The sequence below is a fragment of the Mesorhizobium sp. B2-1-3 genome (assembly GCF_006442495.1).
Taxonomy (GTDB): domain Bacteria; phylum Pseudomonadota; class Alphaproteobacteria; order Rhizobiales; family Rhizobiaceae; genus Mesorhizobium.
This window is the reverse complement of sequence record NZ_VFWL01000017.1, coordinates 1-57,671: the sequence shown is the minus strand read 5'-3', so window position 1 is coordinate 57,671 and position 57,671 is coordinate 1. Positions and strand designations below refer to the sequence as shown.

At 59.2% G+C, this 57,671-nt stretch carries 45 protein-coding genes and 1 pseudogene (1 of these 46 running past the window's edge); 19 read left to right on the top strand and 27 right to left on the bottom strand.

Annotated features, from left to right (window positions below):
- The 8 genes from FJ973_RS23925 to FJ973_RS23890 form a co-directional block, all read left to right on the top strand.
- Positions 1-277, top strand: partial view of a GntR family transcriptional regulator gene (locus FJ973_RS23925; protein WP_140558072.1) — the final stretch only. It extends 398 nt beyond the left edge of the window; the window shows 277 of its 675 coding nt (coding positions 399-675); its start codon lies off the left edge, out of view; its stop codon occupies positions 275-277.
- 35 nt (positions 278-312) lie between these two features.
- The gene (gene uxuA / locus FJ973_RS23920; RefSeq protein WP_140558018.1) at positions 313-1,491 is read left to right on the top strand and encodes a mannonate dehydratase; all 1,179 of its coding nucleotides are present in this window, start codon (positions 313-315) and stop codon (positions 1,489-1,491) included.
- Between the two features lie 212 nt (positions 1,492-1,703).
- Positions 1,704-2,756 carry a LacI family DNA-binding transcriptional regulator gene (locus FJ973_RS23915; protein WP_140558017.1) on the top strand — a complete coding sequence of 351 codons (1,053 nt, stop codon included), beginning with the start codon at positions 1,704-1,706 and terminating at the stop codon, positions 2,754-2,756.
- Between the two features lie 2 nt (positions 2,757-2,758).
- A complete protein-coding gene (locus tag FJ973_RS23910; protein WP_140558015.1) occupies positions 2,759-3,520 on the top strand; it encodes a glucosamine-6-phosphate deaminase in 762 nt (253 codons plus the stop codon).
- Between the two features lie 34 nt (positions 3,521-3,554).
- Positions 3,555-4,742: an extracellular solute-binding protein gene (locus FJ973_RS23905; RefSeq protein WP_140558013.1), complete on the top strand. Its 1,188-nt coding sequence runs from the start codon at positions 3,555-3,557 to the stop codon at positions 4,740-4,742.
- Between the two features lie 455 nt (positions 4,743-5,197).
- Positions 5,198-6,283 (top strand): type III polyketide synthase, encoded by a 1,086-nt coding sequence (locus FJ973_RS23900; RefSeq protein ID WP_140558011.1) that lies wholly within the window; start codon positions 5,198-5,200, stop codon positions 6,281-6,283.
- Positions 6,284-7,006, top strand: a complete 723-nt coding sequence (locus FJ973_RS23895; protein ID WP_140558010.1) for a methyltransferase domain-containing protein — start codon at positions 6,284-6,286, stop codon at positions 7,004-7,006. It abuts the gene before it with no gap.
- A complete protein-coding gene (locus tag FJ973_RS23890) occupies positions 7,003-8,187 on the top strand; it encodes an FAD-dependent monooxygenase (RefSeq protein ID WP_140498459.1) in 1,185 nt (394 codons plus the stop codon). The genes FJ973_RS23895 and FJ973_RS23890 overlap by 4 nt, the downstream gene beginning before the upstream one ends.
- A 134-nt stretch (positions 8,188-8,321) precedes the next feature.
- On the opposite strand, the gene FJ973_RS23885 is transcribed toward FJ973_RS23890, so the two are convergent.
- The 4 genes from FJ973_RS23885 to FJ973_RS23870 form a co-directional block, all read right to left on the bottom strand.
- Positions 8,322-8,627, bottom strand: coding sequence for a hypothetical protein (locus FJ973_RS23885; protein ID WP_140498458.1), 306 nt, complete (start codon positions 8,625-8,627; stop codon positions 8,322-8,324).
- A gap of 177 nt (positions 8,628-8,804) precedes the next feature.
- On the bottom strand, positions 8,805-9,305 hold the full coding sequence (locus FJ973_RS23880) for a metallophosphoesterase family protein (RefSeq protein ID WP_140498549.1): 501 nt from the start codon (positions 9,303-9,305) through the stop codon (positions 8,805-8,807).
- A 79-nt stretch (positions 9,306-9,384) separates the two neighbouring features.
- Positions 9,385-9,714: a DUF768 domain-containing protein gene (locus FJ973_RS23875; RefSeq protein WP_140498457.1), complete on the bottom strand. Its 330-nt coding sequence runs from the start codon at positions 9,712-9,714 to the stop codon at positions 9,385-9,387.
- Between the two features lie 757 nt (positions 9,715-10,471).
- Positions 10,472-12,478: a DUF4838 domain-containing protein gene (locus FJ973_RS23870; protein WP_140558008.1), complete on the bottom strand. Its 2,007-nt coding sequence runs from the start codon at positions 12,476-12,478 to the stop codon at positions 10,472-10,474.
- A gap of 688 nt (positions 12,479-13,166) precedes the next feature.
- Here FJ973_RS23870 and FJ973_RS23865 point away from each other — a divergent pair.
- The 5 genes from FJ973_RS23865 to FJ973_RS23845 all read left to right on the top strand — a co-directional run bounded on the left by FJ973_RS23865 (position 13,167) and on the right by FJ973_RS23845 (position 18,231).
- The gene (locus FJ973_RS23865; RefSeq protein ID WP_140498455.1) at positions 13,167-13,361 is read left to right on the top strand and encodes a hypothetical protein; all 195 of its coding nucleotides are present in this window, start codon (positions 13,167-13,169) and stop codon (positions 13,359-13,361) included.
- Between the two features lie 480 nt (positions 13,362-13,841).
- Positions 13,842-14,321: a MucR family transcriptional regulator gene (locus FJ973_RS23860; protein WP_318012505.1), complete on the top strand. Its 480-nt coding sequence runs from the start codon at positions 13,842-13,844 to the stop codon at positions 14,319-14,321.
- Between the two features lie 144 nt (positions 14,322-14,465).
- Positions 14,466-16,118, top strand: coding sequence for a GMC family oxidoreductase (locus FJ973_RS23855; RefSeq protein ID WP_140558006.1), 1,653 nt, complete (start codon positions 14,466-14,468; stop codon positions 16,116-16,118).
- Between the two features lie 440 nt (positions 16,119-16,558).
- Positions 16,559-17,338, top strand: a complete 780-nt coding sequence (locus FJ973_RS23850; protein ID WP_140498453.1) for a response regulator transcription factor — start codon at positions 16,559-16,561, stop codon at positions 17,336-17,338.
- A gap of 131 nt (positions 17,339-17,469) precedes the next feature.
- Positions 17,470-18,231 (top strand): Crp/Fnr family transcriptional regulator, encoded by a 762-nt coding sequence (locus FJ973_RS23845; RefSeq protein ID WP_140498452.1) that lies wholly within the window; start codon positions 17,470-17,472, stop codon positions 18,229-18,231.
- A gap of 161 nt (positions 18,232-18,392) precedes the next feature.
- Here the strand turns inward: FJ973_RS23845 and FJ973_RS23840 are convergent, their stop codons facing one another.
- From FJ973_RS23840 to FJ973_RS23800, 9 genes are all read right to left on the bottom strand, one after another.
- Positions 18,393-19,124, bottom strand: a complete 732-nt coding sequence (locus FJ973_RS23840) for a cysteine hydrolase (protein ID WP_140558005.1) — start codon at positions 19,122-19,124, stop codon at positions 18,393-18,395.
- Between the two features lie 97 nt (positions 19,125-19,221).
- A complete protein-coding gene (locus FJ973_RS23835; RefSeq protein ID WP_140498450.1) occupies positions 19,222-20,406 on the bottom strand; it encodes an acyltransferase in 1,185 nt (394 codons plus the stop codon).
- Positions 20,407-20,732: 326 nt separating this feature from the next.
- Positions 20,733-21,827 carry a NeuD/PglB/VioB family sugar acetyltransferase gene (locus FJ973_RS23830; RefSeq protein ID WP_140558003.1) on the bottom strand — a complete coding sequence of 365 codons (1,095 nt, stop codon included), beginning with the start codon at positions 21,825-21,827 and terminating at the stop codon, positions 20,733-20,735.
- A 6-nt stretch (positions 21,828-21,833) separates the two neighbouring features.
- Entirely contained in the window at positions 21,834-22,766 is a 933-nt protein-coding gene (locus tag FJ973_RS23825; protein WP_140498448.1) for a transketolase C-terminal domain-containing protein, read from the bottom strand.
- A 3-nt stretch (positions 22,767-22,769) separates the two neighbouring features.
- Positions 22,770-23,780: a thiamine pyrophosphate-dependent dehydrogenase E1 component subunit alpha gene (locus FJ973_RS23820; protein ID WP_140498447.1), complete on the bottom strand. Its 1,011-nt coding sequence runs from the start codon at positions 23,778-23,780 to the stop codon at positions 22,770-22,772.
- The gene (locus FJ973_RS23815) at positions 23,777-24,952 is read right to left on the bottom strand and encodes a DegT/DnrJ/EryC1/StrS aminotransferase family protein (protein ID WP_140498446.1); all 1,176 of its coding nucleotides are present in this window, start codon (positions 24,950-24,952) and stop codon (positions 23,777-23,779) included. The genes FJ973_RS23820 and FJ973_RS23815 overlap by 4 nt, the downstream gene beginning before the upstream one ends.
- Positions 24,953-24,974: 22 nt before the next feature.
- Positions 24,975-25,652, bottom strand: coding sequence for a PIG-L deacetylase family protein (locus FJ973_RS23810; protein WP_140498445.1), 678 nt, complete (start codon positions 25,650-25,652; stop codon positions 24,975-24,977).
- Positions 25,649-26,311, bottom strand: a complete 663-nt coding sequence (locus FJ973_RS23805) for a sugar transferase (RefSeq protein ID WP_140558001.1) — start codon at positions 26,309-26,311, stop codon at positions 25,649-25,651. The genes FJ973_RS23810 and FJ973_RS23805 overlap by 4 nt, the downstream gene beginning before the upstream one ends.
- Complete coding sequence (locus tag FJ973_RS23800) at positions 26,308-27,669, bottom strand: polysaccharide biosynthesis/export family protein (RefSeq protein ID WP_140558000.1); 1,362 nt, start codon at positions 27,667-27,669, stop codon at positions 26,308-26,310. Before FJ973_RS23800 ends, FJ973_RS23805 begins: the two co-directional genes overlap by 4 nt.
- A 143-nt stretch (positions 27,670-27,812) precedes the next feature.
- On the opposite strand from FJ973_RS23800, the gene FJ973_RS23795 reads away from it, so the two are divergent.
- Together FJ973_RS23795 and FJ973_RS23790 are read left to right on the top strand one after the other, a co-directional pair.
- A complete protein-coding gene (locus FJ973_RS23795; RefSeq protein ID WP_140557998.1) occupies positions 27,813-29,033 on the top strand; it encodes a glycosyltransferase in 1,221 nt (406 codons plus the stop codon).
- Between the two features lie 66 nt (positions 29,034-29,099).
- Complete coding sequence (locus FJ973_RS23790) at positions 29,100-30,230, top strand: glycosyltransferase family 4 protein (RefSeq protein ID WP_140557997.1); 1,131 nt, start codon at positions 29,100-29,102, stop codon at positions 30,228-30,230.
- Positions 30,231-30,266: 36 nt separating this feature from the next.
- Here FJ973_RS23790 and FJ973_RS23785 read toward each other — a convergent pair whose 3' ends face one another.
- Positions 30,267-32,564: a polysaccharide biosynthesis tyrosine autokinase gene (locus FJ973_RS23785; RefSeq protein WP_140581298.1), complete on the bottom strand. Its 2,298-nt coding sequence runs from the start codon at positions 32,562-32,564 to the stop codon at positions 30,267-30,269.
- 279 nt (positions 32,565-32,843) lie between these two features.
- Between FJ973_RS23785 and FJ973_RS23780 the strand changes: the two genes are divergently transcribed.
- Positions 32,844-34,184, top strand: a complete 1,341-nt coding sequence (locus FJ973_RS23780) for an O-antigen ligase family protein (RefSeq protein WP_181170946.1) — start codon at positions 32,844-32,846, stop codon at positions 34,182-34,184.
- Between the two features lie 105 nt (positions 34,185-34,289).
- Here the strand turns inward: FJ973_RS23780 and FJ973_RS23775 are convergent, their stop codons facing one another.
- Entirely contained in the window at positions 34,290-35,744 is a 1,455-nt protein-coding gene (locus tag FJ973_RS23775; RefSeq protein ID WP_140557994.1) for a hypothetical protein, read from the bottom strand.
- A 20-nt stretch (positions 35,745-35,764) separates the two neighbouring features.
- A complete protein-coding gene (locus FJ973_RS23770) occupies positions 35,765-37,921 on the bottom strand; it encodes a nucleoside-diphosphate sugar epimerase/dehydratase (protein ID WP_140557992.1) in 2,157 nt (718 codons plus the stop codon).
- 437 nt (positions 37,922-38,358) lie between these two features.
- Between FJ973_RS23770 and FJ973_RS23765 the strand changes: the two genes are divergently transcribed.
- Entirely contained in the window at positions 38,359-39,237 is an 879-nt protein-coding gene (locus tag FJ973_RS23765; RefSeq protein ID WP_140513519.1) for a sulfotransferase domain-containing protein, read from the top strand.
- 98 nt (positions 39,238-39,335) lie between these two features.
- Here the strand turns inward: FJ973_RS23765 and FJ973_RS23760 are convergent, their stop codons facing one another.
- From FJ973_RS23760 to FJ973_RS23725, 8 genes are all read right to left on the bottom strand, one after another.
- Complete coding sequence (locus tag FJ973_RS23760; RefSeq protein ID WP_181171809.1) at positions 39,336-41,399, bottom strand: acyltransferase family protein; 2,064 nt, start codon at positions 41,397-41,399, stop codon at positions 39,336-39,338.
- A 289-nt stretch (positions 41,400-41,688) separates the two neighbouring features.
- A complete protein-coding gene (locus FJ973_RS23755) occupies positions 41,689-42,906 on the bottom strand; it encodes a glycosyltransferase family 4 protein (RefSeq protein ID WP_140498434.1) in 1,218 nt (405 codons plus the stop codon).
- A gap of 6 nt (positions 42,907-42,912) precedes the next feature.
- The gene (gene cysN / locus FJ973_RS23750; RefSeq protein WP_140513523.1) at positions 42,913-44,844 is read right to left on the bottom strand and encodes a sulfate adenylyltransferase subunit CysN; all 1,932 of its coding nucleotides are present in this window, start codon (positions 44,842-44,844) and stop codon (positions 42,913-42,915) included.
- Complete coding sequence (cysD, locus tag FJ973_RS23745) at positions 44,844-45,839, bottom strand: sulfate adenylyltransferase subunit CysD (protein ID WP_224619688.1); 996 nt, start codon at positions 45,837-45,839, stop codon at positions 44,844-44,846. Before cysD ends, cysN begins: the two co-directional genes overlap by 1 nt.
- A complete protein-coding gene (locus FJ973_RS23740; protein ID WP_246675938.1) occupies positions 45,840-47,243 on the bottom strand; it encodes a lipopolysaccharide biosynthesis protein in 1,404 nt (467 codons plus the stop codon).
- 288 nt (positions 47,244-47,531) lie between these two features.
- On the bottom strand, positions 47,532-49,352 hold the full coding sequence (locus FJ973_RS31775; protein ID WP_140513525.1) for a sugar transferase: 1,821 nt from the start codon (positions 49,350-49,352) through the stop codon (positions 47,532-47,534).
- 371 nt (positions 49,353-49,723) lie between these two features.
- Positions 49,724-50,827: a glycosyltransferase family 4 protein gene (locus FJ973_RS23730; protein WP_140557989.1), complete on the bottom strand. Its 1,104-nt coding sequence runs from the start codon at positions 50,825-50,827 to the stop codon at positions 49,724-49,726.
- A 17-nt stretch (positions 50,828-50,844) separates the two neighbouring features.
- Positions 50,845-51,828 carry a sulfotransferase domain-containing protein gene (locus FJ973_RS23725; RefSeq protein ID WP_140557987.1) on the bottom strand — a complete coding sequence of 328 codons (984 nt, stop codon included), beginning with the start codon at positions 51,826-51,828 and terminating at the stop codon, positions 50,845-50,847.
- A 433-nt stretch (positions 51,829-52,261) separates the two neighbouring features.
- On the opposite strand from FJ973_RS23725, the gene FJ973_RS23720 reads away from it, so the two are divergent.
- A complete protein-coding gene (locus FJ973_RS23720; RefSeq protein WP_140557985.1) occupies positions 52,262-53,161 on the top strand; it encodes a formyltransferase family protein in 900 nt (299 codons plus the stop codon).
- Positions 53,162-53,218: 57 nt separating this feature from the next.
- Here the strand turns inward: FJ973_RS23720 and FJ973_RS23715 are convergent, their stop codons facing one another.
- The 3 genes from FJ973_RS23715 to FJ973_RS23705 all read right to left on the bottom strand — a co-directional run bounded on the left by FJ973_RS23715 (position 53,219) and on the right by FJ973_RS23705 (position 56,806).
- Positions 53,219-54,247 (bottom strand): NAD-dependent epimerase/dehydratase family protein, encoded by a 1,029-nt coding sequence (locus FJ973_RS23715; RefSeq protein ID WP_140557984.1) that lies wholly within the window; start codon positions 54,245-54,247, stop codon positions 53,219-53,221.
- Positions 54,244-55,593: a UDP-glucose/GDP-mannose dehydrogenase family protein gene (locus FJ973_RS23710; protein ID WP_140525324.1), complete on the bottom strand. Its 1,350-nt coding sequence runs from the start codon at positions 55,591-55,593 to the stop codon at positions 54,244-54,246. The genes FJ973_RS23715 and FJ973_RS23710 overlap by 4 nt, the downstream gene beginning before the upstream one ends.
- A gap of 538 nt (positions 55,594-56,131) precedes the next feature.
- Positions 56,132-56,806: a hypothetical protein gene (locus FJ973_RS23705; protein WP_140498426.1), complete on the bottom strand. Its 675-nt coding sequence runs from the start codon at positions 56,804-56,806 to the stop codon at positions 56,132-56,134.
- A 606-nt stretch (positions 56,807-57,412) separates the two neighbouring features.
- Here FJ973_RS23705 and FJ973_RS23700 point away from each other — a divergent pair.
- Positions 57,413-57,671 (top strand): annotated as a pseudogene (locus FJ973_RS23700) (molybdate ABC transporter permease subunit); the annotation flags it as partial.

The following is a 57,671-nucleotide window of genomic DNA, read 5'->3' as shown; positions in this document are numbered from 1 at the left end:
CGACGAGGCCTTTCACGAGGCGATTGCCCGAATAGCCAGCTATTCCGGCATCTGGAACTATCTGAAGCCGGTCAAGGTGCAGATCGACCGGGCGCGGCGCATGACGCTGCCCGCGCTTGGCCGCATGGACCATGTGATCGGCGAGCATACGGTCATCCGCAACGCCATAGCGGTGCATGACGTGAAGGCTGCCTGTGAAGCCATGCGAATCCATTTGGGCGCTGTCATTCCCGATGTCGAGCAACTGCGCGACGCCTACCCCGACTGGTTTATTTGAGCCGACCAGCCCTGAAATAGTTGGAGAAATGACGAATGCGCGAGGCATGGAGATGGTTTGGGCCGGATGCGGGGGTTCCGCTCGATGCGGTGCGTCAGGCCGGCGCCACCGATATCGTATCGGCGTTGCACGAAGTCCCGATCGGGCGTGCCTGGACGAAGGCGGAGGTGGCGACGCGCAAGGCGATGATCGAGGATACGCCGTCCGACCGCTCGCCGCTTGTCTGGTCGGTCGTTGAAAGCATACCGGTCCCCGACGCTGTCAAGCGTCACGGCGGCGAGGCGAAAGCCGAGATCGAGGCCTGGATCGCCAGCATGGAAGCGGTTGCGGCCAACGGCATCCATATCATCTGTTTCAATTTCATGCCCCTGGTGGACTGGACCCGCACCGATCTCGATTACGAACTGCCAAGCGGCGCGACCGCGATGCGTTTCGACCAGGACCGGTTTGCAGCCTTCGACCTCCACATCCTGCAGCGCAGGGGAGCCGAAGCCGATTATTCGAACGAGGACCGCGAGCGGGCGAAAGCTGTTTTCGAGGCGATGAGCGAAGAGGAGGCCGCGACCCTCGTCGCCAACATCGCCAGTGCGCTGCCGGGCTCGACCACGGAGCCGTTGACGGTCCCGCAGTTTCGCGACCGGCTGGAGCGTTATGCTGGCATCGATGCCGCCCGGCTGCGCCACCATCTCACCGAATTCCTGGCGGCGATCGCGCCCGCCGCAGAGAGCAGCGGCGTCCGGCTTGCGCTGCATCCGGACGATCCGCCCCGCTCGCTCTTTGGTCTGCCGCGGGTGGCCTCGACCGCCGCCGACTACAACGCGCTCTTCGAGGCAGTTCCGTCGCCGGCCGTCGGCATGTGCTTTTGCACCGGAAGCCTTGGCGTGCGCGCCGACAACGATCTTCCGGCGATGGCGAAGCACTTCGCGTCGCGCATCCCCTTCGCACATTTGCGGGCGACCAAGCGCGAAGGCGATGGCCGCACCTTCCATGAAGCGGCGCATCTGGACGGCGACGTGGACATGGTTGCGGTACTGCGCGAATTGTTGGCCGAAGACGGCAAACGGGAACCGCACGACACCATCGTCTTCCGCTCCGACCACGGCCACCGCATGCTGGATGATCTCACAAAAACGGTGAATCCCGGCTATCCGGCGATAGGTCGCCTGCGCGGTCTGGCGCGCGGCGTGATCCACGCGCTCCAGTCGAAGGGTTGACAGCGCGGCAATGCCTACCGTGATCGGCGCGGCTTCGGTCCGCCTGCGCCGATCCTGCCCTATCCCTGACGTCGGTCGGCATTAGGTCGGTTTCCGCCTGTGGAGGAGTGCCTCGGGGGGACAGCCCGACTATCCGACCTGTTCTAGGCCAATCAATCCTTGACACGACTTCGTGCAAGCGCTTTCATGCAAGCGCTTGCATAGGGGCGCGCATGCCTGACCGAAAGCGGAACAATTCATCTTCAACACCGACGCTGAGCGAGGTGGCGGACGCTGCCAACGTCTCTTCGGCTACCGTTTCGCGTGCTTTCAGCCGGCCGGAACTTCTCAGTCGCGAGACGGTCGCGCGGGTTCACTCGGTCGCCGCGCGGCTCGGCTATGTCCCCAATCATGCCGCGCGCGCACTAAGCACCGGGCGGATGGGCAACATCGCGCTGATCGTGCCCGATATCACCAACCCGTTCTTCGCGGCGATGATGCGTGGGGGGCAGGCGACGGCCCGCGAATGTGGCTATGCGACGTTTATCGGCGATTCTGACGAGACGCCGGAAGTGGAAGACATTCTCCTGACCAAGCTGTCAGCGCAGGTAGAAGGTTTCATCATCGCCTCTTCGCGCCTGCACACGAAACAGATCCTTGAACATGCGCGGAGGCGGCCTTGCGTCCTCGTCAACCGCGACATTCCCGGCATGGTACGGCTTCTGGTCGATAGCGGGCCGAGCTATGGGCAGGCGCTGGAGCATCTGGTTTCGCTGGGCCATAGATCGATCGCCTATGTTGCCGGGCCGGCATTCTCCTGGTCGAACAGCCAGCGCTACGGCACCGTGACCAGGAGGGCCGCCGAGCTTGGGGTTGAGATCGTACGGGTTCCGACCTCGCGGCCAAGCTTCGAGGCCGGCCAGGCCTGCGTCGATGAACTCGTCCTGACGGGCGCGACCGCCGTACTCGCATTCGACGATGTCATGGCGCAAGGCATCATGGCCGGGCTTGCCGCGCGCGGCCTGTCGGTGCCGGGCGACTACAGCGTGATCGGCTGCGACGGCATACTGGCGCCGACCCTTTTCCCGCCCCTGACGTCCATCGCAACCCATTGCGCGGAGGCCGGCAGGCAGGCGGTCGAGCTTCTCGTCGCTATGCTGCAAGGCAAGCCGCTCGCTCACAAGCGCATCAATCTCGTCACCGAATTCGTCATCAGGGCGACAACCCAGGCCCCGTGCTCGCAGCGAGCCACGGCGGGGCTCGATCGACTTACAACCACGGAGTGATCATGCGAATTTACGTGAAACCGGACAAAAAGCTGCTGGGCGCCGCTGCCGCTGAACTGGGGGCGCAGTCGATCCGCGCCGCGATCGAGGCGCGCGGCGCGGCCAATATCGTCGTCGCCACCGGAGCCAGCCAGTTCGAGGTACTTGCCGCGCTGGTGGAGCGGGATGACATCGACTGGTCGCGCGTCACCGGCTTTCACCTCGATGAATATGTCGCCATGCCGGATACGCATCCGGCCAGTTTTCGGCGCTATCTCAAGGAGCGCTTCACCGCGTTTCTGCCGTCGTTCGGGGCCTTTCATTTCATCGACGGGGACGTGCCGGATCCAGGTGCCGAGGTGGCGCGCATCAATGCGTTGATTGCGCGTCACCCCATCGATGTGACCTTCGCGGGCATCGGCGAGAACGGCCACCTCGCCTTCAACGATCCGCCCGCGGACTTCGAGACGACCGCACCGTTCCACCTGGTAACGCTGGACGACCGCTGCCGCCGCCAGCAGTTCGGCGAAGGCTGGTTTCCGACGCTGGAAGACGTCCCGCACAGGGCGATCTCCATGACCGTCAACCAGATCATGAAAAGCGGTCTGATCGTGCTGGCGGTGCCGGACCGCCGCAAGGCCGAGGCGGTGCGCGACACGGTCGAAGCGCCGATCTCGCCGATGGTGCCGGCCGGTATCTTGCGCAGGCATGCCGACTGCCACCTGTTTCTCGATCCGCAATCGGCTGCTCTGCTTCGCGAAGTGCCGGGCACCGTGGGCGAATAACCGTCCACGCAACCTAGAAAGGGAGGAGACACCAATGACAACCCGACGCAATGCCCTTCTAACGATCCTGGGTGCTGGCGTTGCCGCGGCGGCAAGGCCGGTTTTCGTGCTTGCCAACGAGTTCCCGAAGCCGAAGGAGCCGCTGGTCATCAATGTGGTCGACGTTGCCGGCGACCTGCAACTCAGCCAGCGGGCGCTTGAAAAGTTCGCCGAGACCCATCCGGAACTGATCTCGAAGTTCGTTTACACGCAGGCGCCCGCGCCCGAACTTGCCGCCAAGCTCAAGGCCCAGCAGGCGGCAGGCCGGTTGGACATCGATTTCGTGCTCACCGGTAACGACGCCCTTGCCGCGGGCATCGACCAGGGATTGTGGACCCAGATCCTGCCTGACTATGCCGATATGTTTCCCAAGCTCGACGAGCGCTACCTACCGGGCGCCTATGCCATGCAGCAGATGGCGAAGGGCCAAGCCTTCGTCGATAGCTGGTATCCGTCAGGCCCGCTCCTGGAATATGCGCCGGATCGGGTCAAGGACCTTCCTGGGACCGCTGAAGAGTTGCTTGCCTGGTGCAAGGCGCATCCGGGAAAGTTCATGTATGCGCGCCCGGCGAATTCCGGCCCCGGCCGAACCTTCGTCATGGGCCTTCCCTACCTGCTCGGCGACAAGGATCCGCTGGATCCTATCGACGGCTGGGAGAAGACCTGGGCCTATCTCAAGGAACTGAACGACTGCATCGACTATTATCCCTCCGGCACGACCGTCACCATGAAGGAACTGGGTGACGGCACGCGCGACATCATCGCCACGACCACCGGATGGGACATCAATCCGCGCTATCTCGGCATCGTTCCCGAAGACTACAAGATTGCGACCCTGAAGGGCTTCCACTGGGTCAGCGACGCCAACTATGTGGCTATCCCAAAGGGCGTTTCCGACGAAAAGCTCGGCGTTCTCCTGCAACTGATCGCCTTCATCCTTGAGCCCGAGCAGCAGGCATTCATGTACGATCACGGCTACATGTACCCCGGCCCGTCGATCAGGGACGTGCCGATAGAGATGGCGCCGCAGGACAGCCAGGACACGATCAAGCGTTTCGGCCGGCCCGAATATGCCGCGATGATCGCCGACAACCCGATCGAACCGCCGCTCGACGCCAAACCGCTGGTTGCCATGTTCGAGAAGTGGGACAAGGAGATCGGCGGGGCCAAAAACGGCAAATAGGGTATCTCCGCGCACCGCCATTCGACAGCGGTTTGTCCCCGCCGCCATGATGGCTAGGCCGCCTTAAACAATACCCCTGGTGGTCCGGGGAAGCCGCCGGTCCACCCGAGATCGCGGTCGACTGGCCAGGCCTTGGCCGGTCAAGGAATGGATGACTCGTCTGGCTATATGGCGGCCGCGATGCCATCCATCCTGATGCGAATGCGGCATCCGTTGCGGTACGGTGCCACATTCGACGCTCGCCCGCCTGCGCCGCCGACAGCGAGGATGCCTCCAATTGCGCTTGGTGCCGCCATTGGCCGGCACCTTGGAAATCGTCGAGGACGAGGGAAGCTTTCATCTGTCCCGAACGTTTATGAGAGTGTTTACCACCTCTCAGGGGCTGGTCCCGACCCGGTCGGGTTCGTAGTCACCGCCCGCGGTACACCAGCCTAAAGCTGTAGGCCGAGGAAAAGATGCCCGCTCAAGCTTTCATCAACCGGATTGCGGCAGCCGTTCCGGAGAATGGCGTTCACCGCTTCTTTCTTCAATTTGCCGGTTCCCAGCTGACGGCAGATCCCCGTCGCCGGGCGATCTTTGATCGCATGGCGGACAGATGCGGAATAGAGCATCGTTATTCGTGCTTTGCGCCCGCCGATGATCCTGAAGGCCCAAGTGTCGATTTGGAGGGTGTTTTCAAACGCGGCGCGTTTCCAGGCACGGCAAAGCGCATGGAGATGTTCGCGGCCACAGCGCCCGCTCTGGCTGAACAGGCCGTGGAGAAGCTCCTTCATGGTCAGGACAGGACCCGTATCACACATTTGATCGTCACCACCTGCACGGGGTTTTCCGCCCCCGGCCTGGATCTGGAAATAATTGCCCGGTGCAACCTGCCGACCTCCATCGAGCGCACAATCCTCGGCTTCATGGGTTGCTATGCAGCGATCAACGCACTCAAGCAGGCACGACACATCATCCGGTCGGAACCCGAGGCCCGGGTTCTGGTGGTCAGCATCGAACTCTGTACGCTTCACCTCAAGGAGACCTCCGACCTTGAAAAGCTGCTCTCGTTCTGCCTGTGGGGCGATGGCTGCTCGGCTGCGTCGGTAAGCGCCAGTCCTTTTGGCATAGGACTGGATAGTTTTCACGCGCTCGTCGATGGCGGCAGCCGCGACCTCATGACCTGGAACATACACGACGACGGTTTCGACATGGTGTTGTCGGGAGAGGTTCCCGCCGCAATCCACCATGCACTCGGCACAGACATAGGCAGCATTCTGGGAAACAGGAGCGTTTCAGACGTCGACCTTTGGGCCGTCCACCCGGGCGGCCGCTCCGTTCTCGACGCAGTGGAGCGCGCGCTGAATCTCCGTTCCGATGCGTTGTCGACCTCCCGCGAGGTCCTTCGTGAAAACGGAAACATGTCCTCTGCTACCGTCATGTTCGTACTCGAGCGAATGCTGCGCGAGGCCACAAAGGAAGACCGTGTGGGTTGTGCCATGGCATTCGGACCTGGCCTGACGACCGAGACGATGATGTTCCACACAGCCGGCGATACCTGAATGGCCAATGATCTCGACCATCGTCGGATCGAGCGGGAACTGCTCGACAATTTGCCTCCCGACGATCCAAGGGCCGTCGGTTCGCGGCGTGATCTCGCCTGGATAAACGCACTGATGTTTCAGAGCGCGATCATGGCCAGCCTGTTGAAGGCAAGCGTGCGCAAAAGCCCGACCAGATTTTTGGAAATTGGTTCCGGCGATGGAGCATTCATGCTTTCCGTCGCAAAGCGCCTCGCCCGGCGCTGGACAGATGTCGACCTGGTCATGCTTGACCAGTTCAACCTCATTTCAGACAGGCGGTTCGCTGATTTCTACGCACTTGGTTGGCGGGTCGAAACCATCATCGATGATGTCTTCGAATGGATCCAAAACCCCCGAGCCGGCGCCTTCGATGTGGTATCGGCCAACTTGTTTCTGCACCATTTTCCGGACGCAGCCCTGAAACGCCTGTTTTTGGCGATTCGCCCTCTGGCGCCAGTGTTTCTCGCCACCGAGCCGAGCCGAAACGCCATTGCCTTAAGAGCCTGCTCGCTTCTGCATGTCATTGGCGCGAACGAGGTGACTTTGCACGATGCGCCGGCAAGCGTCCGCGCCGGTTTTGCGGGTGATGAGCTTTCCAGCCTATGGCCCCCGGATTTCAGGCGCCAGTGTGCAGAACGCAGAATTGGACCGTTTACCCATGCCTTCCTTGCCGTCGACCGCGCTTCGGAAGGTTTGCCATGATGTACGACGCCATCGTCATAGGCGCCGGGCCAAGTGGTTCTTCGGTGGCCTTGGCTTTGAGCGGCCAGGGGCGCGCCGTTGCCATCGTCGAGCGAAGTGAATTCCCGCGCCGCAAAGTTTGCGGGGAATTCATGTCTGCGGTCAATCTGGATCTATTGGATAGATTGGGAGGAGGCGCCGCGGTTCGCGCCAAAGCCGGTCCGGAGGTCAAGCGGGTTGCACTTTTTGCATCGGGTCCCGGCACGGATGCGGGCATGCCGCGGGCCGCGGGAGATGCATTTGGACGCGCGCTCGGGCGCGACGTTCTGGATGGCATGCTTTTGGATGCGGCTCGCGATGCCGGAGCCGACGTGTTCCAGCCTTGGCGGGCGGCGGAGATCACCACCGATGGTGACAACGCTATGGTTCGGATCGAAAGCAAGCACGATCAGGGAGTTCTCGTTGCGCCGGTCGTTATTGCCGCGCATGGCTCGTGGGAACAAGGAAGGCTTCCGACGAACCTGCCGAAAACCAACGCGCCGCACGATCTTTTCGGATTCAAGGCTCATTTCACCGGCGCTGAGCTCGACCGCGACCTCATGCCCCTGCTGGCATTTCCGGGCGGCTATGGCGGCATGGTCTGGGCCGACCGGAACAGGATGTCGCTGTCGTGCTGCATGCGCCGCGACGTCTTGATCAGGCTACGCGAAAAAGGCAACGTCTCGTCGGCAGCCCAAGCTGTTCATGCCCATATCCTTGCTTCGTGTCCCCGTGTCGCCTCCACGATCGCGAATGCCACGCTCGATGGCGAATGGCTCGCCACAGGTCCCATACGGCCTGGCATTCGTCCACGTTTTGCCGACGACATATTTCGGGTGGGCAACCTCGCCGGTGAGTCCCATCCCATCATCGCTGAAGGCATATCGATGGCCCTGCAGTCAGGCTGGTTGCTAGCCAACGAACTGGCCAGGTTCGGCCGTTGGGACCGGGCGGCGAGGATTGCTGTTGGCCGCCGCTATTCGAAGGTCTGGAACAGCCAATTTGCCACCCGCATTCGCGTGGCTGCCTTGTTGGCACGCCTTGCCTCCCATCCCATGTCCGCTGCCGCGATGAACACGTTCGTGAGCGGCTTCCCGAACAGCCTGACGCTGGGAGCCAGATTGACCGGCAAAACGAAACCGCTGCCGATCGGGTGCGACTGAGAGGCTCAAGACTTCGTGCTCCAAGACGCTATAGCGGTCATGCACTCCGTCTTTCGATAGCCCCAGCCTTGCGATTCGACATGATGTCTCAGGCCCGGCCATCGCCGGGCCTGAGCTGAATTCTGCTGGCGGAACTATTTGTTGCAATTTTGGGACGGCGAGGTGGCAGTGCCGCTGGCGGTATTGGTGTCGACGTCATTGCCCGCAGTGTCCTTGCAACGGTCATTCATGCCGTTTGGTGTTGTCGTGGTCGAGTTCGTCGCATTCGGATCAGTTGTGACGGTCCCCGTGGTGCTGCCGGAGCCGTTGACGCTCGTGCCGCTGTTGTTCATGCCGCCGCCTGCGGTACCGCCGGCATTGCCCGAGCCGCTCGTTTGGGCCAGGGCGGATGTGGCGAGCGCTAAGGACAGGGCGGATGCGACCAAGATCGTTTTCATCATAAGTGCCTCCATTGGTTAAATCGCTTGTTGCGATCACTTTCCCAACGGAGCGCCGTCCTTGTTGTTCCTGTAACGGAAAATCGTGATCGATCTTCATTCTTGTCCGGCTTTGATGCTGAGCGAAGCACATCCAGAACTGTATAAAGGACGACTGCGGTCAGTGGCGACGGGCCACGCTCAGCCTGATCGACGGTTGTGCTTGCTGAGCAGGATCGGCAGGGAAACCGGCCGGAAATTCCACACGTCAACGCCGACATCACGCTGGCGAGTAAGCGGCTTCAGCTTGCCATGCGAATGGCCGTGCAAATTCACCGATCCCTTGCCCATCTGATTCCAGGTCCGAAACGGATAATGGCACAGGACGAGGAGGGTACCGTCCACCACCAGTTCCGCATAGTGCTGGATGCTGGCCCAGCCAGATGCGAGCGTTGCATCGCTTCCGTCATTGTTGCCGATGATCAGGTGCTTGCGCCCATTGAGCTGCGACAGGATGTTTTCGATGCCGGCCTTCGGGCGGGCAAAATCACCCAGATGCCAGATCTCGTCGTCCGAGCCGACGGTCTCGTTCCAGAGGCTCATCAGCGCCGCGTCATGCGTTGCCAGCGAGCCGAACGGCCGCCGATCAATTCGCAGGATGCGTGGATCGTTGAAATGAGTATCGCTCGTGAAGAAGATCATCCTGCGCGCGACTTCCCTCGCTGATCGACCCAGCCCGATACGCCGGACTAACGATCCGGTATTCGGCTGTACGCGCTCGTCAGCTTCCTTCCTTACGGCCGTCACCGGCGGCAGACGCTGAGTGTTCAGGCTCCGCAGCCTCAAGACCTTCGATAATCGGCGTAAGCGAGCCATCTTCCTCCGGAACTGGTTGCCGGCCGTTGGCTGCGTTCGCCTTGTCGAGGGCCTGCTGGATGGCGTCCTCTATGTTGCCGATATCTTCTTCGCGAACCTCGCGCCCGTATCCTGCGGCGTCCGCATCCTGCTCGAATTGCTGGGCCAACACCGCGACGCTGACTTGCGTGTCGGTCGCCAGGTTTCCGACATTCTCCTGCAGCCAAGTTCGAAAGAACTCGATCGTCGCGCTCATATTGCCTCCTGAACCGGACAACTGCTGCTGAGAGCGGTTGTTCCATGTTCCTGGCTACACTTTGCGGACTCTTGTGACGTTGACCTTGGGTACCGGGGATCCGATGAACGCGCCGGTTGAGCATGGCCATTGCCGCTGCCATCGGTGCCGCGGCCCTTGCCGTCGGCAACACACGGTATCCGAACGGAGTAGCCCCAAACTGTCAGCTTACAATTTGCAGTCATAGGTTACAGACTTCCCGTGTTCTATAAAGGGAGGTGGGAAGTACCTGGGCCTAACAATACTCTAGGGCGCGGTTGAAGGTTCGCCTTCGAATCGCGAAATGCCCAGGTGGTTCACAGCTCCCAAAACAATGGGAGGTGTCAGCCAAACAGGATGAAAATCGGGTTTCGGACCCTAGTCCCCTCGGTCCGATCCACCGGTTCAAGGGCAACGTAACACAGCTCAAAGCCGACAGGAAAAATGCAGTCCGGCAAGTCTCGGCCTCACATCGGGAAACCAGAGCCAGGCACCGACTTCCGCGCAGCACGACGTGTCCTCTCCGGCGATTGAGGAAAAATTGCGAGGTGATTGTCGTGTCTGTCGCCTGTCTTGACGCAGTCCCCCCGTTCATGGACAGAAGCGCTCCCGCAACTGCATCGAGCACAGTCGGCAGTGCCTGGCACAACGCCGACCACCTCTCCCTAGCTGGCCAGGGCGCGATATCGCGCGGCTTGGCCAGCTAGCTTCCCGCAAATCTTCTTTCAAAATAGATGGATCATTCCGGATCAAGGTCCGGAGATTGAATCGCAAAGCCCGGCAGGATCCAACTCTGGCTCTCCACCCACGCGCAGTGATTCATGTTGGATATCCACATATGCTCATATGATCGCCGAAATTGCAGCAACGCTTCCAGTTCCGGCTTTCCGCGCTCATAGGCGGATTGCGGATCGCCGAGCGTGAGCTTGCTGGCCGCTCGCGAGCACAGCTTCGCATGCTGCAATCCCAGCTCAAGAAACTTCACCCGCATCGAGGCTTCCGGATCTTGGATTGCGGAGGCTGCCGCCCTGTCAAGCAAGGCTTCCGCCGGCGCGAAACTCTCCTCTGGATAGACAGCGTGCGCCGCCTTCGCCCAGCTTCGCCAACGAGATGCTCCAAGAGCCTCGAACCCCTCCCGCAGCTGGGCGCGAGCGTTCGAAGTATACGCCTGCCAATAATCAAAATAGCTTTTGACGTCGTCGGCCGCAGGTCCGAAGGCTGAATAATATTCCGACAACAATGACTCCACGGCAGTCTCAGGATGTGTCTGCAGGCGCATCAACAAATAGAGATTTGGACCTTGCGTCGCCCAATGGCCTGTCAGCGAGTCAAAATCGGTTCCGACCATCCCGTTTCGCGCCGCGTTCTGAAACTCGTCGGCGAACTGGCCGGCGAATATGTGCGGCATGCAGTAGCCATCCAGGAAATAGTTGGTGCGCATGAACACCTGGGCAGTCGTTGCCGCCCATCCGCGCCACTGGTCTTTTATCCAGTCCTGCTCTTCGCCGCTGCGTGGATAGTACCAGGCCGATGGGCAAAACCCGATCAGGATATTCGGGTTCAACTTGATTCCCGATGTCGGTGCCGCGAAGTAATTCATATAGGCGTATCCCACCACGACCGCGTTAGGGTCGTCTTTCGCGGCTATCCGCTGAATGGCTTGCCATGAACGCGCATAGCGGTCCGATACGAAAGGCTTGCTGGCGATCTTCGACTTCGACGGAATGAACTTTCGATAGTCAGGCGGCTCTGGGCCATCCAGCGCTTTGCATATTTCGCACTCGCACTGCCCCGGGATGTCGTTCTCGACCGCATTGACGAAAGTTGGCTGTCCCGCAGAGGCGCTCCGATGCTCACGCCATTGCGAGACGATCTCTTCTCGCAAGCCCGGATTGGAAATGCACATCGAGAAGCGAGCGCCCAGCCTCACCGGGCCCCGTTTGCCTCTGACCAATTGAAACCATTCGGGATGCTCGGTGCCATACCGCTGCCACCAGTCGACGAAAGCGTGACCGTAGTTCGTGGGTACTCTGCGGCCCATTCGGTGGCGACGCAGGAACGTGGCCTGGGCTTTCATATATTCTTTCGCCGCTGCTGCGGTGAAACCCATTTCGGGATGTTCTTCGCTCGTGAAGCCAGCCCCAGCGCGCACGCGACGCTGCATGAACCGGGGCGTAACGACGTAATCAAGCGCGGGGATCACCAAAGACTGTGCCTTTGGGACAAACGTTCCCAGTTCACCTGGCCATAGCCATCGGACACCGAAATAGCGATCAAGGAGCTCGTACACGCCGAAGAGGGTGCCCGCGGACGTGTTTTGGTCGAGTGCACTGCCGGGATGATCGAGGCCGGCGATGCACAGATGGTTGCCGACGGTTCGGATGATACAGGTTTCACGCGCCAATGCGCCGAATGTGATTCCGGCTGCCCGGGCGAACCGGGTGTCGCCCAGAAAAATATGGGCGGCGTTACGCAAGCCAGCCGGCGAGACATGGTTTTCAGTTGTGATGGTAGGTTGGATGCCGGTCGCTTTTTCTATGTGCCAGCCGAGTTCCGTGGCGGCGTAGTGAACAGAGCCACTCGGCTGATCCGAAATAACGAGCGTTGCCGCAGGTCTGCCGCCGGCGATAAGCGTTACGCCAGCTGAAGATTGAGTGGCCGCTTTGCCAGGGTTGGTAAAGCCAAGCCAGTGTAACAGGCCCAGAACCGTTCCCTGTGCAAACGTCCTTCGCGATAACGGCCCCATGCCAAAGACCTCACCTATGCGCGCGCATCCAAGAATGTAGACCCATTTTACGAAGACGGGCGTTCACAACAATTTGTATCACGTAAGCTTTGCATGCTTCAGCCGTTACGTTTCCCTTACCCGCATGCCGATCCATTGATGGCCAGTCTGCAGTTCGGGGCCAAGACGAAGATCAGCGTGTGAGGGTTCTCTTTGTATAACGGGTACATACACGCAGAGTCCCATATCATTTAAAGGTTGCAAAGAATTAATCGAGATATACCCGATATTCTTCGGGAAGAACTATCCATCTCCACGGGATAAGCAATGCCCTCTTTTGGAGGCTTATCATGATCAAAAACATTCTTTTGACAATCTCACTGAGTGCTTCAGTGGCTTCTTTCATCTCGCCGTTTTGCCGATTCGGACAAAGACCGGGTCGTCCGAGGCCGGCCCGATCGGGTGGCACCTGCGGATCTGGTGAAAAACCGCTGGCAGTCTGGTGGGTGCGGAGAGGACGGCAAAGGCGGCCAAATAGCTCCAGCCTGGGGATATCGCCCAATTCAATACTCCGCTGGCGTAGCCAGCGGAGGCAGTTTTCACCGCTGTGCGACCCATTTGCGCAAACCAATGGTGAAGTCCTCACGATCTGGGAACTCTCATCCGCCATGTTCGTTACTGCTCCACATTATGGAGAGATGGGGGTCGGATGGATTTTTCGAGACGCAGGGACTGGGAAGCTCTAGCCAGCGCCCTCGACATCAACATCTATCAGCGTTCAAAGACAGTGTGGATTGCGGCTGGAAAGTACCGCGGCAAAGACATTGAAGTGAAAGGCCGCTCGCCAAGCATCGCACTCGCATTGTGGAAGGAAGCTGCGGGCTATACCGGCTCGGAGTGGTAGAAAGAGCGGTTCGTCAAGCCGCGCCGCTCAGGTCCAAGCGCACATGCGCAGTGCAAGGCGCAAGCATTGTTCAAGGCTTACGGGCTTGGAGATGTCTTGCGCTGTCCGCGTGGACAATCGTGACTTTAAGCGCGCCATGAAGCTCCAGACACGACAGCCTTGAACAAGTCGAGCCGTCGCGAACAAGTCGAGCCGTCGCAGCGAGGCGGCGCTGGATATCGATTTGACGGTCGATACCGGTACGCGACATGTGCGCGCCGGCATCGGATCAGTGCGGTCTTGCCGGCTTAGCTGTGCCGCCGGTGTTGCCGGTTTCGCCGCTGCCATCATCGGGATTGCCAAGCGGTACCACTTTTGGATGGATCGGCTGCCGCCAAGGGACAATTGACACAAACGGCACCTGGGGATGGCATTGGGCCATGCAAGGAGCGGGGCATCAGGAGCATTCTCCTGTGACGGTGGGCAATCCTTCAATGAGCGATGCAGAACGTGCTCCGCGCCTCGGCCACGGAAGATAGCCTTCTTCAGGCAATGAGCGGACTCATGGACTCTGACCCCGCCGACCACATTGAGCTAACCGCTGATATTGTTTCGGCCTATGTCAGGAAAAACCGGACGTCGCCTTCCGATCTGGTTGACCTGATCCAGAATGTCGGCCGTGCTTTGCAAAAGCTTGCCGTGGGCGATCACCAGCCCGAACCGAAACCTGTTCCAGCCGTGCCGATCCGCAAGTCGGTGACCCCTGACTTCATCGTCAACCTGGAGGACGGGCGCCGCATGAAATCCTTGAAGCGGTACCTTACATCCATCGGCATGACGCCAGCGCAATATCGCCAGAAATGGGGCTTGCCGCCGGATTATCCGATTGTGGCGCCAAATTTAACTGCGTTGCGCTCGGAGGCAGCCAAGAGGATCAGGCTTGGACAACGGAATGCCAGTGGCCGAACTTCCAGAGGCTAACCGAATGGAGCACAGGGCGAGGCTCCGGCAGTCCTCGCGCCGTTGCTCGTATCGTGACATTTGTTTTCTTCGGATCACAAATTTGACGTGCCCGCCCGATGCCAGCGGGACCAACAGCCAAATGGGGCTGGGGGCAAGGCGCAAATGGCCACGCTATTCTCACAGGCGTGCAATTGCTGGTCCCGATCGACATCATGCCCGATCGACGCCATGATTGAAGATTGCAACGCCTTTCCGCAAGGCATGCGCCTGGAGGCGGATGTGTGCATCGTGGGAGCGGGTGCCGCAGGCCTGGCGATAGCATCACAACTAGAAGGCACGCGGCATCGCATATGCGTCATCGAAAGCGGTGGCATGACGTACGAGCACTGGCGCCAACGGCTGTCGCGCGGGCTGTCCGTGGGCCAACCTTACGAAGCTCTTGACCTTTGCCGCCTCCGTCAGTTCGGCGGGAGCACAGGCAAGGCTGGTTGGGGCGGATGGTGCAAGATGTTGGATCATGGCGATTTCGAGCATCGGCCCTGGATACCCCTGAGTGGTTGGCCCGTCGACCATAAATCATTACTACCCCATTATGAGACCGCAGCCCGCCTGCTCGGAATCGACGACCTGCTGACCGATTGGCCGACTTCCGCGGTCATGCCTGAAAACGGGCCGCTCTTTTCGGAACGCTGCTTTCTCAGTCCCACTCCGGATCTCGGAGCAACGCTTCGCAAGAAGCTTAAGGACGCAAAAAACGTCCAGGTCGTGCTGCATGCCACGGCGCTGCGGCTCGACACCGACGACTGCGGAAGGCGGGTTCGCTCCATCGAGGTAGCGAGTACGCCGAACAAACGATTCCAGATTGGTGCGCGATTTTTCGTGCTGGCCTGCGGCGGTATCGAAAACGCGCGCCTGCTCCTTGTTTCAAACCGACAGGCGCCGAATGGCATAGGAAACCAGTATGACCTGGTTGGCCGCTATTTCATGGAGCATCCCCGGGTAAAATGGGGAAGCCTGCAAGTCAGCCAGCCCGACAACATGATAGACCTCCACGTGCCCTGGACCCGCACGACCGGATTGTCGCCTGAAAACCGCGGCACCAATGATGCATTCGGACTGGCGCTGCGGCCCGAAATACGTGCAAGCGAGCGCCTCCTCGATTCCCGCACATGGATCAAGCCTGGGCCTTGCGTCAATCACATGGATGGTTCCGAAGCTTTGCAGTATCTTGCCTTCTGGCTGCGGAGAGGCCGGCTGCATCGCGACCTTATCAAATGCGGCCGAACTATCCTGATGCATCCGGCGGGAGCAATATCGGCAGGTTTCGAACGGATCTGGCACTCACGTCGGCGTGCAAGGCATTTTCATTTTGACACGATACTGGAACAAGAACCGGATCCGGCAAGCCGCGTCACGCTCGATACAAGGCTCGACGAGTTCAGTCTGCCCCGTGTGAAGCTGCAATGGAACGTGGGGCCTCTCGTCCGACGGACGCTTGAGCGTGTCCAGGCGATCATCACTGAAGAGATGAAGCGGCTGGGGCATAGAAGCGCCATTCATCCAGGCCAGGACAAAAACCCGGCGGGGGAGCGAGACATTCCATATCACTGGGTTCGACACCACATGGGCACGACGAGGATGAGCGACGACCCGCGAACCGGCGTGGTCGATAGTTCGTGCCAGGTGCACGGCCTCGCAAATCTGTTCGTCGCCGGCAGCTCGGTCTTCCCGACCGGAGGCAACGACATGCCCACCCTCACCATTGTCGCGCTCGCTATCAGACTGGGCCAGCACTTGCGGCAAAGCCTCGAATAAGCTCGCCTCCACCTTCGCCAAAGCGGTCAATCGACGAGGAAAGGGAGCAGGCTGCGACGTCTCATGCCGCAGGTCCGCCATATGGAATATGCCGGCTCCTGAATGTAATTTTACGCTTTGCCGAGAAAGTGTGCGCGTTTTGAGCGAAGGTCTGACCAACGGCTCACATAGCCACCCCTGTTCAGCTCTTTGTCGTAACGATTCTGGATGACCGCTACTTCCGTAGCTACCCCCTATTGGTAAGCGCATGGACTTCGAAGCCAACTATAATACTGCAACCACGACTTTTTCACTTTGATTGCTTGGGGAAACCGAAATTTTGGCCGCGCTGTGCGTTTTGTCACACCACCACCTCCGGTCCACAAGCTATTACTAAAGTGTTAAGGTATGGGTTTAAAAGCGAAATCTCCGTTGGGGCGAGATTTGCGCGGGGGTGAGTCATGACAAGTTTTTTGCCTGCGAATGATCGGACGGACAAAACTGATCTTGATCAATATCCATCTATTCTCGACGTCAATCGTCTCTCACCGTCCTCGGGAGAGGGAATCGAGATTGCAATCATCGATGGCCGGCCTTTGATGTGTGACTGCTTCAGCAGAAGCCTCGAAATCATCGAGCCATCATTTCATATCCAGCATTACGCGTCGGTCGAAGCGTTCGACATGGCGGATCCCGAAGAAACGCAGAGAGTTTCGACGGTCCTGATGTGTGTGATGTGGTCGAACTCCCAGGCGGACTATCATCTTTCCCAGATAGGCCATCTGAAAGCGACCAGGCCCGAGGTAGGGGTGGTCATCCTATCGGATATCGAGAACTTTGAGGACATTCTCAAAGTGGTCGAAAACGGCGCGCGTGGCTATATTCCTACCAGCGTCAGGTTGCAGGTGGCCGCCAAGGCCATCCAGCTTGTCGCGGCGGGCGGAACTTTCGTCCCGCCCAGTGTTCTCTTTCATTCAGGACGCGCCGTCACCGACGGTCAGTCCGCGACCAAGCAGCAGCCGCACGGAGACAACACTTTTACCTCGCGTCAGATGTCTGTCATCGAGGCATTGCGTCGAGGAAAGGCGAACAAGGTCATCGCGTACGAGCTCAACATGTGTGAAAGTACGGTCAAGGTACACATTCGGAATGTCATGAAAAAACTTCGTGCGAGAAACCGTACCGAAGTCGCCTACATACTCAACACAACGCCGTATGAAGGGATTGCCATACGGAATTGAAATATGGGTGCCGCCTCACTCAACGAGTAATGGTTCTTGACGGACCGTTTTAGTAGATGTGATTTGCTTGAGTTTGGGGAGCAGCCGCAACGGAAGCGGCTGCGAACCTTTGCAAGGGGGCGCTACCCAGGATGAAACAACCGCCCGTTCGATATCCAGGCCCGCAGACTGACGGGGAGATCACCTCCGTAGCTGATGCCAACCATATGCACGGGCCGGATTTGAAAAATATCGAGCATTTCAGCAATGTTAAGTCGTCCACGCTGATCGAGATAGACCGCCGCTGTCGTTGGTTGCATCTCAATGAAGGGGACGTCCTGGTCCCGGCCGGCGAAAGTGTCGACCGGCTTTTTTTTCTGCTCGAGGGCGAGCTTCGAGCGCTCGTTTATACCCGCAATGGCAAGATTGTGTCGCTCCCCCCTGCGCATCGTGGCTCGCTTGTTAACGGAATTGCCTTGAGCGGCGACATCCAGATGCCATATTCGGTCGAAGCGGCGGGACCATGCACTATCGCTTCGATCGGCAGTCGTGCCTTTCTGGACATAGTCAAGCAGGATCCTGAAGCCCTGCATGCGGTTGTACAATTGTTGGTGGAACGTCAGCAGGTGCTTGTCGAGCACATCGTTGAGCTTTCGACGCTCAACGTTCGGTCCCGGGTGCATAAGGAGTTGCTGCGCTTATGCGCTGAAGACATCGGAGCCGACGGTTCGGCGAGGATTTCTCCTATCCCGACCCATACGGATCTGGCCCACCGCATTGGCACCCACCGCGAGGCGGTGGCACGCGAGCTGAGCTACCTGCAAAACATCGGACTCGTGCTGCGCCACGCCAAAGAGCTTTACGTGCCTGATGTATCCCGTATCGCCGATCTTGTGGCAAAGTCGGACGACTAAATCGTAGGCGATGCGTCGGGGCACCTTTCGAGAGTGGTCGCGATCTCTGAGATTGCTGGGTTGCATTGGGACCGGACGTCGGTTGTGTTTGGGCTTGATCTACGCTGGCCCTGAGCGGCAGCCGCGGTGCTCCAAGGTGACTGATAGGCAGCTTCGCCTGCTCATTCGGCTAGTTCAAGACGACCGTGAACTCGCTCTGCGACCGACTTCAGGAATTGGTCGGACGTCGATGTCCATCCAAAGAGTATCTGAACGAGCGTGATCGAGGCATCATGATTGCTCCTTGGGGCGTCCCAAGCGATGGGCTCGCTGGTGCAATCCGTCAGCAGTATGCAGCGATAGTCCCTGAAGAAGGCATCCCGAATTGTCGATTCCACACACACGCTGGTCGTGCATCCTGTCACGATGAGGTGTTTGACGCCTGCGGATTTCAGAACAGAATCGAGTTCGGTTTCGTAGAAACCGCTGAATCGCGTTTTATAGAGGACGAAATCCCCTGCCTGTGGCTTGAGGCCGTTGACGACCTCTGTTCCCCAGGTGTCGCGGATCAGAATCCGGCTCTCGCTGCCATCCGGGGCTGTCATGTTCGCGCCCACCCCGAAGATCTGGAGATGTCGAATACGGTTGGGGGCGTCCGACGTTCCAAGGTCCGAGAGGTCGCGATGATATCCCATCTTCAGGTAGACGATGGGCATGCTCAATTCGCGAGCGGCAGCTATTACGCTGGCAGTAGGGCCTACAGCCCGTTGAATCCCGGAGATATCGATTCCGGCTCTGTCGAACATTCCACCGTTGGAGCCGAAGTCATTCTGCATGTCCACGACGAGTACGGCGGCGTCAGCGGGATCAATTGAAATAGGTTGAGGCTTGGCGTCGATGACAAATGGATGCATTTCGTCCTCATCCCTGCTTGCAGCCTAACAACAGTGGTTACGACCAGTCTGCTATCTATCCGCCTCAAAAGCCGCAGGCCGCCGCGCAACGGCGATCCTACCCCCTTAGCCATGCCGCACGTTTGGCATTTGACGCCAGCCAAAGCCGCATCGCGCTTGGCTGCGAGGCCGAGCGATAGATCTTCTGATGATAGACAAACTCATAAGGCCACAGCTCAAGCGTTCGGTTCGCGAAATGCGTCAGCACCCAGGTGATCGCCGCCGCCGCCAAAATGAAGGCGCTCATCGATAGGACAACATTGCCGGAAAAAAGATGGGCGCGGGAAAACAGCGAGCGTGTCAGAAGATACGTGTAGGGATGCACCAGATACAGGCTGTAGCTCACCGTTCCGAAGTATCGAAGCAGCCGATTGCCAAGGAGTAGTGCCGTCAAGCTGTTCCGCGACACTGCAAGGCAGAAGTAGAGCCCCGTCGCGACCATGAGCAAGGGAAGCTCGGCATTTTGGAAATCGGACCAGTGATAGTCGTAATGGCCGCGGCTGGCGAGAAAGACGCAAGCTGCCAGCGCCCCGCTCTCGGCAAGCCGATGGCGGCCCCGGTTTACCCATTCAAATCGGTCGTAGGCAAGGCGGATCAGCCCGCCGGCAAGAAAATACAAGGCGATCGGGTACCGGGCGATAAAGAGCGCCGCGAGAAGACCGAGCGCAATTGTGCCGAGTCTGGTTGGGCGACGAACCGTCAGGAAAACGAACGCTGCCGTAAACACATAGAACCAGACCTCGAAGGTCAGGCTCCACGCGTTCGGCGTCAATTGCTCGGTATGGGTTGCAAGGTTCAGGAATGTCAGTCCTGCCAGAACCGCTGTGAGATTGTTGGTTTCGGGATAAAAGTTGGTGGTTGCGTTCAGCAAGATGAAAAGCAGGCTTAGCGCGAAAAACAGAGGGTAGAGGCGCAGGAACCGTCGGGCAGCAAACTGAGCGGGACTATAGCGTATCGCACTGGGCAGGATGACGAAGCCACTGATTACGAAGAAAAGGCAGACTCCGAAGGTGCCGAAATTCCAGAAGGGCGTAATGCGGTCGACATAGGCCGAATTGGAGGCGTAGACGTGCTCCGCCGTGCCGCCCAGGAGGTGAGCGAAGAAGACCATAAGAGAAGCAATGCCGCGCAACCCATGCGCGGCTACATTGAACGAATTGTCGCCAGCCGGCTTCGCTGACGCTTCGACGGGAAAATGCTGCGGACCCGATGAGTTCTGAGGATGGAGATGTGCAACGGTCATCTGAGCCTTCAAGTTGGATCCCGCAGACCATTTCACCGTACACCATCCCAGGTCTCGCAATGCTCGGGAATTCGAAGGACACCCCCGCCCAAAAGTAGTGGGCTGCCGCAGAAAAACTCCACCGGATGACTAACAGCCGCATTGCGGGACTGATTTAACCCAGGCCCGATGCTGATTGCGGGCGATCGCTGGACCGCAACCGAAGTACGGCTTGACTGACACCGATCGGAATTGGCGAACCCTCGGCCGCAGCCACGAGAGCCGCCCCGTCGAACCGCCCCGCTATGTCGCTTTCTCGAGCCGGAGATCGCCTTGGGCGACATGCATTAGCGGAGATGGCGGCGGCCCTGCGCGTCGACGATGGTGTTGTCTGCGACATTGGCGCTGATGTGCGCGCCGTTGTGGATCAGGCAGTCGGCGCCGATCTGGACGCCCAGGAGCACCGTTGCGCCCATTCCCACGACGGTCAAGGCTCCGATGCCCACTCCGCCGGCTATGATAGCGCCTGGTGTCAGGTGCGCATTGTCCTGAACGACGCTGTCGTGGCAGACTATAGTCCCCTGATTGACGATGACGTTGTTACCGATCGTACAGCGCGGACCGATGCTCGCGCCGGCCAGAATATGGCAGCCATGTCCAATCCTGGTCGCCTTGGAGACGATCGCGGAAGGATGGATCACAGGCGGCAGAACGAAGCCCATTGCGGTGGCGCGTTCATACATTGCCCGCCTCACCTGGCTTGACTGGGCGCCTCCGATGCCGATGAAAGCATAGCGCGTGCCCGCGGCAAACAAACGCTCCAGGCAGTCTTCCGTGCCGATCACCGAAATACCGCCGCAGACGTGGTGGCCGGCGGGCAACGCTTGATCGGTGCAGCCCACGATATCGTATCCGGCACCATCGAGAGCATCGATCAAACAGGCGGCGTGGCCGCCGCCGCCGATGATGACGGCCCGCCTGGAGAAAGCGACGGAACTCGGCTCGCCCGGTTCGGCTCTCTTGGCGGCGGATCGGCGACCGGCAGCAGCGCGCACCTCGGCTTCGCCAATGCGGCCATTGGACGGAATGACGTCCGCAAGGTTGACCCCGAGCTCGGATGCGGCCTTGCGGGCTTTAGCCGTTATCGCGACTTCGCTGGCCCCGACATCGGCCGCGCTGGTCTCCCCGACAACGACATTCGAATTTTCGTCGATGATTTTGCAAAGCGTTGCGCCGACAGGAACGAAGTCACCGACCTTGATGTCCAGCAGGCCGACAGTTCCTGCCTCCGGAGCATCTACCTCGACTGCGGCCTTGGTGGTCTCAAGCACGAAAAGAATGGTGCCTTGTTCGACCCTTTCACCTTGTGCGACCCGAATCTCGATGAGCTGGAGATTGTCCTCGTTGGCGTTAACCCGCGGGGCTTCGACAAGCACGGTCATGTACGCTTAGCCTTTCTGGAACAGCTCGATGCAGGCCGCCTGGATGGCGTTCACACCCGGCAGCAGATCGTCCTCCCAGTCGCGGCTTGAGGGAATGGGGTGATCGGGCCCGGTCAATGCGCTGAAGTGCCTGACCCGGCCGATCAGCGCGCGCGCACACTCCGACGCGAAGCCCCAGCCGGGAGAGCCTTCCTCCACCGCGACCACACGCGTGCAGTTGCCGACCTGGCTTCGGACCTCATCGCCAGGGAAGGGCGACAGCTGTTCGACGGCCACCACGGTGGTCGCGATTTCCTCCTCTTGCGCGAGTTTCTTTGCGGCCGCGACAGCGTGCTCGACGCAACCCCCATATGTCAGGATCACGACATCTGCATCCGCCGGGCGTGGAAGCGCGTCGGGTCCGAGCACGGGCCTGGAATACATCACCTTGTTTTCGATGATCAGGTGAGGGGATCGCGACGCGAAGGCCCGATGCAGAAGCGTGCCAGGATCGGCATACTCGTGAGTGGCAAGCACCGTCAGCCCGGGCACGCCGCAAAAATGCTTTTCCAGACTTTGCGAGTGCGTCGGCCCATAGCCGCGCCGTCCGCCCATGGGAGCGCGGATGATGACGGGGACCTCAACCTGATCGTTGTACATCCAGCGGAACTTGGCGACGTGATTGATGATCTGGTCGGCAGCAAGGGCTATGAAGTCTCCGAACATGAGTTCGACGATCACAGGCCGGCCTTTGATGGCCATGCCTGCCGCCATGCCAACAATGCCGCCTTCGCTGATCGGCGTGGTCCAGACACGGTCCTTATAGGCTGACGAAAGACCCTTGGTGACTTTGAAGGCGCCACCGTAGGGGTCAAGAACATCCTCACCCAAAATCACCAGACGGAGATCGGCTCCCATGAGATCGTGTAGCGCGCGATTGATAGATTCGACGACACGCATGGATCAACCCCGCGCCAAGGCGGCCGCGGCGGCGGATTCGACCGCGCGGTCCACGACATTCAGGCAGTAGGCGTCGATCTCATCGGCGTTCGCAACGCGCCGGCGCATCGGGGGTATGGGATCTCTGGCTCGAGCTTGCTCAAGACGCTCCGCCGGCCTCGTATCATCTCCCTTGCTGTGGGGGCCGATCCGCTCGGTTCGCAAGTAGAGCCAGCAAGGGCGGGATTCGGCGCGTACATAGCCTACGGCTTCTTGGGCGAGCTCATATATCGCGATCGGATCGTTGCCGTCATAGGCGAATGTGCGGACGCCGAACGGCTCGGCCCTGGCGACGATCGAACCGGAGACGGTCAGATGCTTGGGCGTCGTCTGCGCGATCTCGTTGTCCTCGATCACAAAGACCACCGGGGCGGCGAAAACAGACGCAAGGTTCAGGCTCTCGTATACGGCTCCCTCGCCCATCGTGCCGTCGCCGAGGAACACCACTGCGACGGCGCCCTCGTCCTTTCGCGCCAGCGCACTACCAACTGCGACGGGTGCGATGCCTCCTTGGATGCCATTGGAGTGGAAGTTGCGGAAGCACAGGTGCTGGCTGCCGCCGCGTCCGCCGCAAATGCCGGTTACACGCCCCATGATCTCGGCTATCAGGCCCTCGACTTCGCCCGAATAGGCAATGAAATGACCGTGGCAGCGGTGGTTGCTCCAGACAATGTCGCGGTCCCGGTCAAGAGCGTTTATCACGCCAACCGCATTGGCTTCCTGTCCAATGGACGTGTGCGTCGTGCCGAACAGGAGACCTTGGGAAAAAAGATCGAGCAAGCGCTCCTCCACGAGCCGGATGAGCATCATCTGCTGATAAAATCGAACCGCGGCTGGCAGTTCGAATCCGAGCAAACCACGCTCTGTAGGGGCAAGGGTGAGGTTCCGCGCTGCTGACGACGTCACTATCTGCAGCTCTGCCAGAGAAGACGCTAGAACGGTTTCATCCTTCCTGATCGCGCGTTCCTTTGTCATGCTGCCTCGAGCTGGCGCGAAGCCGTAACAAGGATTGACCGCGCCGTCGACGCGGCAGCCATGGTCTCCTCGGTCGTCCAGGACGGGTCGACCAGAAAAGCCATACTCGTTTCACCGAGCTGCCGTGCGATCGGCAGACGTTCGGGCGGCGCTACCCCGGCGTCCGCGAAGGCATGTTCAAGATAGATCTCAGAGCAGCTTCCCGAGAAGCATGGGACGCCGGCCGCATTGATAGCCGCAATCAACTCGTCGCGCGACCATCCGGGGGACAGCATCTCGGGCTTGATATAGAAATAGCATCGGTACCAGGCATGCTTATGCTCCGAACCGAGCTGGGGCGCGTGCAGCATCGGCAATTCAGCAAGCGTCATCATCCAGATGCTGGCATTTCGCTCGCGTTGGCGAGTCCAGTCGGGTAGGCGCTCGAGCTGCCGCAAGCCAAGCACTGCCTGGATTGATGTCATGCGCCAGTTGGTGCCGATGCTGTCATGCAGCCAGCGAAACCCTGTCGCCCTATGGGGGGCAAAGACCAGATCGTAGTTCTTGCCGTGGTCCTTGAGGCTCCAGGCAGCGAGCCACAATTTCTTGTCGTCCATTGCGACAAGCCCACCTTCGCCGCCCGTCGTGATGATCTTGTCCTGGCAGAACGAGAACGCCGCTATGTCGCCGAAGGAGCCAATCGGTCGTCCGTTGTATTCGGCTCCATGCGCCTGGGCGCAATCTTCGATGACTTTTATGCCGCTGCGCTTTGCGAGTTCCATGATCGGCGCCATGTCGCACGGCCAGCCGGCAATATGCACGACGATCACTGCCTTTGTTCGAGCCGTTATCTTCGGCGCAATCGTCTCGGCGGAAAGGTTGCCCGAACTCGGGTCGACATCCGCGAAAACGGGCGTGGCGCCGGCAAACATGACGCAGGCGGCGGAGGCGACGAAACTGCGGGGCGTGACGATCACCTCGTCGCCGGCGCCGATGTGGAGAATCTTCATCGCAAGATCCAGCGCGAGCGAGCCGTTGGCCAGCGCCACCGCGTGACGTCGGCCGAGGCTGCGCGCATAGGCGCGTTCGAAGGTCTTCACATGGTCGCCGGTCCAGGCGTTCACCTGGCCGGATCGCAAAACCTCTACCACATCGGTTATTTGTTCTTCGTCGTAGATTGGCCAGCGTTTCATCGCAGAATACTCCAGCTAGAATTCAAATGACGTTTCGCAGAAGGACAAAGGCCTCGGCTGCCCTCAGATGGGCGGCGGTGCCCCTGACGATCGCAAGCGCCCGCAAGGTTTCGATCGAACGCTCATGCGGGAAATCTCTGATCTGTGAGGCGAACATCGACGCAGCTTCGAGTTTGCGGTCCAGCGTCGATGCGATGTCTATGAAAACGTTCGGCACGAAGCTCGGCGTCACATAGGGGGCATTCCAGTTCGTTTCGGAGACGGTCTCGTAAGCCATGATCGTCCGCGGATATTGAGATTGGGTCGGGCGAGCCGCTACCAGCGATGACAGGAAGATCAGCTGGTGGTCCATGTGCACATCACCGACGAAAGGGATGAGCAACGTATCCGGCACGACATCCCGCAACAGGGTCAGCAGCGCCCTGTTGAGCGTCGCGTGCGGCGTCTCGGCGATCTGCGCTGCCGGCAGATCAAGCCAATGCGTCTGTTGCACGCCCAAACAGGCATGCGCCGCCTTGGCCTCGCTGCGAACCCGTTCCGTCATCTCCTCTGTGAAGGCGGGCGGGCTGCCTCGCGTAACCACTGCGACATGAACTTCTGCGCCTTGGGCAGCCATCCGGGCTATCGTGCCGCCACACCCCAGGACCTCATCATCGGGATGCGGTGCGATCACCAGAAGTCGACCGAGTGCTGGGTTCATGGCCGGACCGTCCCGGCGGGCATAGCCTTCAAAGCATGGTCGACATGGCGGCGGTCGACACGTTCGCCCAACAGTGCCACTTGGACAGTCAGAACCAGTATGTGCAGATCGAGCCACAGGCTGCGGTTGCGCACATACCAGAGGTCGAGCGCCAGCTTTTCGCTGTTGGTGAGGCGGGTATTGCCGTTCACCTGTGCCCATCCGGACAGGCCGGGGCGGACCGTGCCACGAATACGCCCTAGCTCGCCGAATTCGGCGATGGTGGCCGGGAGCAACGGACGGGGCCCCATGAAGGCCATGTCCCCCCTGGCGATCGAGAGAAGCTGCGGCAGCTCATCGATGCGGACGGAGCGCATCAATCGCGTGGCCGGCGTCTCACGCAAAGCGTCGGGGAGCAGCATGCCATTCCCGTCTCGCCCTTCGTGCATCGTACGAAACTTGCAGATCACGAACGGGCGACCTTCCAGCCCGCTGCGAGACTGGCGGAAAAACAATGGACGGCCGACACTGGCCCAGACAATGGCAGCAGCCATGAGCCATAGCGGCAGGCTGAGAACCAAAAGGATCACCGCGGCGATACGGCTTGGTATGGCCCGGCCAAGCGGAACGCGCGCAGTCCAGCCGCCGGAACGTGCTGTTGGGGTGCTGAGGCCGATCATTGCGACGGTCCGACCTGCACGGAAGAGGTCGTCGCCAAGGTAGTGGCTGAACGGCTTGTCGTGTCCTGGGCGCTATCCAGGCGGTTTATTGACACAAGGATCGTATCTCCGGCCGCAACCGGATCGTCGAGGGTCGCCACCTTTGTGGCGGTCTGGCCATTTACCTTGCGGCGGATCTGGTAGGTGAACGTGATGGAGTTGTTGCTGCGTGTCTGCTCCGCGGCCAGCGAGCTCAACAGCAGGATCTGTTCCTCGGTCGATTCTCGAACCGCGATCAGGCGCTCGATTTCAGAGTTGTGGGCCTGGAGATCCGTCAACGCCGTGTGTGTCCAGGTCTGGGTGGCGTCATCCAGGTCGCGCTGCAACTGGCTCAATTCGCGGCGCACCGTTGATGCCTGATTGTAGATTTCAAGCAGATGGGATTGCTGCGTGGTCGCTTCGCGCTCGGCGTTCGAGAGGTCTGTGATTGTGACGAGACCTTTCTTGTTGAGGCCCCTGATGCGATCGAGATCCGCCTGTGCCGAAGCGATCACTGTCTTTTGTATGTCCGAAAGCTGTTGAACATTGGCGAGGGCAACATTTACTTCTTCGATCCCCGCCGAGAGCTGCTTGCGACGTGTCGTCAGCGCATGTTGATCTGCTTCAAGGATGCGCTGCTCGGTAGGAAGCAGCGTCGCGAGCAGGTTGGCGTTCATGAGGCCCTTGATCTTGGCAGGCAGATCCAGTTCCGAGATCTTGTCGCTGTTTGCCAATTGGGCCTTGATGCGCGCAGCGGCGACCGCCTCCTTGGCGATCTCCACCACGCTTTCATCAAGAGCTCCGCGCAACCGGGCGCGTGTTACGACGCGATCCTCCGCCGTGGCTCCCCCGGTCGACTGGCCGCCCGCAAGCGCCACCGCCTGCTCCACATTCAGTGCCGGCTGGTAAGGAAACGAGCCCGGCGCCTTTACATCCCCAAGGACGAAGATCGGGCGGAAGCTCACCACCGCAAGAGCTATATGCGGGTCATTGAAGAGTTCACGCTCGATGAATGCCTTACGGATACGACTCAAGGCGTCGGGCACCGTCAGGCCGCCGACTTCAAAGCTGCCGATCAGCGGAATGTTGATCGCGCCATCGCTGGCGACCGTGAGTTGTTCGGCGGGAAGCGCGTCGTCGATGAAGTCAAACGACACCACATCGCCGACCGAAACCTTGTAGTCATCGTCCGCCGCGGCCCAGGCATCAAGCTGGGAAATCAGAATCGCTGCAACCGCAAGGATCGCAATACTGGCGGATCCCAGTGCTTTCGCAAGGAATGTACTGGTCCACGCGCCTGTCGATCGCCTGCTCCGCGTCGCATTGCAATAAGATGCCATGAAAGCCCACCATAGAATTTTCCTGCAAAGACCCTAGCGACACCTGCGCGAGGACAATGAGTCATACCTTTGGTGGAGCGGTGACAACCTTCGGTCTGGTTCCCACCTAATTTGGCTAACTGGATGTCGACTGCAACCAACGTATGGTGCGGCTGCATACTGTCGGACGATTGAATGCTTCCTCAGGGCGGAGCGTTGCAGACAGCTGGGAAGCTTGCGTGCACACAAGTGTTCTTCACACCATTACCAGTCTCGACGTCGGCGGCGCTCAGGTCATGCTTGCCCGTTTTCTTGGCCAGGTCGACCAAAATCGCTTCTCGACTTCAGTTCTGTCCCTGCTTTCACCGGGTCCGGTGGCTGCAAACGTAGAATATACAAGATCGGGGCTCGTTTCGCTCGACATGACGGAACGGCCGCGACCGCGCGATGTCGTTCGGCTGACGCGGTCGATAAGACGGGCGGCCCCCGATCTTCTTCACGGATGGATGTATCACGGCAACGTCGCGGCAACGCTCGGCTCGATGCTAGGGCTCAATTTCTCGCCGGTCATCTGGAGCATCCATCACACGGTTCGAGATCTCGCCGACGAGAAACCATTGACGCGCCAATTGATACGGCTCTCGGCCCGCCTGTCGAGGCGCACCAGCGCGATCTCATATTGCTCGCGCGTCGCCGCCGATGATCACGAGCGCCTGGGCTTTGATCCGCGCCGGAGGGTGGTTATCCCGAACGGGACGGATTGCGATCAATTTTCCCCCTCGGCCGACGCCGGTGCGAAGCTGCGCCGCCTGTTCGGCTTGCCGCCCGGACGGCTGATGATCGGCCATGTGGCACGCTTCCATCCCATGAAGGACCAGGTTAGCCTGGTCCGCGCCATCAGCCGGCTCCTGGAACAGGGATACGACGTTCAGGGCATATTTATCGGGGAGGGACATGCCGACGGCCCGGTGCGGCGCACCGCCCGTGAGCTCGGCATAGACGACCGCATTACCACGCCGGGCATCCGCGCTGACATCGCCGACCTCATGCCGGGCTTCGACGTCTACGCGCTTTGCTCGGCTTGGGGCGAGGCATTTTCCCTTGCCGTAGGCGAGGCGATGGCCAGCGGCGTGCCGGCGGTGGTTACCGCGGTCGGCGACTCCGGCTGGCTGGTCGGCGACAGCGGCGTGGTCGTTCCACCGGGAGATAGTGAAGCTCTGGCCGCCGGATTGATCAGGCTTGTCAGCCTTGAACCGGCCGAGCGCCGCGCCTTGGGTCAACAAGCGCGTCGTCGCGTCATGGAGAACTTCTCGCTTTCCCTTTACGTCGGCAGGCACCTGGAACTCTACGAAGCAGCTCTAGGGCGTCGTCGCCATATCCGATAGGAGCGGCTGGTGGTTGCTGTGCACATGAATGGTCGAGATTCTCCTCGCGCCCCTGTGGACTATGCGATGCGCCGCAAGCGCATCGTCGTCATTGCGAGCCTGACGCGTTCGCTTGTCAACTTTCGTCTCGAATTGTTGAAGGCCATGGTCGCTGCGGGGCATGATGTCATTGCGCTCGCCCCCGATGAAGATGAGCGGGCGATCGCCGGTCTCAAGGCAATTGGCGTGACCTTCCGACGGATTCCGATGGCCAGGACGGGTACCAGTCCGCTGGCCGATTTGCGAACGCTCAAGGCGCTTTACAAGCTCATTCACGGCTTGGCGCCCGAAATCGTCCTGGCGTATACGATGAAGCCGATCATCTATGGTGGATTGGCTGCCCGCCTTGCCCGTGTACCGCGCCGGTTTGCGCTCTTTACAGGCTTCGGCTTCATATTCAGCGGCAGCATGACGGGACTGCGCGCAACCATTTTGCGCCGGTTGAGTATTGGTCTCTACCGCTCGGCTCTGGTCGGCTGCGAAGCAGTTTTCGCTTACAATGACGCCGACGCTTCCGACATCCGGCGCCATGGGATGGTTTCTGCGACGACGCCGGTGATCATGATCCCGGGTTCAGGAGTGGACCTGACACTGTTTGCCGCAAGCCCCCCACCTTCAGGGCCTCCCGTCTTCCTTCTGATCGCTCGCTTGCTTCGCGAAAAGGGAATTGCCGAGTTTGCTGCTGCCGCGCGTATCCTGAAGACCAAGTACCGCGCTGCACGCTTTCAGATTCTCGGGCCCTTCGATCCCAGTCCCCTCTCCATCTCGAAAGCCGAAATGGACCAGTGGACCAAGGAAGGCGCCGTTGAATATCTCGGCGAAACACACGACGTCGGTCCCTATTTGACCGCGTCCACCGTGTTCGTGTTGCCGTCCTATTACAGGGAGGGCATTCCCCGCAGCGCGCTGGAAGCCTTGTCGACCGGTCGGCCGATAATCACGACCAACGCCCCTGGCTGTCAAGAAACGGTGATCGAGGGCGAGAACGGTTTCCGGGTCGAGCCGCGAGACGTGGAAGCTCTCGCCTCGGCGCAGCGGGCTTTTCTCGAGGATGAGGAACTCGCCGCAAAGATGGGCGCCAACTCAAGAAAGCTCGCGGAAGACCGGTTCGATGTTCACAAGGTGAACCAAACCCTGCTCGAGGCGATGGGGATATAGTCGGCCGCGCCTGATCGGCCGCGCGGCCGATGGCGGTCAAGCGGGAAAATAACGACGAATCTGCTGCCGTTTCAAATAGGCTTTCCGCAGGGCACCACGGGCCTGTCGGAAGGGGTCGACGCGGTTGAACACCCAGCCGATCGATGGACCGCCGGCGAACCGCAGGCGCTCGACAACCTGGGAGAGAGCCTCTTGCGTGGTGTTGTCGCACGCGGCCACGACCACGACGGTATCCACCGAGGCGGCAATCCTGATTGCGTCTTCGACGACGAGCACAGGCGGCGCGTCGATGATCACCACGTCGTATTCGAGCCGGAACGCCTCCAGCAATTTCGCGAATTGGCTGGAATTGAGGAATTCAGGCAAGGTCTGGTCGTCGGCAGATGGCGCCAGCACATCCAGTCGCGGAACTTCAGGAAGCGTCTGAACGATCTCTGCCAGGGTGCAACCACCATGTAGGTAGTCGTTGAGTGTCTTGTCGGCGGGCCCAAACTGCATGGCGCTATGGATGCTGCGGGTTCGCAAATCCAGATCAATCAGCGCTGTCAGGGCGCCGTCCATTCCAGCTGCCACGGCGAGGCCCATGGCCGTCGTTGTCTTGCCTTCCTGTGGTAGTCCTGAGCTGACCAGGATCACCTGTTTGCTCCGGCCACCGTTCATCCGGGTGCAGGCCATGTACAGCGACCGGAAGGCATCGGAGAAGGCCGACCGTGGTTGCGACAACAAGGTTTCAAGAGGAGGCGTGGCGCGTTGCAGGAATTTCTTGGGCAGTTGCGGAATCGACGCCAGCAGTGGCGCACGGATAAGCTTCGATACCCGTTGTGACTCGCGTATTCTCACATCCATGCTTTCAAGCGTCAGCACAAGGATCAGGGCTAGGATCAGCGACGCGGCGAAACCGCCTGCCGTCATCAAACGAAGTTTGGGAAAGGAAGGGCTCGTCGGAATCTCGGCAGCGGAAACCGTCCGCACGCCGGGCTCGACCGCCTCGGAAAACGGATCGAGGCTGCCAAGCCTGCCTGATACGAGGTCGTAGAGCTTCTGCTCGGTCGACAATTGGTTGTTCAGTTCCCGAAGCTTCGCTTCCGCCAGGCTCCTTTGCCGCAGTTGCTCGTTGGACTCCTCCAAAGTCTTGGCGAGTTGGTTGACCCTGCCTTCGTTGACGCGGACGTCGTTTTCCAAGATTGCGATCGTACGCAGCATCTCCTGAGAGATCATCGCGCGGACGGCCGCTACTTTTGCATCCGCCTCCTGGACCAAGGGATGATTGCGCCCGTAGTTGCTGGCCAGTTGCGCGCGATCCCTCATCGCCGTCGCTTCGTCGTTGCGCAGGGACGTCAGGAAGTCCGATGAGAGCAGGGGATCGACGTTGGCGCCCGCGTCGCCGGTCTTGGCCGCCAGCCTGACCTGGGCGAGGCGCGCCTGCGCTTGCGTGTATTCACCTCTAGCGGTGCTGAGCTGCTCGTTGCTTTGCTGGATCGAGGCGCGCAGCAGATCATCGCGTGGATCGCTGGATACGCCGTGTTCTCGCGCATACTGGGCGATCTGGCCTTCTATGGCGGCTATCCGTGACGCAAGCTCCGTCGATTGCTGCCTCAGAAAGCTAACGGCGTCCTTGATGTCCTGCCGCTTGTTGTCCCGGGACCATTCCACGAACAGTTTGGCCGTCGCATTGGCTATCAGGGCCGCCCTCGACGCGTCGTCATTGAAAAAGGAGATCGTCATCGCCGAGCTCTCTCCGGACCGGTCAACCGAAACGCTCGACAGATACGATGAAATCGCCCGATCTTGCTGAACCCCCTTCGATGGCAGCGACGCGGGATCCTGCGGGTCGGCGCCGGCGACAAGGCTCCATAGCGCTCGCGGTATCGAGACGATCAAGCCGACGGCCTGTGACAGCAGTCCAGGGCCCGAATCCGAAGGGGAAGCTCGGCTCGCGGCTGGTTTCAGATAGGTGTTGAAGTCCGGGTCCTTGATGAGGTCCAGTCTGTCGACGACCAGGCTGGCAAAGACACGAGAGGTGATCAGATCCGCCTCGGTGTCCATTCGCGACTTGTCGGGCTGTTGATTAGGCTGCGCTTGTGCGGTGTCGAGAGGATTGGGATCGTCGGATTCGACAACGATCATCGAGCGAGCGGTGTACGTCTTGGGAAGTTCCACGGCCGTGATGAGCGCGAGAGCGGTGCCGGTAGTCACGACCGCAAGGATCAAGGGGAGGCGCCTTCGGAAAAGCGTGTAGAGCTCGCGCGGGCCGAAAGTGCGTTCCTTCGACGGCTCGATCGGCTCTTGAAGAAATGGTTCCAGACGGCTCCACACGCTGTTGTCGTCTATCAAGCTCACAGATCCCGCCCCTTTTTGTTTGTCTTCGACTGGTCCAAGCCGGCCCTGCCACATCGGACCTGGAGGCTACCCAACATCGAATTCGCGACTTACCGCGACGACAGTTTTAACATGGTTGCGCGGCCGCAATCGCGCTCAAGAGGCTTAGCCGCAAAGGCGACATCATCCAAAAGGATAGCGTAACCGGCCCGGGCCCTATCTTGGCAGATAGGCTGAACTGCAGGCCCAATGAGGGCTGGCGAAAAGGACTCTCAAGCAGATTCAGGAGTGAGGATGAACTACGCCAGGGCTCCTCGCCATTATTGGACAAGGCCCGGCCCCAAACCGGCCGTCACATCGTTGCCAGAGGTAGCCGGGAGACTCGGGCTCTGGTTCGCCGTGGCGTCCGTCTTTCTCACGCCCTTCAATATTCTTCGGTTTGATGCATTCTATTTTACCATCAGCGACGGCTTCGCTCTCGCGGCCGTATTCGCAGCCATACTCGGGAAATCCTTTTCGATCTCTCCCTTGGGCGCGGGGACGTTTTTATGGAATATCGGCATCGCCCTACTATGCGGGATGCTGCTGCTAAGCAGTCTGATCCACGGAGATCCGCAGCGAGGCTTCATCATCTCGGCGCAATATCTGTACGCTTACTTTCTCCTGGCCTTCATGATCGTGTCGAGGCCCTGGGCGGAAATCGTTCTCTTGATGAAATCATTTCTTTGCTCGATCGCCGTGATGTGTCTGCAGGGGATAGTGATAATCGACATCCTCAAGCAACGCGGCACCGTCTTTGTCAGCGGCAATGGTCGTTTCCAGGGTTGGGTGGAACGCGAGAATGAGTGCGCAACGCTGATAGCGCTCTCTGTCCCGCTAATGTTGTGGCTGGTGGCGTCAGGTTGCATAAGGCCTCGCTGGCTTTGGGTCGGACTGCCGCTTTTTGGTTATGGCATTGTTTTGACAGGATCCAATACCGGCCTGATCGGCCTTGTCTTTGCGGTCACCATCTTCGTAGTCGCGACGGGCTCGTGGCGCCGCATCATTTCTTTAGCGGTGACCTCGCTCGCCGCATTCTTCATTGCCGTTACCTGGGGCCGCGACTTCTTGCCCGAGGTCTTCCAACACCGCGTGCTGAATGCGCTGCAGAATGGTGACCTCGATGAGGCTGGCACGTTTGCAGACCGTATGCGGCTCATCCATGAGGCCATTGGCAAAGCGGACAATAATTCACTGCTTGGTATCGGTGCCGACCAGTATCGGCAGGTCAGCGAATTGCACGCCCCGGTCCACAACACCTACCTCCTCATATGGGTCGAGGCAGGGCTGCCCGGATTCATCGGTTTTCTGCTCCTGCTCGTGGCAGGCATCACCATCGCCATCCTTGCCGCTCGGAGTCGTGAAGGCAAGGTATCCGCCATTTGCACGGCGACGACAGTTCTCCTCTTCGCGGCGCTGGCAAATGCGCTACCACATCTTTACAGTCGTTTCTTTCTCGTGCCTCTGCTGCTTGGAATGGCGCCCAGTGTTGCGATTTTGCGCGACGGCCCAGCTTCAAGAACGGTCACGCGCTTTCTTCGCGGTACTCGCTCCAAGTACGGTCGTTCGCGGCCTTTCCTACGCAGGCCGATCTAAGGGGCCCACCAGCCGAGCTTTCCAGCTCCTACAAAGGCTAAAATCGGCGCACCCGGAAGATCTGGTCAGGGTCTCCCCATGGCAAGAGCGAGCGATATATAGAAGCTATTTCGCCGGCTCTGATGCTTGCGCGGAGATGAAACGAGCGAGGGCGAACACGCCCTCGACGAAGTCTTCTCCCTCGATAAACCGGCCCTCAACCCAGCGTCCCTGGGTATCCTGACTGTCGACGAGCTGACGCACCTTTGAATTCAGTTCGCCAGCACTCAACTCATCCGCGGCACTGATCCACAGTCGTTGACGTGAAACTCTCTGCCCCCGCGTTGCACTCTCGAGCCGAGCGAACACCGGCTCGATCTCTGCACCGGTTTTCATGCCGTAGTGTTTCAGGAGGTCCATGTCGTCGAACGTCACTTGGCCGCCCTCATCGATGTAAAGCGGCCGGTTGGTGTTGAGTTCGTAGAAACGTGCCCAACTGCCGTCGGACAGGCGCGCCGCCTGTAGCCAGGTGGCTGCAGTCGTCGCCGCGTGCAGCAACCGCGCATCCCTGTTTTGCTCGTTCAACTCGATCAGGTAATCGATGTTGCCGGCGGTTTCGCGCGAGACGACCGCTGGCGGCTCAAACCTGCGTCCCCAAACCGGCTGCATGGAACGATCGTAACCCTGAGCCCAGCCCTGTTGTGGCGCGGGCAACTGGGCTGCAAGGAGAAAATCACCGACCTTCTCCGCCGTCTTGAGATATGCGGGATCGTGATATGTGCGGTAGGCGTTGAGAAAGAGACGACCCATATCGCGGGGAAGATTGTCATTGATGATGAAATAGGGCGGACGATCAGGCTTCTGCCACTCGTGAGACCAACTGGCCGGAATACTCGCCTTGGCCGCAGCCTTTACATCCGCCCCAGGCGCGGCTCCCTTGAAGAAGACCGGGAAGGCCCCATTCGGGTATTGCACCCGCATCAATCGATGAAGCGCCCTGTCGATGCAGGAACGGACGTCCGGATCCGAACCGCCGCTCGCCAGGTCGAACCACATCAGAAAATTCAGCACGCTCTGTGTGTTGTTGTCATCGAGGACAGTCTCGTTGCGTTGCGGATTGTCCTTGATATCGCGACAGGTATTCCCGCCCAACTTCAGTGCGCGGTAGCACCATGTCGCCGCCTTTTGCGGGTCGGTCTCGATCTTGTAAAACCATCCGCCGGACTCCAGCTGAGTCTTGACCAGAGCGGTTGCCACGACCTGGGCAGACTGAAGCCATTGCTTGTCGCCGGTAACCTCGAAAATGCGCAGGAACGCAGCGCCGACAGCCGGCGTACCAGGCGGCTGCACCCAGCCAACGCTCGCGGGCACGGTACCGCCTTCGCCCACCCTCTTTTGGCCGTCGAGGGAATATTTCCATACATAAGTTCCCGCTACACCGAGATGATCGCGGAAATAGGCCCCGGCAGCCTCGACCGCCTCCCGTGCCTCGGCCACTGTCGGCTGAGGTTGAGGCGCCCCGGCCAGTGCAGTGCCGCACGACAGCGCGACAAACAGAGCCGAGGCAATATGCCTTAGCACGGCAGCGCTCCCGCTGGGCCTCAAGCGGCCGCCTCGTGTGGACGCGTGGTTGCCTTGGCTGAACCGAGGATCACATGAGGCACGAATGGCGCCGTCACCACCGCCGCAGGCTTGGCTTCGTCTCTGCGGTAACTGGGAAGCATATCCGCAACAAGATTTAACACTCCCTCAGTGTCGCCGGCCCTCGCCAAGCGACGCAATTGCGAAAATCCCTTGCGAAGCGTGTCAAGCGGCATCGCGTTGGGCACGGCGCCCAAGACTCCGGAAATCGGAACGTCGACACGTCTTTCGCTTTCGTCGAAGAGTTCCTCGAACAGCTTTTCTCCCGGCCGGCAGCCGACAATCTTGATCTTGATGTCCTCATCCGGCCGAAATCCCGCGAGCTTGATCATGCGGCGCGCCATGTCGATGATCTTGATTGGCGCACCCATGTCGAGAACGAAGATTTCGCCCTGTCCGAGTTTTTTCTCCAGACCATGGGCCGATGCCTGCAAGGTCAGTTCAACCGCCTCGCGTATTGTCATGAAGAAGCGCTTCATCTCCATGTCGGTCACGGTCAGCGGACCGCCGTGGGCGAGTTGGCGCTTGAACAGCGGGATCAGCGACCCGCTTGAACCCAGAACATTGCCGAAACGAACGGTCATGAAGCGGACGGGGGTATCGCCGGCGGTGAAGGCGAGGTCCAGGGACTGGCAGTAGAGTTCCGCTAGGCGCTTGGTAGCGCCCATGACACTGGTCGTGTTCACAACCTTGTCGGTGGATATCTGGACCATTGCCTTGGCGCCGCAAAGGCGGGTCGCTTCTGCCACGTTCATAGTACCGATGACGTTGGTAAGAATGCCCTCACAGGGATTCAACTCGACCATCGGCACATGTTTGAGCGCCGCCGCGTGGAAGACCAGGTCAACGCGATGGCGTCGGAAAATCTCGCCCAGGCGAACAGGGTCGCGTACGTCGCAGATATATGGCTTCCGGCGCACATTCGGGAATTTCTCCGCCAATTCCAGATCGATGGCGTACAGATTGTACTCGCTGTTATCGATCAGGACCACTTCGGTGGGACCGAGCGCGGCAATCTGCTGCGTGAGCTCTCCGCCGATCGAGCCCCCGGCGCCGGTGACGACGATGCGCCTGTTTTCGATCATTCGGGACAATGCATCTTTATCAAGAACCGCCTGCGGCCTCTCCAGAAGGTCGGTAAGTTCGATGGGGCGCAAGTCGAAGCGACTCTGATATTTAGGATTGCGCAGTTCCAGGACCGGGGCGGGGCGAGAGACAGCGATGCCCAGACGGTCGGCCCGGTCGATCAGCGCTTCAAGCATCGGGTCGACGAGGCCAGGCACCCTTTCGGTGAAAATCACGTGGCGGGGCTTGATGCCGCGACCTTCCAGATCGCCGATGACCATGTCGAAGTCTTCGATGCTGCCCAGAACCGGCACGCCGCGCAGGAAATAGCCCTCTGTCGTTGCGCCATTATCGAGCACGCCGACCGGCCAATGGCGTGCATTCGGATCCCGCTGCAGCGCGCGAATATAAAGATCGGCCGCATCGCCTGCACCGATCAGCAGCACAGGGACCACGTCGCGTCCGTTTCTCGCTCTGTTCGCAGTCGGACCAAAGCGGCTTAGCTCAACGAGCTTGGAGCGGATGCGAACTGAAATAAGCAGCGGCACGAGCAACAGAAACTGGATCACTATCACCGAGCGCGGGATCGAATCGAGCCGTGTAGCCACAAACATCAGGAACACGAAGGCCAGCGATGTGACGAATGCCGCGCGAACGATACCGAGCATGTCGCCGACAGAAGCATATCGCCAGTTGCGGGTGTAGAGGCAAGTCACCGGGAAGACCACGGCGCATGTAAGCAGGAAGCAAGGGAGTGCGAAGAGCAACGAAGCGTGGCTTTCCGGACCGGTGAATTCTCCATCAAGGCCCAATCGCATGAATGAAGCAAACGACAGTGCCGCCAGCGCCAGGGCCAGATCGATGATGTAGAGATGAAGGTTCTTGCCAACGGCCTTGGCGCGCCCGGTCACCCGCCGGCGCAAGTAAGACAGCACATGAACAATCGTCCGCGGTTTGCTGACGAGACGGCCGAGAGCGATCGCAGTGGCCAGCAAAAGGGATTGGCCTCCCAGTGGACTGATTGCCTCAAACGGCTGATCTGACTGGCTCATTCTAGACCTCGACAAAGCTTAGCCGCCGCGCCCCAAGAGAGCGCGTCAAGAGATGCGGCTGTTTGAACTCGCAGGCACAAATCCGTGCCTGCCAGTCCCTTGCTCAATCAAGAACAGGTTGGCCTGCAATCGTTCGGATTCGAGGCTACGATCCTATCGCTGCTATGGGGCGCTTTACCCGCTTTCTAAGCAACACATGCTTTTGTGCATGGGGGGGCTATCGGAACTGCAAGCGGACTTTGCCGCGTTAATCCAAAGAGGTACTCCCATCAGTCCGGGCCAGCCAGCTAGCTAGGTCTCGCTGCACCGACGCAATGGCTTACAATGGCGGAGATTAAAATGGTCGCTTGAGTTTCGGTCCGGCGGTCCCGTTCTTCGGGCACTTCATTGTTGACGCCGCCAATGCGCCAAACTCACGCTAGCAGAGGAAGCTTTCTATGCTCGGACAGTTGAAGAACAATCTTCGCGACGCTACCTTTTTCCTTGGCGAAGCCGTCGTTCCAAAGAAAATACGCTACTCGGGTCCCCTGGGAGCGTTGCGCCGCCAGATGATCTTTTGGTCGCGAGACTCCTTTGTGCTTTCATACCCGAAATGCGGTAGAACGTGGCTGCGCACCATGGTTGGCCGCGTCATCGACAAACACTACGGCCTTAACCTGCAGAATCCGATGGAAATCCAGCATTTCTGGAAGATCTCATCGAATATTCCCTGCATCGGCTTTTCTCACGACGACAGCCCAAACCTTAAGCGTCCCAGCGAAATCCAGGTCGATAAGTCAAAATATTCAGGAAAAAAGATCCTATTTCTGGTTCGGGATCCGAGAGACGTGCTTGTTTCATATTATTTCGACGCAACGCACCGAATGAAGGTGTTTGACGGAACGATCAGTGAGTTTCTTGCCCAGGATGTCGGCAGCATTGATTCCATCATAGCGTTCTACAACGCTTGGGCGCACAACCGCGATAAGGTGAAGGCATTTCAAATGCTGTCCTACGAACATATGCGCCAAGCTCCAAAATCGGCGCTTCGCACGGCGCTAGATTTTCTGGGCATTCAGGGCGTGCCGGAGATGATCCTCGATGAGGCGACAACCTTTGGCTCTTTCGAGAATTTGCGAAAGATCGAAATGGCAGACGCTTTCGGTCACGAAAGAATGCGCCCGACGGACCAGTCGAATCCCGACAGTTTTAAGGTGCGCCGGGGTAAAATTGGCGGTTATGTCGACTATTTCAACAGAGACGAGATCGCTTACATGGATGAGAGAATTTCCAGCTCTTTGGACCCGTATTTCGAAATATACCACCGCAAGGCATAGCGTCGAGCTCTACTGCAAGGGGAAGCCTTGTCGCTTCCGTGCTGGGACGTCGCATAAGACTTCCCGGTCGAAAAAGTCCACGGCTCTTCCTTCGCCTGTCATCGGTCATTTCCCCACCGTGCTTTGATGGCGTCCATGATCAAAACGTTGAGCTTGGACGCCCCGGTCTCGCTGAGATGGTTATCGTCCCGATAAAAAATCTGAGAGCCTCGATTGGCGAAACAGCGCTGTTGATCGCAGAAGGCCTTCTCCGGATACACACGCACGAGATTTGGATCGGATCCGACATTATCGTATAATGCGTATGTCCGTTGCGTTCGCCGGCGGAAATCCCCGTAGGAAACCGAAATCGGGTCCGCCTGCATATAAGCTGCAGGATCGTTCTGGCGTCTGGCCCGCATGAGAAGCACCTGCGGGACGTTCCAACCCATCTCCGGGACAGGATAGACTAAGACAACTTTCACCCCGCGCTCCAGAAGTGTGTTTATGGTGCGGGAAATGGCCGTGGCGACTGCAGCCGGATCGGCGGGCCCGGTTTCACCCAGCTTGGCCAAATGCGGGTGATCGTCGCCCGGCTCGATTCCCCCCTCGCCATTGTTGTAACGGCTCTGCTCCACGAGAATGGGGAGACGCCACAAGAGCACGGCTATCGGTCGCTTCAGCCTGCCTACGTAGTCGAGCCTCTTGTCATTGTAGTCGCCTGGACAACCCGGTTGGTCCACGTCAACCCTTTGCAGACCGAGGAGAAATACGCAGCCGCCTCGATTGAGCGGTGTGAACGAGGCGATATCTCGGTAGTCATCGAGGCTGTCTCGCATCGGACCAAGCAGAGTGCGAGCGTGAGAGTCACCTAAACTAACAAGAGCATAGCCCTCGGGATTCGAGCCATGAAAGGTACAAGGGCCCTGTTCAGGCGCAAAGTTGAGACAGCTCTTCCCGTTCTGAAAGATCTGAGCCTCGCGAATATCGGATGCAGCGGCAATCGGGGCCAGGCCGTCCGCAAAACGGCTTGGCATGCCATTTTGGACATACCAGTAGTATCCGCCGCCGCTGAGTAACACGGCCCCCAGTGAGGCAATCAGCCATATAACGCGCTTGCTGGTTCGCTTTCTGCTGCGAGTCGGCATCTCAACGAAGCGGTAAGTCGCAGTGGCAAGTATGACAGACATCAAAATCCAACAAAATACCATCGTTCCATCGACAGAATTGGTCACACTCAATCTGCCGAAAGCAAATATCGGCTGGTGCCAAAGGTAGAGGGAATATGATATCAGGCCGACAAATACAAATGGCTGGGAGGAAAGCGCTCGTGTAATGGGATCGCCGTGCCCTGTATACCAGATAAGCAATGCCGTTCCTGCAACCGGGATCAACGTTACAAGTCCTGGGTGATGCCACTGCGGCCTCATCAGCGGCACCGAGCAGATCAGGAGCGCCAAACCGACCGCAGGCGCGACTCGCGAAGAGCGCATCGACACAAGCCGGCCGCCAGTCAATTCACGTCTTGCCAGAAACACCCCCAACCCTAGTTCCCAGATTCGGGTTGGCAGTAGAAAAAAAGATGCGTCCGGGAAATGCCGCGTCATCCACTCCGCAAGAATGAACGAAACGACGAGCCCAATGCACAGGATGGCTGTTAAAAATTTCCGAGAAAATTTCCACACCAGTAGAAGAAAGCAAGGGAAGATCACGTAGAACTGTTCTTCGACCCCCAAGCTCCAGGTGTGAATTAATGGACGAAAAAGATTGTCGGCTGCGTCATAGCTCGCAACATGCCAGAAATATAGATTGGAGGCTGAAAACACGGTTGCCAAAAGGCTCGCCGAATAGTCTCTAAAGGCACTCGGCAGCATATATAGCCAAGCGAAGGGGATCGTTACTGCTAAGACGGTATACAGCGCAGGTAGGATCCGTCTCGCGCGACGCTCGTAAAAATTGGCGAACGAGAAAGTCCCATCCATGACTTCCCGCTGTACAATCGAGCCAATCAGATAGCCGCTAATAACAAAAAAGACATCAACGCCAATAAAACCGCCCGCAAAGGGGTCAAGGCCCGCGACGCGAAGCCCTGAATGGTAGAGGATCACCAGAACGACTGCGATCGCCCTCAGGCCGTCAATTTCGCGGCGATATCCAACTTGACCGGCCGGGGTCGTGGCCACGATCCCACTCTGGGCAGCTCCCGTGTCTTGGTTCGCATTGCGAGCAGGATGATGGGCTTCGTACGGCAGACCTCGATCAATGCTGAGGGAACCATATGTCAATGGCGCAGCTGACTTTTCGTGAAACTCACTCATGTCAAAGGAGGCCCTTCCCTTGGATGCGTCTATCAGGATGCCGGCGTGCTGACGCTCGGATCGGCCTGAAGCTGCTGCTGCAGCTAGGTCGTTGTGCTTTTTGCGGCTCCGATGACAAGGAAATCGATGTGCTCACCCGCATTGCGAAAATCCTTTAACCGCCGATTTCGCTGGTTAGGTCGGTCGCCAAGCCGGCTTTGCGGGAGCAAAGCGCCCTGTCATAGATCTTCATGACATTTTCGACATGGCGGTGCGTGCTGTAGGAGAAGAAGGCGTGGTCGCGGGCTGCATCGCTGATCCGGGCCCAGAGCGGCGGATTGGACAGCAACCGCGATAGCGGCTCCATGAAGGCCCCGGCGTCTTCCGGTGTGACCAGAAATCCGGTCCGCCCGTTCTCGATAGCTTCCGGATTGCCGCCATGATCGGTTGCAACCACCGGCGTCCCAAGAAACATCGCCTCGATAAGGGTTCGGCCGAAGGGCTCTCCCATGGCGGGAACCACCAGAACATCCGTTGCCGCGAGGAAAGGTTCGATCGGGTTGCGAAAACCCATGAAGCGCACCGTTTGGCCGAGCCCGCGCTCGGCGCAGCGCACGCGGGCGGCCGCTTCAAGATCTTGCGAGCCCGCGGGTGAATTCCCGAACACGCAGCCGACGACCGGGATTTGCGGATGCTCCCGCACGAAACGATCAAGGATATCGATGAAGAGGAGCGGCCGCTTTCGTTCGATCAGCCCGCCGATGAAGCTCAGGACGCGTGTTCCTGGTGCAAGGCCTAGCTCGTCCAGAAGTGCGGCCTTGGCCGCGATCCTGTCAGGCACAGTCGACGGATGGTCGAAGGGACTATGGATGACGCTGAGCCGTCCCTTGAGGGATCTGATCGGATGCCGCGGTCGCGAAAATCGCGACACCGTCACCATGCGATGCGCGATGAGCGGCGCAAGCACGTTAGCGCCCTTGGCGTCGGGGTCGCCGCGATGATGCCAAACCAGCCGAGCACCTGCCAGCCTCGCCGCAATGCCCCAATTCACATGCGTCCTGCCGTCATTGGTGTGAACGATATCGAACTTCTGCTCCTTGATGAAACGCCGCATGCGCGGAAGCGTACTGGTCAGATAGGTCATGACATCGCCGGGGATTATTCCCTTTCCAGGCGAAGTCGTCGGCAGCGGAAAACCCGTGAAGGGCTGGCCCTCCATTTGCAGAAAGGCCGCCAGAGGCCCGGCCGTTTCCTGAAGCACCAGAATCGGAACGACCTTCGATGTATCGAGGTTCTGGATGAGCTTGAGCGCCGAGATGTGGCTTCCACCGACATCATCACCGATAAATGGAAAGCAAACCCGTATCGGCCCTTGGCTAGCTCCTCCAACCATCGCCTGTTACCCGGTCGCGGTTCCGAGGTAGCTGCCTCGTTCAAGGTAGCTGACGATCACTTCCGCGGCCTCCTCGGCGCTCAGATCCGGCGTAACGGTGATCTGTGGCGCTTCCGGGCGCTCATAGGGACTGCCGATGCCCGTGAAATTCTGGATCAACCCATTTCGGGCGCGTCGATAAAGGCCCTTCGGGTCGCGGCTTTCAGCGACCTCCAGTGGTGTGTCGATGAAGATCTCGATAAACTGCCCTGGGCCGAAGAGGTCGCGCGCCATCCGCCGCTCCGCCTGGAACGGCGAAATGAATGAAGTGAGCGCTATCAGCCCCGCGTCGACCATCAGCTTGGCGGCCTCGGCGACGCGACGAATGTTCTCCACGCGATCCGCGTCGGTAAAGCCGAGATCTCGATTCAAGCCATGGCGAACATTGTCGCCGTCCAGAAGGTAGGTGTGCCTGCCGATCGCATGGAGGCGCTTCTCCACGAGATTCGCGATCGTCGACTTTCCGGAGCCCGACAGGCCTGTGAACCACAGCACCACGGGCTTTTGACCTTTGGCGATCGCCCGCGCATTCATGTCGACATCCAGTGCTTGCCAATGGACGTTGTTCGCCCTGCGCAGACTGAAGTCGATCATTCCGGCACCGACCGTGTGGTTGTTGATCCGGTCGATGACGATGAACGCGCCGGTTTCGTGCACGTTAGAGAACGGGTCGAAGGCGAGCGGTGCCTGTGTCGTCAAGTTGACGAAGCCGACGTCGTTCTTCTCGAGGGTTTTTGCTGCCAGTTTTGCAAAATTATTGATGTCAACCCGGTGTTTTATCTGCGTAACGCTCGCACCCACCACGCTGGTGGCGAGCTTGATCAGATACGGGCGGCCGGGGATCAATGGATCCTCGTGCATCCAGAGCAGATGGGCCGCAAACTGGTCTGACACTTCCGGGCGCTCCGCCGCCCCCGCCAGGACGTCGCCGCGAGAAACGTCGATCTCGTCTTCGAGCGTCAGCGTGACAGCCTCGCCGGCCGCTGCCTCCGACAGGTCTCCGTCCTGGGTGACGATGCGCTTGACCAGGCTCGTCACGCCGGACCGTGCCACGACCACACGGTCTCCCGGCCGGATCACGCCGGCGGCGATGGTGCCGGCAAACCCGCGAAAGTCGAGGTTCGGGCGATTGACCCATTGCACCGGCATCCGGAAAGGCGCGCTACGGCGGTCTCGTTCCACCTCGACGGTTTCCAGATGCTCGATGAGCGTCGGGCCCCGATACCAGGGCAGGTTCTCGCCTTTCGAAAGAACATTGTCGCCATAACGCGCCGACAGCGGGATGGCATCCAGAGACGCGAAGCCAAGCGGTTCCGCGAAGCTTCGATAGGTCGCCTCGATCTCGTCGAATACCGTTTGCGAATAATCGACCAGGTCGATTTTGTTGACCGCAAGGACGACATGCCGGATTCCGAGCAGCGAAACGATGAAGGAATGTCGGCGTGTCTGGGTCAGAATGCCCTGCCGCGCATCGACAAGAATGATCGCCAGGTCGGCATTGGATGCGCCAGTAGCCATGTTGCGGGTGTATTGCTCATGGCCGGGCGTGTCGGCGACTATGAATTTGCGCCGTTCCGTGGCGAAGAAACGATAGGCCACGTCGATCGTAATGCCCTGTTCGCGCTCGCTGGCCAGACCGTCGACCAGAAGGGCGAAGTCGAGATCGCCGCCGGTTGTGCCGTGGCGTTGGGAATCGCGGGTAAGTGTGGCAAGCTGGTCTTCCATCAGCAGCTTCGTGTCGTAGAGCAGCCTGCCGATCAGCGTCGACTTGCCGTCGTCCACGCTGCCGCATGTCAAAAATCGCAGCAGGCTCTTCTTCTCGTGGACAGCAAGATATTGCGAAGTGATCTCGTCTATCGAAGAAGATTCGAGTTCCGCGGTTTGAGCAAAACCCAGCATCAGAAGTACCCCTCGCGCTTTTTCTTTTCCATCGAGGTTGCCTCGTCATGGTCGATCAGCCGACCTGATCGCTCGGAGGTCCTCACGACAAGCATTTCCTGGAGCACTTCGGGAACAGACGCGGCAGTGCTTTCAGTGGCCGCGGTGAGGGGATAGCAGCCAAGCGTGCGGAAGCGTACCGAGCGCATTTCGGGGGATTCGCCTGGGCGGAGCGGCAGACGATCGTCGTCCACCATGATCAACTGTCCGTCGCGCTCCACCACGGGGCGTTTGGCCGCGAAATACAGCGAGACGATGGGGATGTTCTCCCTCATGATGTACTGCCATATGTCGGTTTCGGTCCAGTTCGAGAGAGGAAAGACCCGGACGGACTCCCCTGGTTTCAGCCGGCCGTTGTAGAGGTTCCATAGTTCCGGGCGCTGGTTCTTTGGATCCCAGCCATGGCTATCGCTGCGCAGCGAAAACACCCGTTCTTTCGCGCGGCTCTTTTCCTCGTCGCGCCGCGCGCCGCCGAAAGCGGCGTCGAAGCCGAGCGAGGTCAGTGCCGATTTCAGCGCCTCCGTCTTCATGATCTGCGTGTAGGTCGACGAGCCATGTGTAAATGGCGTGATCCCTTCGGCCAGGCCGGCCTCGTTGCGACGCACCAGCAGCTTCAGGCCAAGCCGCGCGACAGTCTCGTCGCGGAAACGGATCATTTCTTTGAATTTCCACGTCGTGTCGATGTGGAGAAGGGGGAACGGCAGTTGCGACGGATAGAAGGCCTTCATCGCGAGATGGAGCATTACGGCCGAGTCCTTGCCCACCGAATACAACATCACCGGGTTGCGCAGTTCGGCGACGACCTCGCGAATGATATGGATTGATTCAGCCTCGAGTCGTTGCAGATGTGTGAGCCACGAAGGAGAGGAAGGCGAGCGCCGCTGCGCTGCAGGCAAAGTGACCAGGGCTTGAGGTGCCTGGGCTTGAGGCGCAAGAGCTTGAGGTGCAAGAGACATCTAGATCGCCTTTGAAGGGGCAAGACTTGCTTGGTTGAGAGCGTCCGCCGGCGGGGTTTGCCGGTCGGGATGATGGGCGGTCTTGAGCGCCTGTCGCAACGAAAGCGCCAGGCCGAAGGCCCACAGAATGCCCAGGACGATATGGGCAATATTGCCCCCCATCGCGCCGATCCGCGGGATGAGCAGGAGGGCCGTCACGTGGAAGGCGGCTGTGGCAACGACAACAATGCGCAACACCTCACGTTGCCGGCCCATGGCAAGCAGCGCCGAGCGGGCGGCTGAGCCCGAAAGCACGAACGTGACCGCCACCATCTGCACGATGACGAGGCTGGCTGCGCCTATGAACTCCGGTCCCGCGGTCCAGGCGAGCAGCGGCCGGATGAGCACCGCCACGACCAGGACGCTAATGACGCCAAAGCAGAGCAGCATGGCTTCGGTCTGAAAGATCACCCGCTTGAATTCCTCGATGCTGCCTTTTGCCCAAAGGCGGGCGACATCGGGATAGAGAACGTTTTGCACCTGCGGGCCTACTTGCTGGCCGACGCGGCCTATACGCTTGGCGATCTGGTACAAGCCAGCCGAGGCCGGGTCGGCTAGCCATCCCACCAGCAGCGTATCGAGTTCTTGCGCGCTCGCGCGCAAAGTGAGTGAGATGTTCGACGACCACGCGAAATTCCAGATGCCAGGGAAGCGGCGTGTGATGCCGGCCAAAGGCGCGCCCAGGACATTGTGGACACCCTGCCTGTGTAGCGCGCGCATGGTCAGCGTCAGGAGCGCCAAGGAGCCGAGGATCTGCGTTCCGGCCCAAACCGCCGTGAAGTAAGCGAGATCGCCGTTGAGCAGCACGCCGAGCAGACACAGCAATACGCGCAGAACGGCGTTGAGCAGCTGCCCATAGGCGAGGAGGCGAAAGTTGCCGGCCATGCGTTGGACAGCCACGGGGACGCCGGAAATCTGAAATAGCAGAACGCTGGAGTAGAGAACAAGAAGATGCACAATTTGCGTCGACCAACCGAAAACCGGCGCAATGAGAAGGGCCGCGCCAATGGCGACGACCCAGGCGCTGACAGCGGCGCCGACATCGATAAGCAGGCCGAACTTCATGAGGACGCGCAAATTCTCGTGGCCCTCGGATGCGTTCATGCCGGCTGCGTATTTGATAATTGGCTGCCACGACTGGAAGCTGACAACGCGCTCGACGACCCTTGTGAACGCGATGATCAATGCAAGCTCACCATAGTTCGTCACGCCAAGCGCTCGTGCTGAAAGCGTAAAGGCTACAAGCGCCAGCAATGAGCCAAGAAAATTGCCGGTCAGAAGGTGTGCGATATTGGCCAGGCGCGTGCGGCCCGCACTCTTGCGCCTGGCAGCTTGCAGCACCCGTCGAGCCAGTCTTCCGATCATCGCAACCGTAGCCAAAGTCGCCCCGCTCATTCTTGATCGGCAGTACGCGTCCCTTGGTCGTTCTCCGGGATTGTTTCTGCCGATGCATCCATCATCGGCAGAAACCAGAAAGCCGCCACGACCAAGTTTGGTCCTGTCGCAACCCCAATAAGCTAGGACTTGATCGCCGCTACGACCGATGGCCTACCCCATTAGCGGTAGCAGCTTCATGGCCGTTTTATCGCTAAATATATGCGGAACAAAAAAGTAGAACTATAATACATACCGAACTAATAAAGAGAAAATTGCCTAGATATTTGGCTTTGTAAATTTAAATAAAAGCAAACGGCTCCATATCCTATTAATCTCCTCGGGATGAAGCACGACATATATGGTGCGCCTCTTTCGCTGTTGGTCGAGGATTGATCTAAGGTTGGATCCGGTAAGAGATATGCCGAAATCCGACGGGCCCGAATAGGCTTGGCCGAGCATGCGATCCAGCATCAACTCTCCCAAGGCCGGAGTGTAACGCGCAGAGCTCCAGTACCACCGCATCGTCTGATGACGATCGCCCGGATCCGGAATGTCTTCCATTGTAACGGAGTTATAGCCGCTAAAATCCCACAGTTTCACTTCAGACGTGGCTGTCTTGGATGCGTTGACCTGACTTACGGTATACGTCAGATCCACACGCCAGCGGTCGTAAACCGGGAGTAGCCCCATGGCCCTGAGTGCTTCCATCTGACGAGCATGTATCGGCGAAATGAAGAGCGTGACGTCTACTCCAGCGGCGGTGAGACGATCCAGCAGGTCATGCAACAGGCCGATTCTGGTGATGTCATAATCGAAGCTGCCGGGAGACGAAAACTCCGCCATCAACCGATTCAGCCTCTGGTCGGACACCTGTCTGTAGCTGTAATTATGTGCCAACATGATCTGGTGAAAACCGTCTTCCTTGTCGGTCTCCCGAAATCCAATGCTGTTGGCGTGCACCGTCCGCAAAGCGTCGATAAAGCTTTCGGGGGAGAACAGGGACCGCGCATAGACGATAGGCATTGGAACTCCGGCAAAGCCGGACTCCGGAAAATCTTGGGTTTCCGTTCGGTCCGCCTCAAACATGGAGAAATCGAGATTGACGATCATCCGGCGGGGTGCGCCGTGAGCCAGGGCGAACATGCCAATGTCATAGAGTTCGACCATGCTCGCATGCGGAACCGCGGCATTGTAGGCCTTCAGCCTAGCTAGGCTCGGTCCGGCGGGATCAAGCCCGACGCGCGCCCGCGAGCCGCCGAGGATCAAAGTGTCGTAGTCGGTGAGCCATAGACGTAGTGAGCGCTCGGCTGTCGTACCGATCGAAAGGCGATGTGTCTTTTCGGCATTGAAATCAGGAATCTCCAGATGATGGTTGATCCCATATGGATCGACAACAAAAACGAAAGCGGCAGTCCCAAGTTCTAGCAGAATACCGATGGCTGCAACCCTTGCGGCCAACCGTGGCAGGCGCGATCCAGACGTCCTCAACGGCCCGCCCGACTGCAAAACCTGCGAGCCCATGAACTCGGGCATGGTGGCGTGTCCCGCGGCGCTGATCCCCTCTCGGGTGAAGATCTTGTAAAAGGTCAGGCAGAGAATTTTCAGGTCAAGTGCGAAGGTCCGGTGATCGACATACCAGACGTCCAGGACGAAGCGGTTCTCCCAATCAAGTGCGTTGCGGCCGTTCACCTGCGCCAAACCTGTGATGCCGGGAATGACTTGGTGACGACGCGCCTGCTCAGGGCTATAGCGGGGGAGATACTCCATCAAGAGGGGACGAGGCCCGACGAGGCTCATCTCACCCCGCAATACATTGATCAATTCGGGCAGCTCATCAAGGCTGCTTGCGCGCAGAAAGCTGCCAAAGCCAGTCAGCCTGTCAGCATCGGGAAGCAGCCGGCCATGACGATCCCGACGATCGGTCATCGTTCTGAACTTGATTATCTTGAATGGTTTCCCGTGCAGGCCGGGACGTTCCTGGCGGAAAAAAACAGGCCGCCCAAGAAGCAGCGCGACTGCTATCGAAAGTACCGCGATGAAGGGCGACATCAGCAGCAGAAGGCAGGCGGCACCGAGCAGGTCGAACGTGCGTTTCATGAGCGATGCTCCTTTCATCAGCATGCCTGCCGCGGCTCGCTGATACGTCCTCTGGCCAACCGCAAGGCTTCGTAGTGGTCAAAAGCCAAGCCACGCCACGGGACACAATCTCGAAAGTCTACATGTAGCCTTGTGTCTTGAGACCGATCCCAATCAGGGACGATGTGCGGGCATTGCCTTCGCGCGACAGGTCGCCGCTTTTAGTTACATTGGCTGTAAAGTGCGCCTATCAAAGATCATTCTCCGGATGAACATCAGGATATGTGCGCCAGATTTGAAAACGCTCGAGGTGTTCTTGTCCGGCATTGGATATTTTTCATTCGTAGATCGCGAACCTGAATAACTGAGTTCGTGATCGATTGCCTTCATTTTCAGAATTTCGTCAAAGCGGAGTCCCATTTTTCCGCAATCTGCTGCATTGAGAACCGATCGATCGTTTTCCGGGCCGATCTACCCATTTTGTGGCGAAGAGCATTGTTTCGCATCAGGCATGCCATCGCGGATGCCAACTCGGCAACATCGTCGACTGGTACCAGCAGACCCGAAACGCCTGGTTCGATGATTTCGGATGGACCGAAATCGCAGTCCGTTGCGACGACGGGCAGGCCTGCCGCCATCGCCTCGATCAGCACGTTGGGAAAGCCTTCGTAGCGTGACGGCAGGACAAAGAGGGAGGCGTCGCGCGCCCATTCGCCCGGACGCTCGGTAATGCCGGCAAGCTTTACCCTGTCCTCCAAATCCAACGCATCGATCTGACGTTGAAGAAGAACCCGATCAGGTCCCTCGCCGAAGATTGTCAACGCCCATGCCGGAAATTCGCTGGCGACTTTAGCAAACGCCTTTATCAGCGTGTCGAAGCCTTTCTGTTCCACCAGGCGTCCGACGGCGACCAGGCGAAACATCTCATTGCCATGGTCTTTGTAGGCATCGGTCGCCTCGCACGGATTTCCCATGACCTCGCAAGGATTTCCGATAACGTGGGCTTTTTTTCTGAGCGTATCCGGAAGCGTCTTGACAATCGCATCAGTCTGCATGACGAGCCGATCCGCCTGTCGAAGTATGATGCCAGAAACGAGCCGCCAAGCGGCGTGTTTTTTCTGCGCTTTGGGATTGTTTCTTTCCGAGATAATAACCCGGATGCCAAGATTTTTCGCCGCCAGCAGGCAAAGAATATTAATCTTTGTTAGAAATGAAACGATCAGAGTGGGCTGAAGCTGCTTGAATTCCGCGCGCAACACGACCACGCGCCGCAAGCTGCGGACAAATCCGAGTTTCGAAAGCCGCGAAGCTCCATCCTCTACAAGTCTGTGGACGGTGACCTTCGGGTGCAGGGCAAAATAGCTCTTGTCTTGCTCTCCCACGAAAGCAAATAGATGGACTTCATCTCCGCGCCTGCATCGATCTGCGGCAAGCAGACTGACGACGCGCTCCGTCCCTCCTGCACCCAGGCCCGCCTGCACAATCGCAAGTCGCATTTACTCCCCTCTTAACGTCAGGACGTCGATGGATTATTTCCATACTTCTCGGCGATCTCCGCCAAGTTGCTGCATGGATTGGTGGAAAGGGATTCGACGACAGGAAGATCTCTCTTGATCGTCTCGCCTTGGCCGTGTTCATCCATGAATTGGCGGCGAAGTTCATACCAGCCGCATGCGAGCCGCGTTCCGCCACGGGCAAGCAGTTCGATCGCGGCTGGAGTTAGCCAGTCGATGCAGGTCTGCTCAATGAGTTCGGCTTGCGCATCACTAAGATGATCGGAAAAGCCGCCGACCTTGCCGGGACGCGCATGCTGGCTTTCGCCATCGTGGGCCGCTAGGCCGCCCGCCATCTCATGCTCACGCATTACATCGAAACGCGAGGCGTCGACAGAATCCTGAAGCGCGCGCACGGACGGTGTGTGGCCGAGAAATCTCAGGATACGCGTGCAGGCACCCATAGGGTCCTCCGTCAGTTCCCCATAGCCCAATACTGCACTTACGTGATGCTTTAGACCTCTACCCCAATCATTCAGATATACTATCAGAGCCGGCAGGCCTTGTTCGCGATCGGCAATGAACGCGTCCATGGTGCCTTCGAAGCAGCGTTTGTGACGTGTGGCATCGAAATAAGCTGACACGATTACGTCGCGCGGATCTCGAGTCATGAAGATGATGGGTCGGTTGAGAAAAAGCGAGCGTCTATAGGTGAGGTGCGAAACCAGGACGAGCGGCACACGATGGCGCTCATCTGTGTAACGAAAAGCCGGGATGCCCCTCGTCGGATCGAGATCGAAATCCGGAAGAACCTCGAACATTGGCGAAAGATGGACATTTTCGCCGTTGGCGTGGCGACGAAAGTATTCCGAAAGGATATGTCTAAGCTGGGTTGCTCCGGATTCGGGATAGGAGACAAGAAACGCGTCTGCGCCCGACGCAGCCCAGGTCATCCTGATCCGGGCGTCGATCTTATGCAATGTCAGACGGGTGGTCGTCAGCATGGTGACAGGTCTTCAGTCCTTGGGGATCGTAGCGCAGCATGTATGACGTCGCAGTCGAAGGACGCGATGGGCGGGCTGCCGGCCATGGCCTTGAGTGGTACCGCGCAATCTTCGTAGCGGGACGAAAGCACAAATGCGTCGGCGTCCAGAAAGCAGGATCGCCATGCGTAGCAGATCAGATCCGCCCTTCCCGACTGTAGTGGCGCTGCGATCCAGGAATGCCAAGCCGGCGAAGCTGTCCATCGCGTATTCCAATCCCGCTGTCGCAACCCCTAAATACCCAGCTTTCTTTGAAGGGACGAGTTGCACATAGGGATGCATCGCCGGCTGCCGTTTACCTCTAAAGGAGGACTTGGGCGCAGAAACGAAGCAGACAATAGAAGAGATCTGTGTCCATCTATCGCTCACGCCGGTGAGTTGGAGCCCTGAATTCATGCGCATAGCCTTTGTCGGTGCGGTGGAGGGATCTCGGGTCGCATTCGATGCCCTTGTCGAAGCTGGCATGACGCCTTCGCTGCTTGTCACCCTTGCGGGCGAAGCTTCCAAACGCCATTCCGATTTCGTCGATCTGGCGGGGCCGGCACGTCTGGCCGGGGCCGCGGTCCACCTGACCAAGGACATCAATGCGCCCGACACGATCGACAGGCTCGAAGCCGAGCGGCCCGATTTGACGATGGTGGTCGGCTGGTCGCAAATCTGCCGCGGCGAATTTCGCTCGGTCGCCCGATATGGCTCGATCGGCTTTCACCCGGCGCCGTTACCGCGTTTTCGGGGCAGGGCGGTGATCCCCTGGACGATCATTGCGAATGAAAAGGAGACGGGCTCGACTTTCTTCCGGCTCGACGAGGGTGTCGACAGTGGCCCTATCGTCCTCCAGAAGCTTTTTGCCGTGGCACCGGACGAGACCGCGCGCTCGCTCTACGACAAGCACAAGCAGGCACTGTTCGAGATGACGCCGCTTGTCGTTTCGGCGATAAGTCGTGACAAGGCCGTGGGCGTCGCGCAGGACGAATTCCTTGCCAGCTATTGCGCAAAGCGCACGGCCGATGACGGAATAATCGACTGGAGCGATGCTGCCGAGAATGTCCTTCGTTTCGTCCGCGCCGTCGGCGATCCCTATCCGGGCGCCTTCACTTTCACTGCCGGTGCCAAGATCGTGATCGACAAGGCGCGCATGTTTGCCCCGCCTGGGCGCCATATCGGGCTGACCGGCCAGGTCCAAACTCATACCGACAGCGGCTTTACAGTGCTTTGTGGAGACGGAGCCGCCATTGAGGTGACATCCTGGCATGGCGAAAGGCCCAGGATACATGCCAAGCTGGCCTCGGCATGACCAACCTGTGTCGCGCCAAGGACCTAGGCGCGTGCACGGAGCACAGGTCTGCGCGCTTCAGGCGGCGATTGTCGGCCGCGACGGCCGTTCTTCCAGATACCAGCGTACGAAGGCGGTCACCCCGTCCTCGACGCTGGTGCAAGGGCGAAAGCCCGTAAGGGCCTCCAGCAGGCGGGGGTCGGCATAGGTTGCCCGCATGTCGCCAGCCTGCATCGGCAACATCTTGCGGATGGCGCGTTTGCCCAGGCAGTTCTCGATCGTCTTGACGAAAGGCAGCAGCCCGACAGGCTCGCCGCCGCCTATGTTGACGACACGCCACGGCGCGACGGGTGACAGCGTGTCGACGACGCCGGGAGCGGACGCCGCGCGACCTGTCGCAGGCGTGCATTCGACGAGTCGGACGATGGCTTCGACGAGATCATCGATATAAGTGAAATCGCGCTTCATCAGGCCTTCGCCATACACTTCGATCGGACGGCCGTTCTCGATCGCGTCGACAAATTTGAAGAGGGCCATGTCGGGCCGGCCCCAGGGGCCATATACGGTGAAGAAGCGGAAGCATGTGGTCGGTGTTCCGAAGATATGTGAATAGGAGTGCGCCATCGCCTCCATCGCCTTCTTCGTGGCCGCATAGAAGGTTAACGGCCAATCAGCCTTGTCGGTTTCGACGAATGGCATCTTGTCGTTCGCTCCATAGGCCGAGCTCGTGGACGCAAGGAGCAAATGCCGGGGCTTGAGATCACGCGCAAGCTCAAGGACGTTGAACGAGCCGACGAGATTGCTGTCCGTGTAACTTCGCGGATTGTCGATTGAGTAGCGGACACCGGCCTGCGCGGCCAGATGCACGATCACATCGGGCCGGGCGGAGTCCGCGGCGCGGCGAAGGGCATCCAGGTCTTCCAGTTGGCCGATATGGGCGCGAAAGGCGTCGTATCTTTCAAGCAGGGCGTGTCGGGACTGCTTCAGGACGATGTCATAGTATGGCGTCATGCCGTCGAAGCCGGTGACGCGATGACCGTCGTCGAGCAGCCGGCGCGCCAGGTGAAAACCGATGAATCCTGCGGTGCCGGTGACCAGATACCTCATTCCGCGGCCGCGGCGAAAACTGCCTTGTCTCCGACCGCTCCCTCACCGATATTCACGTACTCGAAGCCGTGCTTGGAGATGTCTTCCCGCCGGTAAATGTTGCGCAGGTCGACCACCACCCGTTTCGACATCGTGCGGGACAGTCGTTCAAAATCCAGGGCGCGGAACTGATTCCACTCGGTCACGATGACCAGCGCGTCGGCGCCCTCGGCGCATTCATAGGCGCCTTCGGCATAGCTTACGCTTGTGCCGAGCACGATTTTCGCCTGTTCCATGCCTTCGGGGTCATACACTCGGACATGTGCTCCAAAATCGATCAAGGCCTGGATGATCGAGAGGGAAGGCGCTTCACGGATGTCATCGGTGTTGGGTTTGAAGGTAAGACCCAGCAAGGCCACTGTCTTTGCGCGGACATCTCCGCCGCAGGCAAATACGATCTTGCGCGCCATGGTGCGTTTTCGCTGGTCGTTCACGGCAACCGTCGTTTCGATCAGGCGCAATGGCGCGCCGCTGTCCTGCGCCGTCTTGACCAAAGCCAGCGTGTCTTTTGGAAAACAGGATCCTCCATAGCCCGGGCCGGCGTGCAGGAACTTTGAGCCGATGCGATTGTCGAGCCCGATGCCCCGCGCTACCTCGCGCACGTTCGCGCCCACGCTCTCGCAGAGATCCGCGATCTCGTTGATGAACGTGATCTTGAGCGCCAGGAAGGCGTTGGCCGCATATTTGATCAGCTCGGACGTGCGGCGGCCGGTAAACAGGATGGGTGCCTGGTTGAGATAGAGCGGCCGATACACCTCCGCCATCACCTCCCGGCCACGCTCGTCCGACGGGAGGCCGATAACGATCCGGTCTGGTCGTTTGAAGTCGTCGATCGCGGCTCCTTCGCGCAGGAATTCCGGGTTGGAGACGACGGCCACATCGGCTAGGGGATTGCATTGGCGAATGATCCGTTCGACCTCATCCCCCGTGCCCACCGGCACCGTGGATTTGATTGCCACCACGGTGAACCCGTGAACAGCGGCCGCGATTTCCCGGGCCGCTTCGTAGACATAGGACAGATCGGCATGGCCGTCGCCTCGCCTCGAAGGCGTCCCGACGGCAATGAACACCACGTCCGCATCGGCGACTGCCGCTGTAAGCGTGCTGGTGAAGGTGAGCTGGCCGCTCGCGGAATTCTTGTCGACGAGGTCGTCGAGACCTGGCTCATAGATCGGCATTCTTCCGGCCTGGAGATCGGCAATCTTGGCCTCCGCCTTATCGACGCAGACGACTTGATGGCCGAAATCAGCCAGGCAAGCGCCCGATACAAGACCCACGTAACCCGAACCAACAATCGCGATGCGCATGTAACCGCCACTCTGATGATGACAACTGACGCGATTAAGCCAGCAGCGGCCAAGAAAATGGAGTGCGCAATCGGATAAGACATTACCACTTCCGAGACCTGGTATGGGCCCGGACGGTCGTCTGGCGCGGTTTGACAACGCTAAGTGCTGATGGCCATTGCAAATGGACGAGACGAGATGATCTGGCGCGCAGCCACGCTCGGCTGCAAGCCGGCTGACGGCGCTTCATTGGCGCGTCGATTGCTTGAGTTCATTTTCCGTCAAAATTCCGGTCGGCGGCCGTTTGGTCTTTTTGCCATGCTCTTAGAGGTAGTTCGGTTCTCGCTTCAACTTGCCGTCCGGGAGCCGAGTCAGGAAATTGCCCTCGAACAGCCTCGCCTGAGCATGATAGATCTTTGTCCGGGTGAGACTGCGCGCTGGAGTGTTCTGCCGTGACGAACAACGCTAGGCAGAGCACGCCGAGGCCGGCAGGGCGTTTTTCCGGTCCATGCAATGGAATTGTTGCGGGTTGCGCGCGGTCGCATTTGCCGGCGAACACTCAAAGAATGTAGCTGTGCGCCTCGCTTTCCGTCGCACTGTCAGCCGCGGAGACAGGCTTGGCGAAGAGGAAGGCACCATCTCGCGAGAACAGATCCGCCGGCATCATCTGGAACTCGCGCTGCGAATGCGGGACATCCAATTCACGATCGACAATATGCCAGAGGCTGTTGAAGAACGATCCGTCGGCTTGCCTCATGCTTTCCCCCCGAAGCGGCTTTCTCGATGAGAAAACCGTTGCTGGATTGGCCCACATGTCGGCAATGGCGATATCGTAATAGCCGGGATGCGCGGCATTGGGTTTGATAATCGCGAAGGGCGTGTTCTTTTCCGGCCAGCCTACGCGGCCCACGGTCAGGCACTCTTCCGGCTCGGGCAATCTTGCCTCCACAAGATAGGCCAGTGCCGCATCGATGCCGCCGATTTCCGAAACGACGCACGATGTCAGTCCCGCGCGGGCAAGCTGCATCAGCTTTCGAGCCTCTTGTTCATCCATATCGGCCCATCTCAGGAAAGCCATCCATTGCTGGTGCAGGCAGTCGTCCTTGGCCTGGCAAAGAAGTCGTCCTGCCTCCAAAGCGGATTCGACCCTCCTCCTGTCCGCCTCCGCGAAGGCTTCCCGCGCAGGGCGAATTCGGCCGGCAATTTCCATCAGGTCATTTGAGATGTTTTTCATATCCTCCTCCCCAGGCGGATTTCTAATCTGATTTATGCGCTCCATGATGCGTTGGTTTTGTATTGCGTAGAAGGCCATCACGGGAACGCGTGAGATATCTTAGTGGCGTGGCCAACCTATTCTTTTGAGCAAGGGTCCCACTTCCGACTGTCGGCTGATCCGCGCGCGATTGTGTTCGCTACTACTTGCTGCCATAGCTTCGCTTTCGTCATTGTCGGCGTCGCCTGGTCCACACGACGACGTCTGCAAATTCTGCCGTCCGATCCGCCGAACGCCGTCTGCCGGGCGGTATGCGCGCGGTGGATGCTCGGGACCCAACGCTGGTCGCGACATGCAAACTTCTGGCTTAATTTTTCGACGATTGAAGAATGCGCGTACCCTATCATTTCGGTGATGGTGCTCATCCAACCAGACCTGGAGACCTGCGCAGTAAGGAGTAGTCAGAAGAGCTGGAGAAAGCCCGAATGACGGCGAAGGAAGAAAATCCACACGCCTTTGGGCGAATGGAAGTAGGCGCCGTATCTTTCAACGAACTTGCACGCCCAAGGCTCTTGAAGTCATAGCGAAGGGCAATCTGGCTTGAAGAGTGGGGCGATCCGGAACTCCATGACAGCAGTGGCCATCACAGCACCCGCTCGGGCGGGTTGGCGATTTCGACAGCCGAGCGTCATTCCGGGTTTCGGATTGACGCTCGGCTTCTCGCTTGCCTACCTGACCCTCATCATCCTCATTCCGCTGTCGGGGCTGATCTGGCGCTCCGCGGCGCTGGGCTGGACCGATTTCTGGGCGATCGCCACCGACCGGCGCACCATCAACGCGCTCCGCATCAGCTTCGGCACCGCCTTTGTCGCGGCCGCCGTCAATG

Coding starts and splice junctions, on each gene's coding strand:
- uxuA (WP_140558018.1), top strand. CDS start 313: ATGCGCGAGGCATGGAGATGGTTTGGGCCGGATGCGGGGGTTCCGCTC.
- FJ973_RS23915 (WP_140558017.1), top strand. CDS start 1,704: ATGCCTGACCGAAAGCGGAACAATTCATCTTCAACACCGACGCTGAGC.
- FJ973_RS23910 (WP_140558015.1), top strand. CDS start 2,759: ATGCGAATTTACGTGAAACCGGACAAAAAGCTGCTGGGCGCCGCTGCC.
- FJ973_RS23905 (WP_140558013.1), top strand. CDS start 3,555: ATGACAACCCGACGCAATGCCCTTCTAACGATCCTGGGTGCTGGCGTT.
- FJ973_RS23900 (WP_140558011.1), top strand. CDS start 5,198: ATGCCCGCTCAAGCTTTCATCAACCGGATTGCGGCAGCCGTTCCGGAG.
- FJ973_RS23895 (WP_140558010.1), top strand. CDS start 6,284: ATGGCCAATGATCTCGACCATCGTCGGATCGAGCGGGAACTGCTCGAC.
- FJ973_RS23890 (WP_140498459.1), top strand. CDS start 7,003: ATGATGTACGACGCCATCGTCATAGGCGCCGGGCCAAGTGGTTCTTCG.
- FJ973_RS23885 (WP_140498458.1), bottom strand. CDS start 8,627: ATGATGAAAACGATCTTGGTCGCATCCGCCCTGTCCTTAGCGCTCGCC.
- FJ973_RS23880 (WP_140498549.1), bottom strand. CDS start 9,305: ATGATCTTCTTCACGAGCGATACTCATTTCAACGATCCACGCATCCTG.
- FJ973_RS23875 (WP_140498457.1), bottom strand. CDS start 9,714: ATGAGCGCGACGATCGAGTTCTTTCGAACTTGGCTGCAGGAGAATGTC.
- FJ973_RS23870 (WP_140558008.1), bottom strand. CDS start 12,478: ATGGGGCCGTTATCGCGAAGGACGTTTGCACAGGGAACGGTTCTGGGC.
- FJ973_RS23865 (WP_140498455.1), top strand. CDS start 13,167: ATGGATTTTTCGAGACGCAGGGACTGGGAAGCTCTAGCCAGCGCCCTC.
- FJ973_RS23860 (WP_318012505.1), top strand. CDS start 13,842: ATGCAGAACGTGCTCCGCGCCTCGGCCACGGAAGATAGCCTTCTTCAG.
- FJ973_RS23855 (WP_140558006.1), top strand. CDS start 14,466: ATGGCCACGCTATTCTCACAGGCGTGCAATTGCTGGTCCCGATCGACA.
- FJ973_RS23850 (WP_140498453.1), top strand. CDS start 16,559: ATGACAAGTTTTTTGCCTGCGAATGATCGGACGGACAAAACTGATCTT.
- FJ973_RS23845 (WP_140498452.1), top strand. CDS start 17,470: ATGAAACAACCGCCCGTTCGATATCCAGGCCCGCAGACTGACGGGGAG.
- FJ973_RS23840 (WP_140558005.1), bottom strand. CDS start 19,124: ATGCATCCATTTGTCATCGACGCCAAGCCTCAACCTATTTCAATTGAT.
- FJ973_RS23835 (WP_140498450.1), bottom strand. CDS start 20,406: ATGACCGTTGCACATCTCCATCCTCAGAACTCATCGGGTCCGCAGCAT.
- FJ973_RS23830 (WP_140558003.1), bottom strand. CDS start 21,827: ATGACCGTGCTTGTCGAAGCCCCGCGGGTTAACGCCAACGAGGACAAT.
- FJ973_RS23825 (WP_140498448.1), bottom strand. CDS start 22,766: ATGCGTGTCGTCGAATCTATCAATCGCGCGCTACACGATCTCATGGGA.
- FJ973_RS23820 (WP_140498447.1), bottom strand. CDS start 23,780: ATGACAAAGGAACGCGCGATCAGGAAGGATGAAACCGTTCTAGCGTCT.
- FJ973_RS23815 (WP_140498446.1), bottom strand. CDS start 24,952: ATGAAACGCTGGCCAATCTACGACGAAGAACAAATAACCGATGTGGTA.
- FJ973_RS23810 (WP_140498445.1), bottom strand. CDS start 25,652: ATGAACCCAGCACTCGGTCGACTTCTGGTGATCGCACCGCATCCCGAT.
- FJ973_RS23805 (WP_140558001.1), bottom strand. CDS start 26,311: ATGATCGGCCTCAGCACCCCAACAGCACGTTCCGGCGGCTGGACTGCG.
- FJ973_RS23800 (WP_140558000.1), bottom strand. CDS start 27,669: ATGGCATCTTATTGCAATGCGACGCGGAGCAGGCGATCGACAGGCGCG.
- FJ973_RS23795 (WP_140557998.1), top strand. CDS start 27,813: ATGGTGCGGCTGCATACTGTCGGACGATTGAATGCTTCCTCAGGGCGG.
- FJ973_RS23790 (WP_140557997.1), top strand. CDS start 29,100: ATGCGCCGCAAGCGCATCGTCGTCATTGCGAGCCTGACGCGTTCGCTT.
- FJ973_RS23780 (WP_181170946.1), top strand. CDS start 32,844: ATGAACTACGCCAGGGCTCCTCGCCATTATTGGACAAGGCCCGGCCCC.
- FJ973_RS23770 (WP_140557992.1), bottom strand. CDS start 37,921: ATGAGCCAGTCAGATCAGCCGTTTGAGGCAATCAGTCCACTGGGAGGC.
- FJ973_RS23765 (WP_140513519.1), top strand. CDS start 38,359: ATGCTCGGACAGTTGAAGAACAATCTTCGCGACGCTACCTTTTTCCTT.
- FJ973_RS23755 (WP_140498434.1), bottom strand. CDS start 42,906: ATGGTTGGAGGAGCTAGCCAAGGGCCGATACGGGTTTGCTTTCCATTT.
- cysN (WP_140513523.1), bottom strand. CDS start 44,844: ATGCTGGGTTTTGCTCAAACCGCGGAACTCGAATCTTCTTCGATAGAC.
- cysD (WP_224619688.1), bottom strand. CDS start 45,839: ATGTCTCTTGCACCTCAAGCTCTTGCGCCTCAAGCCCAGGCACCTCAA.
- FJ973_RS23740 (WP_246675938.1), bottom strand. CDS start 47,243: ATGATCGGAAGACTGGCTCGACGGGTGCTGCAAGCTGCCAGGCGCAAG.
- FJ973_RS31775 (WP_140513525.1), bottom strand. CDS start 49,352: ATGAAACGCACGTTCGACCTGCTCGGTGCCGCCTGCCTTCTGCTGCTG.
- FJ973_RS23730 (WP_140557989.1), bottom strand. CDS start 50,827: ATGCGACTTGCGATTGTGCAGGCGGGCCTGGGTGCAGGAGGGACGGAG.
- FJ973_RS23725 (WP_140557987.1), bottom strand. CDS start 51,828: ATGCTGACGACCACCCGTCTGACATTGCATAAGATCGACGCCCGGATC.
- FJ973_RS23720 (WP_140557985.1), top strand. CDS start 52,262: ATGCGCATAGCCTTTGTCGGTGCGGTGGAGGGATCTCGGGTCGCATTC.
- FJ973_RS23715 (WP_140557984.1), bottom strand. CDS start 54,247: ATGAGGTATCTGGTCACCGGCACCGCAGGATTCATCGGTTTTCACCTG.
- FJ973_RS23710 (WP_140525324.1), bottom strand. CDS start 55,593: ATGCGCATCGCGATTGTTGGTTCGGGTTACGTGGGTCTTGTATCGGGC.
- FJ973_RS23705 (WP_140498426.1), bottom strand. CDS start 56,806: ATGAAAAACATCTCAAATGACCTGATGGAAATTGCCGGCCGAATTCGC.